Here is a 43,652-nt window from a genome sequence, read left to right as displayed (position 1 = left end):
AGGTTGCTAATGATAAATCACAAACGGCGATTATTCCTATTTCTCTGTACTGAATATACTCCGCTAATCACATTGAGCAATTTAGACCCGTTTGCCCTGCCCGGATCTGTTAAGTGCTGGCTTTAAAAGTGTGCAGGCGATTAATGGCTTTATTCATACCATCTTTCATCAGAATGTCAGTACAGCTGAGAGCTTCAGCAATAGCATCATCAATCAGTTTCTGTTCATTGGCGGGGGGCTTGCCGAGAACAAATCCCACAACTTTGTTTTTATCACCCGGATGGCCGATGCCAATACGCAGACGATGAAAATTAGGATTGTTGCCAAATTTGCTCTGGATATCTTTCAGGCCGTTATGCCCACCATTGCTGCCACCTAGCTTCATTTTTGCGACACCGGGGGGAAGATCAAGCTCATCGTGTGCAACCAGAATTTCATTTGGCTGGATGCGGTAGAACCCGGCTAAAGCAAGAACAGACTTACCACTGAGGTTCATAAATGTCGTTGGCACAAGCAGACGGACATCTTGCCCATTCATATAGATACGAGCGGTATAACCAAAAAATTTACTCTCTTCTTTTAAGGGCTGATTATGGCGTTGTGCTAATAAATCGACAAACCATGCTCCTGCATTATGTCGGGTCTGTGCATATTCAGCCCCGGGGTTTGCCAGACCAACGATTAATTTTATATTACTCACAGTTTGATTTCGCTTATTGGCATTAAGGTATTAAAAAAAGAGGCTTAGTTTACCCGCCTGAAGGCTTGAGTACAAAACCCATTGTGATATTAGATAATAAAGGGGAAATAAGTTAAAAATCGTACAGCTTGTGATCGTCAGCGCAATAACCTCTCAGATATTATGGCTATAATGTCCGAAAGGAGGTATCTGCTTTCGTGCTTTTGAGTTCGTTTGTTGACAAATTGCGTTCACAAACTACGTTCACAAAAAGTATTGGAGGTTGGTTATGAGACGTAAAAAAGCCTTTATTCTGGGTAATATTTTTATGGGATTAGGCATGATGGCAATGCTTATCAGTTTAGCCTATGTCTTACTCAGCCACATATTCAGTTTTAGTGAATCTGAATTTTTGGCAGGAGTCGCACTAATGGGGTTATTTGTTGGTGCATTGATTTGGCTGGGGGGAGCCAGTCTCGGAGGGCGGGAGCAGGTTACCGATAAGTATTGGTGGTTGAAGAACTATGATGAGCGTTATCGCCGTAAAAAACAACATAAACATTCATAATTCTTATTACGTTATATTTTTTAAATGTTGCTGATTTTGACGTAACACACGATATAACAAACACATAATATGAAACGAATACCTCACTTTTTAACTGACTCGATTTATAATATAAATCGAGTCAGCTCTCTGCACTGTAGATTTTTATCATACGCCCAATAGATTTCAAGTTGCAGTCTTGTTGGCTGCAACTTGAAAGGCAAAAGGTATACATACAACTAGCGCTAAAAGCTGGCATTAATACCCAGGCTGAAATTGTAATCAGGCTCCTGGGCACTTCCCTCGTTGCGTGTTACGGCAGCAAACCCGTGTAAACTTTTTAAAAAGTCAGCATTGATTCCCACTGTATATTGACGCCAGTCTTTACTCTGTTTGCCGCTATCCACAACAAACGATGTTTTGGTGGAATTAATGGCACTGCGCAGTTTGAAATGGGTATCGCCGAACTGGTGATTAAACTGAACAGAAGCATACGGGTTGAAACGACCTAACTGAGTATCTACACGCCAGCCGAGAGAGCCTACTTTGGAAGTGTATTTCTGATCAGAAAAGTGCATGGAGGTGCTGTAGTTACCGGATTCACGGTAACCTTTTATATTACCTTTATCCCAGGTGTACTGGATAATTGGGCTAGTGGTGATGACCTTAGTGACAGGAATATCCCAACCAGCCGTAAGACGAATACCCCATTGTTTACCCGTTGTTGATCCGACTTCTCTGCGGGTCGCTTTGCCAAGCTGGATACTACGAGTCAGGCTATCGTAATTTATTCGTGAATAATGGAGATCGCCACTTAACCATGTATTGTTATAGAGATTCCATAAGCCATAAGTAGTCACAACATGACCACGCCCCTCATAGGTGAACCTGGAGGCGAGGGTACGTTCATCTTGGTAGTTAGAATATACTGCGCCCAGTAACAGACTATCTGTTAGTTGGTAGTCGCTACCCAATGTAAGAACATGGTTACCACTGTTTGTGTAACCACCAAAAACACCGATTTTCCCCTGTGGATTACCTCCGTTGCGAAGTTGTTGCAGATGACCATCAAGGGAAGCCCGAACACCTTTAACCGCGAGTCGGTTAACTTGAGTCAGTGACATCACAAGTGATGGGGCTATATAAATAGAGGCAATGTATTGGCCAATAACTTGATGCCCTAATGGTGTTGGATGGAAACTATCGGAGAATAAAAACTCTCTGTCTTTATTAAACTCTTTATCTTTAGAAGAACAACTACTGGCTAATTTTCCCTGAGGGCAGGCATAACCTAATGTATTTTGAATGCCATAAATGTAGGGATTTGCCATCACTTCACGCATCAGAGCATTGACATCTGCACGCAGGAGATTGCCATTATTCTGGCTGATTTTATCATCTATCACTTTATTATAAATATCAGTAAGCTCTGAGGCATTTTTATTGGTTTTTTCATAGGCCTCAGTCAGTTTTTTTTCAATTATTTCAGCGGGTATTCCAAGTTCCTCCTGGGCTTTTTTAGCTAATTCTTCAAATATTTTTTTAAGGGCGAATTTGCGGGCTTTATCACTGGGGATATCATACTGGTCAATTTTCTTATGAACTTTATCCAGAATTTCTTGGATCCTCTCTTTAGAAGAACCTATTTTTTCTAAGCTATTTTTAATCAATGTTTCTAACAATTTAGGTGTCATTCCCACATCGGGAGCAGTAGGTACAATAATGAGTCCAGCACCAGCTTTAATGAGTTGATTGATTTGCTCTGTGGTAGCATTGGCACTAGTATTGACAATTTCATGTGATTTAGAAAAGTCATCCTGATCGGCAACTAAAGCCTCAGCAAGATCGTTACCGCCTACCCAGTGAATATAGATACCATTTGGATCGGCTTTTCCGTTATGTTGTTTGAGGTAATCATTAAGTTGTTCTTTAGTATTTGGCTGAAGAATATTCAAATAAGGATCTTGCCGTGGCATCGGTAGGGCTGTTGAACCTCCCTGAGCGTAATTAGTTCCTTTTTCGTTAGAAGGGATTAATTTCTTACCAGTAAGTTGATGAGAAATATACTCATCGTACAGTTCGCTATTGGCTCCGTCCGTTGTAAAACGGCTATAATTTCCCCCGTCACTCAGGCTATCACCAAAAACATAGACATTGTCGTAAGCATAGGCGTTTGTAATGAAATTAACCAAAAATATTGTTGTCACTGATATTCTTAAATGTGCTTTTTTCATTTGAATTCCCCGGTCAATGTAGCCATTACTTTGCAGTCAGCACAAAACCTTGAATATTTAAGGGGTATTTATTTTGATTTTTTCTCGAACCTATCGGTTTATGTATTCTTTGGTTGAGAGCTGATCCCTTTGATAATTTCTATCTGATATTACTTCTGGCTATATATACTAAAAGTCAACACCATGCAGGCGTATGTATACGTAGGTTGAACGATGAGAAAAAAGCATGATAGGAATACAAAAGCGCAAGGAGATTTCATTTTCCTTGCGCTTTTGAAGCGTTACGCGTGTTATTGCGATGGTTTTATCAGATACATCACTTTATTACATGCACAACATTAGAAGCTGGTATTGATACCCAGATTGAAGTTGTAGCTAGGATCTTGCGTGCTGCCTTCATTACGGGTTACGGAAGCGAAGCCACGTACGTTACCGAACAGATTAGCGTTCGCCCCTACTGTATATTGACGCCAGTTTTTGCTTTGTTTGCCGCTATCCATAACAAACGATGTTTTAGTGGAATTAATGGCACTGCGCAGTTTGAAATGGGTATCGCCGAACTGGTGATTAAACTGAACAGATGCATAAGGGTTGAAACGGCCCAATTGGGTATCTACACGCCAACCTAATGTACCCACTTTAGACGTGTAGTTCTGGTCACTAAAGTTCATGGAAGTACTATTGTTGCCGGATTCACGGTAGCCTTTTATATCACCTTTATCCCAGGCGAACTGGATGATCGGGCTGGTGGTGACGACGTCAGCGACAGGGATATCCCAACCTGCTGCAAAACGGGCACCCCATTGTTTACCTGTGGTTGAGCCTGATTCTCTGCGGGTAGCTTCACCAAGTTGGATACTACGGGTCAGGCTATCGTAATTAATACGGGCATAATGGAGATCACCACTTAACCATGCGTTATTAAACACGTTCCACAATCCATAGGCGGTTGCTACATGGGCATTCCCATTATAGGTGAAATTAGAGGTAGGGGAGTGTTCAGTTTTGTCGTTAGAATATAGTGCACCCAGTAACAAGCCTTCTGTCAGTTGATAATCGCTACCTAATGTAAACGTGTTATTACGGCTGCCGCTATAGCCACCGAATACGCCAAATTTCCCCAGTTCATTGCCCCCGCTGCGCAGTTGTTGCAGGTGGCCATCAAGGGAAGCTCGAGCACCCTTAACCGGGGCACGGTTGATTTGGTTCAGGGTCATTACTTGTGATGGGGCGACATAAATGGATTCGATATATTGCCCCTGAATTTTGTGTGCAAATGGGGTAGGATGGAATTCATCAGAGAATAAAAACTCTCTGTCTTTATTAAATCCAGGATTTTTATCTTTATCGGAGCTACATACACTAGCTGATTGTCCCTGAGGGCAGGCGTAACCTAATGTATTTTGAATACCATAAATATAAGGGTTGTCGATTACTTCATGTAGCAGACCGTTAATATCAGCACGCAGGATATTGCCATTGCTCTGGCTGATTTGATCTTCAACTATCTTATTATAAAAATCGGTGAGTTTTGTTGCACCCTCGCTGGCCTTTTTATATCCCTTTGTAAGTTCTTTTTCAATTTCAGCAGCAGATAATGGCTTTTTGCCAGACTTTAATGGTTTTTCCTTTAGTATCTGTTCGGCCTTTTTCGATAATTCTTTAAATAATTGTTGCAAAGCAAACTCACGGGCGGCACCGCTGGGGATATCATGCATATTAATTCTCTGATGCACTTCTTTCAGAGTATACTCGATTGTAGCATTGTCAATTTTGTAGTCTTCTAAACCTTGTTTGAGCACTGTTTCGAGAAGTCTAGGCGTTGTACCTACATCAGGCACGGTTGGTGCAATAACCAATCCGGCTCCAGCGTCTACCAACTGTGTAATTTGTCCTGCGGCTGCACTTGCACTTTTTTGCACAATATCGTGTGCAATAGAAGGATTCTTCTGACCAGCTATCAAAGCCGCAGCAAGATCATTACCACCAACCCAATGGATATAGATACCATTAGGATCTGCTCGCTTATTACTTTTCAGATAGCTGCTGACTTGTTTGTTTGTTGTATTATCAGGGGTTTTAGGATTTAATTCCCAAATAGAAGTCGCCCCACCTTTGGCATAATTAGTTCCACCTTCATTTGAAGGTATTAATTCGCTGCCAGTAAGTTTCCGAGCAATATACCCAGCATAAAGTTGCTCACTTTTTCCATCTGTTGTAAAGCGTTCTATATCCAGTTTATCTGTCTTACTATTTCCGGTGTCACTTAAGCTATCTCCAAAAACATAGACCTTATCATAAGCATGAGCATTAGAAACGGCGTTGATTGAAAGCGCTAACAGTGCAGGTGTGAATAAAAATGCCTTTTTCATTAGCATTCTCCTTAAAGTAGTTTTTCTTATTTATCATTTATCAGCGTATCGACATCTAATAGCAAAGCCTGATTGACGCCCCTTCGTCAGATTTTGAGGTGCTGATGGGTTGAATATTTTAAATTGATATACTATTAGTCAGGCTGTTAACCTATTGATAACAACTCTTTGGATTAAATACTGATTCCTTGTTAACAATATTCCATATCGCATTGGTTTATTTGTATATAATGTGTTCTAAAAAATATTTGGTGTTTATACTTTTCATTAACCGGACTAAAGTGGCAATCAATGTTGTATTATTTAATCTAAAGTTAATTTCATTAGAGAATTTTGACTTTTCTGATGAAAAATATTTAACAAAATAATTGTTGTGTGACTTATCTATTTTTTGTCATTCATGCTTTTTTGAAGGTATTTCGGAAATGGATATCAATTCTTCACCATCAATACCTTACAAGGCATAGCAGAAAACGGCCGACAGGTTAGCAGTATCCATGGCACCATACCAGTATTGTTACTCACGTTAATTACTGGACGTACCAGATGATTTATTAAGCTGTTATGAGGTTGGTTTTTTTCTGTTCTTATATTCAGGTTGTTGTTTTGTCTAATATGATGTTTGTAAAATTAATTAACTAATTGATATGAATAATTATTTTAACGTTATAAATATCCCGTCTTTTAATTAAAACTATTTGAAATTATTAAACTCATGGATTAGAGAAAACAGAAAAACCCGTTGATACAGGTGCACCAACGGGTTTTTTCAACGATGACTTATTTAATCACTTGTATAAGTTTGTGCTCAAAATCTGCACTGTACTATACCTTAGTGTTCAAACATTGCAGAGATTGACTCTTCATTGCTGATACGGCGGATTGCTTCAGCAAGCATGCCAGACAGTGTCAGAGTACGAACTTTGTTCAACGCCTTGACCTCAGCAGACAGAGGAATTGTGTCACAGACAATAAATTCATCTATCATTGAGTTCTTGATGTTTTCTACAGCATTACCAGAGAAAATAGGGTGGGTTGCATAAGCAAACACCCGCTTCGCTCCGCGCTCTTTCAATGCCTCAGCAGCCTTACACAGAGTGCCACCTGTGTCGATCATGTCATCAACCAGAATACAATCACGGCCAGCGACATCACCAATAATGTGCATAACTTGAGAAACGTTCGCACGTGGTCGGCGTTTATCAATAATAGCCATATCGGTATCATTCAACAGTTTAGCAATAGCACGGGCGCGAACGACACCACCAATGTCTGGAGATACAACAATCGGGTTTTCCAAATCTTTCTGGAGCATATCTTCCAGAAGAATTGGGCTACCAAATACATTATCAACCGGAACATCAAAGAAACCTTGGATCTGCTCGGCGTGCAGGTCAACCGTGAGAACACGGTCTACACCAACGCTGGACAAAAAGTCCGCAACGACTTTGGCAGTGATAGGCACACGTGCTGAACGAACACGACGATCCTGACGAGCATAACCGAAGTAAGGAATTACAGCGGTAATACGTCCGGCAGAAGCGCGACGCAGTGCGTCGACCATAACGACTAATTCCATTAGGTTATCATTGGTTGGTGCACAAGTGGACTGGATGATGAATACATCGCCACCGCGTACATTTTCGTTGATTTGAACACTGACTTCACCGTCGCTAAAACGACCGACAGCAGCGTCTCCCAGGCTTGTGTACAGACGGTTGGCAACATGTTGTGCTAGTTCAGGGATGGCATTACCAGCAAAAAGCTTCATATCGGGCACGAGAAAAACCTCAGGCTTGCGTCCAGAGAGATATTGTTGACCAATTGAACATTACCTTTATCTTTCAAGTTGCCTCTTTGTTGGCTGCGTTCACTCACCCTGGTCACATAATTATCTATGCTCCCAAGGATTTGTTCTCTTTCCGCCGCGATGTAACTCGAAATCTGTTGGGTATAATTATTCATTGGTTCAATAATATGTTTTTATCCCAGAGCGGAATGTATGCAATGGTGAAATGTTAACGCCACGCGCAACAAAGCCCTGCATCCACTCTGGGGCTTGATTAAACACCTTACGGGCTGATGCTTCTGATTCGAACTCGCCGAAAATACATGCACCAGTTCCGGTCAGGCGTGACGGGGTATATTCTAACAGCCATGAAAGAAGCTGTTCAACCTTACGAAAACGTTTTCTTGCGATTGGTTCACAATCATTTTTGAATGGCGCCTGTAATAATACGGATAAAGCGCGGATCGGAGAATTTCTTTTTAATTCAGGATCTGTGAAGATTGTCGGGGTTGAAATCTCAATTCCAGGATGGGCAACCAGAAACCATTTCTCTTCCGGAGAGGCTGGTTGAAGTTTTTCCCCGATACCTTCTGCAAAAGCGGCGTGGCCTTTGATAAATACCGGAACATCTGCTCCCAGTTTGAGGCCAAGTTGTGCCAGCTCATCATCAGATAAATTGGCTTGCCAGTGGTAATTCAGGGCGATAAGCACGGTTGCTGCATTGGAAGAACCTCCACCCAGCCCACCGCCTATTGGCAGACGTTTATTAATATGGATATCTGCTCCCAGATATGGGCTGGCAATTGGAAGTTTGTTATTGCCTTGTAATAAATGGCCTTTTAATAAATGGCTCTGTAATAAACGGGCAGCACGCACGGTCAGGTTATCGTCATATGCTACGCCTTCAACAGCAGTTAACAGGCGAATTTGGTTATCCTGACGGGGAGTAATAGTAATTTCATCACCGTAGTCCAGAAACTGAAACAGCGTTTGCAGTTCGTGGTAACCATCAGGGCGTTGTCCGGTGATATATAAAAATAAATTTAATTTTGCCGGGGAAGGCCAGGTCAAAGTCATTCTTGGGTAGTCCAGTTATCCATTTTTAATTTGATACGGTTATTGCCCTGAGTGAGTTCCAGTCGGTTTGGCAATGCGGGAGTGATTGAAGTGTCGTATCCTTGGTAATTTATTTGCCAGACTTCATTACTTGCGCTATCGCTTATGGATTTGAGCAGATAGTTTTTATCTAGCTGGAAATTTTTGGCATTTCCGGGCAGGCCGATAATCCAGTTTTTCAGATTATCTAAAGGGATGTTCATATGGGTGAGTTGATAAATCAACTCTTCAGGATTATCACTGATATATTTCTTTCCTTCATTATCAGTAATCTGGATCATATTTGATTGGACAAATAATTCCAACTCGGTTGTTCCTAATGGATTAAGTAGCAGCAGTTTGTAATTATTAACGGCATATTGTTGCCAGAAAAAACGGGCATACACTTTTTTTTCATTTGCCAGGTAAGCAAAAGAACCTCGTGTCTGATAATGCTTTAAATTTTGTAGTTGTTGTTTGCGATCATTCCATTGCGGAGAATTTGCTGACCCTGTCCCGACCGGTGCTTGCGTAACAGTACAGGCCGTCAGCAAAACAGCGGAGAGAGGAAGTAAACGAAAAAATAATGCTATTTTCATACAGTAACCTTTGGCAGACAGACAAAATGGTCTGGTGGCGAACTAATGTGCCATCAAAGTCTATAATCAAGGGGATAATTTAGCGAAGTTTTGCCAAAATTTCTCGAATAATTACAGCGGAACTGTTCGATTGACTTTTATTGAATTGTCGCATCAAGTAGAATGCTCGACCAATGAGAGTCCTTATGAAGGGTATAGGTTTATGAGAATGATTATTAATATTGTCATGGAATTATACTCGTGATAACTCAACGCAGTTAAGATGACTTTATTAGCACTCGGTATAAATCATAAAACAGCGCCTGTTTCCTTACGTGAGCGGGTAGCCTTTTCTCCAGATACGATAGGGCTTGCGCTTGATAACCTGCTTCAGCAACCGTTGGTGCGGGGTGGTGTTGTGTTGTCAACCTGCAACCGCACGGAACTCTATCTCAGTGTCGAGCAGCAGGATAATCTAAAAGAGCAATTGATCGATTGGTTATGTGAATACCATCAACTTAATCCTGAAGAGCTTAGTACAAGCCTTTACTGGCATCTTGATAGTGAAGCAGTCAGCCACTTAATGAGAGTTGCTAGCGGCCTGGACTCACTGGTGCTTGGAGAGCCGCAGATTTTAGGGCAGGTGAAAAAAGCTTTTGCCGAGTCACAGAACTACCAATCTTTGTCAGGAGAGTTGGAACGTCTGTTCCAAAAATCGTTTTCTGTTGCCAAACGAGTGAGAACCGAAACAGAGATTGGCGCTAATGCGGTTTCTGTCGCTTTTGCAGCCTGTACACTCGCACGACAGATTTTCGAATCTCTCTCTCAATTAAATATTCTGCTGGTGGGGGCAGGAGAAACTATTGAGCTTGTGGCACGCCATCTTAAGGAACATCAGGTAAATCGTATAATAATTGCCAATCGCACGAAGGAACGGGCACATGCACTGGCCAATGAGGTTAATGCTGAAGTTATTTCTCTGCCAGAAATTGATACCCGTCTGGCAGAAGCTGATATTGTGATCAGTTCTACTGCTAGCCCTTTACCGATTATTGGCAAAGGTATGGTTGAACGGGCATTAAAATTACGTCGTAATCAACCTATGTTACTGGTTGATATTGCTGTTCCCCGCGATATTGAACCGGATGTTGAGAAATTGAGTGACGTTTACCTGTACAGTGTTGATGACTTACAGGCTATCATTCAGCAAAATCTTGCCCAGCGCAAAGCTGCTGCTGTGATTGCTGAAGGAATTGTACAACAAGAGAGCACTCATTTTATGGATTGGTTGCGTTCCCAGGGAGCAGTCAATACAATTCGCGAATATCGGGAACAGGCAGAAAAAATCAGGGCTGAAATGACTGCAAAAGCATTAATATCCATACGGCAAGGTGCTGATGCAGAGCAGGTCATCAACCAATTGACTCACCAGTTGACGAATCGTCTGATCCATATACCGACTAAATCACTCCAACAGGCTGCCAGCGATGGCGATTTTGAGCGCTTGAATCTCTTGCGGGACAGCCTTGGGCTGGATCACAACTAACCCTATTTTAAATAAGGTCTGATATTACGAATGAAGCCTTCTATTGTCTCTAAACTGGAAGCATTGCAAGAACGCTATGAAGAAGTTTTGGCTCATCTCGGTGACGCCGATGTGATCGCTGATCAAGAGCGTTTTCGCGCATTATCAAAGGAATATGCACAACTTACTGATGTAACTGGCTGTTTTAAAGCCTGGAAAACGATTCAGGATGATATACAGACTGCTGAGATGATGCTTGATGACCCCGAAATGCGGGAAATGGCGCAGGAAGAACTTAAGGACGCAAAAGTTCGTAATGAAGAGTTGGAGCAGCAGCTACAGTTGTTGCTGTTACCCAAAGATCCGGATGATGAACGGAACTGTTTTCTTGAAGTCCGTGCAGGAACAGGTGGTGATGAAGCTGCAATCTTTGCAGGAGATCTGTTCCGTATGTATAGCCGCTATGCTGAAGCCCGTCGTTGGAAAGTAGAAATTATGAGCACCAACGAAGGTGAGCATGGTGGTTACAAAGAGATCATTGCGAAAGTTTCAGGAGATCAGGTCTATGGTCATTTGAAATTTGAATCAGGTGGTCACCGTGTTCAGCGTGTACCGGAAACAGAATCTCAGGGTCGTATTCATACTTCTGCCTGTACTGTTGCGGTTCTGCCGGAAATTCCGGAAGCCGAATTGCCGGAAATCAGCCCCGGTGATTTAAAAATTGATACTTACCGCTCTTCTGGTGCCGGAGGACAGCACGTTAATACCACCGATTCAGCTATTCGAATTACCCATATTCCGACAGGGATTGTGGTGGAATGTCAGGATGAGCGCTCACAGCACAAAAACAAGGCTAAAGCTTTGTCTGTACTGGCTGCTCGCATTCGTGCCGCTGAGGAGCAGAAACGTCAAGAAGCAGAGGCCTCAGAACGTCGTAATCTTCTTGGTTCTGGTGACCGTTCAGATCGCAACCGTACCTATAACTTTCCGCAGGGACGAGTTACTGATCATCGCATCAACTTGACGTTATACCGTCTTGATGAAGTGATGGAGGGTAAACTGGATATGTTGATCCAGCCAATCATTACCGAATATCAGGCCGATCAGTTATCTGCCCTATCAGAACAGGAATAACTATCAGAGCAGGATTAATGAATTATCAACTTTGGCTACAATACGCAGCGGCTCAGTTGTCTGATAACTTGCCTGATAGTGACAGCCCTAAACGTGATGCGGAAATCCTGTTGGGATACGTGACAGGACGTTCCCGCACCTATCTGATTGCTTTCAGTGAAACTTTCATTTCAGAGGAAGAATCTCACAAGCTCGATGATTTATTGGCTCGCCGTATGCAAGGTGAGCCGATTGCTTATATTGTGGGTGAAAAAGAGTTCTGGTCATTGCCGCTTACCGTATCATCAGCAACGCTGATCCCACGCCCTGATACTGAGTGCCTGGTTGAAAAAGCGCTGGAGTTGTTGCCGGAAACGCCCGCAAAAATTCTGGATCTTGGTACAGGAACGGGGGCAATTGCTCTGGCATTAGCAAGTGAGAGACGTGATTGCCATGTGACAGGGGTTGATATCAATCCTGAGGCAGTCGCACTGGCGAAATATAATGTGGAAAAAATTAATACAGGGGAAATCGTTTCACAACTCGTAATTCACAATGTGAATTTTTTACAAAGTGAGTGGTTTTCTGCAGTGGGTGACAGACAATTTGATATGATTGTTAGTAATCCTCCGTATATAGACGAGAATGACCCTCATCTGCAAGAGGGAGATGTCAGGTTTGAACCAGCTACTGCATTGATTGCTGCCCACAATGGTCTGGCAGATTTAAAGGCAATTGTGGAACAAGCCCGCCATTTTTTATTACCGAATGGATGGCTGTTACTGGAACATGGCTGGAAACAGGGAGCTGTTGTTAGGAGCCTGTTTTTAGAGAAGGGTTATCATCAGATAGCGACTTTTCAAGATTATGGTGGTAATGAACGTATCACGGTAGGTCGATGGAATAAAAATGAACCCCATAGCTAATTATGAATTCAATAATGCTCCTCTGATTGATGGTATTATTTTGGTTACAAAGGCTATTCGTCCTGATTTCCCACAAATTTCAGTGGCAGAGCAGTTAACTGTGTTGGTTGACGAAGCGCGGCAGGTACTTTCTTCAGTCAATGATACCAGGGCAAAATTGCAATCATTGCTGACACTTTTTTATCGGGAATGGAAATTTGGTGGGGCAAATGGGGTGTACTGTCTATCGGATACTTTATGGTTGGATAGTGTACTTCATTCACGTCAAGGCGCTCCAGTTGCGCTGGGTACGCTGTTTGCTCATATTGCTCAAGCATTGGCAATGCCTGTACAGCCGGTAATATTTCCAACGCAGTTGATATTACGCATCGATTTACCTGATCAGCCTACGTGGTTCATTAATCCCATGAATGGGGAGACTCTTAATGAGCATACCCTTGATGTTTGGTTGAAAGGTAACATTGGCCCGACTGTTCGGTTGGAAAAGAAAGATTTGCAGGAAGCGGATAACAGCAGCATCGTGCGCAAGATTACAGATACGATCAAAGTTTCTTTAATGGAAGAGAAAAAAATGGAACTTGCACTCAAAGCCAGTGAGGTCGTATTGATGTTTGACCCCGATGACCCGTATGAAATCCGTGATCGTGGGCTTATTTATGCTCAGCTTGATTGTAATCATATCGCTGTTTCGGATTTGAGTTACTTTGTGGAGCATTGTCCTGAAGACCCAATTTCAGAGATGATAAAAATGCAGCTTAACTCTATAGAGCAACCGCCAATAGTACTGCATTAACAGTATTTAAATAGTACTTAATTTAAATAGTATTTAATTAAATAGCACTTATCGTGCGATGACAAAATGTCTGCACCTGATTTTATGTTTTATTAATACAGCAAATTTATTTGCGCTTAACAACAGAAGGTATAAGCATGCAACAGAAAGTGGTTAATATTGGTGATATTAAGGTCGCAAATAATCTGCCATTTGTATTGTTTGGTGGCATGAACGTTCTTGAGTCACGGGATTTGGCCATGCAGATTTGTGAGCACTATGTCACAGTGACACAAAAACTGGGCATTCCTTATGTTTTCAAAGCATCTTTTGATAAGGCTAACCGTTCTTCTATCCACTCTTATCGTGGCCCTGGTCTGGAAGAGGGAATGAAAATTTTTCAGGAACTGAAACAGACTTTCGGCGTAAAAATCATCACTGATATACATGAACCTGCACAAGCTCAACCTGTGGCTGAAGTGGTTGATGTTATCCAGCTTCCGGCTTTCCTTGCCCGTCAGACTGATCTGGTTGAAGCGATGGCGAAAACCGGAGCTGTGATTAATGTTAAAAAACCACAATTTGTTAGTCCGGGGCAAATGGGCAATATTGTGGAAAAATTCAAAGAAGGTGGTAATGAACAGGTGATCCTGTGTGACCGTGGTAGTAACTTCGGTTATGATAATTTGGTTGTTGATATGTTGGGTTTTGGTGTGATGAAACAAGCGACCAATGGTTCACCTGTGATTTTTGACGTAACTCATTCTTTGCAGTGCCGTGACCCATTCGGTGCAGCTTCCGGTGGCCGCCGCGGGCAGGTTGCTGAATTGGCTCGTGCGGGAATGGCAGTGGGAATTGCTGGTTTGTTCCTTGAAGCACATTCGGATCCAGAAAATGCAAAATGCGATGGCCCATCTGCATTACCATTGGCAAAACTGGAGCCATTCTTGGTGCAGATGAAAGCGGTTGATGATGTAGTGAAAGGTTTCCCGGCATTGAATACCAGTAAGTAATAATTTAATCGATTGAAATATTGAGTAATATGCGGTTACAGATAAATATTATTGTAACCGCTTTTGTATATCCGTTGTTTTTCAAATTGCAGCTTGAAAGCCGTATGATTGATTTTTTAGACCTCTAAAGTCAATGGTTAAATTACCCGTAGATAAAAAAGCTGACCGATAACCAAAAGTTTGAAATGTTAAATTTTACACAGAATATACAGAGATTTTTTATTTTAATGGAGCGATGAATGATTCATTACCCCATTATAATATGGCTGAGAAATTTGTGTTAAAATTAATATGTTCTTGGATATGATATCAATATGCTAGCTTTTATCTCGGATAGATTGGCATTAATTAATATTTATCGATTGAAAAATATAAATAAAATTAACTTTGTTCCTCAGGAACGTAACTTGTTAAATAAAAATAAAATTCAACGTCTCTTCCTTGATGAAGATGAATGCTTGGTTTTTCAAAAATAGACATAAGATTTTTTGATCCTATAGAGCGTGCAAAATATCGCAGTTGTAATGCATTTGTAACACTTTTAAATTCTATGCCAGTTACTATAGGAAGAGTTGGAATCTTAAAGGACACCCACTTATTAGCTTCTATATATTTTGTTGAGAATGGTATATTTTTATTGAAGTAAAGGTATATAGATACGTGAAAATTGAATTCAGTATAGTTAGCTATATACCTATCAGGATTAAAATGAAGAGTATTATCCATTTCATAACTCCCCTGTTAGTTATGTTAAGCGATATTATATTGTGATTAAATCATTGGAATTATAGAAATCTGAAAATATTCAGGTGGAATAATTTCATTTATTTCCTTATAATTAAGAACGAATTTTTCATATTTTAAAAGATTAGTTATTTTCGGCACTTTCTCCAGAACTCTTAAACTCATATTAAATTCAATTTCCTCCTGGTCTACAATAAACTCAAGTCTCGATATATAGTCTCCATGAACGGAAAAAGTTACTGTTTCTTTAGGTTGGATTATTTTCTTGAAGACTGAAGCAATACTGCTAGAGTCCAGATAGTCTCCCCTAAGAACTACAATAATAGGTATTTCTGCATTGTTATAAAATGTTCTTTCCATGATGTTTCCCTTAATAGTGAAAAATAGAAACTTTACATCCGACATTCCGCAGCTATATCTATAATATTTTGAACTCTAAGTGTTTATATGTATTTTGCACACACGTTAGTTCTTAATGAAAGCAATAAATTATGAATGAAGTGTGGAATGAAGGTGTATTATTAAAGATAGGCTATAAACGGTAATTGTCAAGATTGTTGTCACCCCAGATAGTTTAAGCCGCTAAAGCAATGAATGTTATGGACAACCCCGTAAAAAAATGGTTCCACTGAATCAGTTTGATGCCTATTTGGATAAACCAAAAGAATCTTAACAATGGCTGGTTTTTTCTGCTGAAATACAAATTTCAGGAGAATAATTAAACTTCATCTCTTTTAATGCTTTGGGTAAGGTAGCATAAAAACTAAGTTGTCTCTCAATGGGTACGATTTTTGCTCTTGCCAGTGTTTTCAATGGTTGGAAAGGAATGTCACAGACTACAACGTGCTTCTGTTCTTTCGCCATTTCGCGCACAAAACCCTGAAAAGCATGTAGCCCGCCGGCATCCAGAACAGGGACAGCATCCCACTGCATAATAATGATCTGATATTCCGCACTTTTTTCTTTCAATTCAGTAAAAATGCGCTCGGCAGCAGCGAAGAAAAGAGGGCCGTTAATCCGGACAACTAATAACCCCTGTTCAGTATCTGTCATTGCTGAGGTACTAATTCGGGTCATGTTGGCAATTTTGCGCATAAACAGAAGTGATGCCAGAACAATGCCAACAGTAATTGCTATCACCATATCAAACAACACCGTTAATGACAGACACAGCAGCATCACCACGATGTCATCTCTGGGGGCATGACGAATTAAATCCACAACCTTGTGAGCTTCACTCATATTCCAGGCCACGATCAGTAAAATCGCAGACATTGCCGCTAAAGGTAAGTATGAGAGCATTGGGGCCAAAAATAACAGTGCCAATAATACCAGCAAGGAGTGAATGACTGTGGCAATAGGGGAGGTTGCACCTGCACGCACATTGGCGGCTGAGCGGGCAATAGCTGCAGTTGCAGTAATGCCTCCAAAAAAAGGTGCAACAATATTACCTAATCCCTGTCCAAGTAGCTCGCTGTTGGAGTGATGTTTTTCCCCTGTCATGCCGTCAAGAATGACTGCACATAATAATGATTCAATAGCACCCAGCATAGCCATTGAAAAGGCTGCGGGCAGTAACGCAGAGACGGTATTCCAGCTAATATCGGAAGAACTTGAACCAGGTAAATTCCATGGCAGTACAAATTGAGGAAGGATTGGCGGAATGCCCTGACCTTGTGTTCCATCCTCCAGTGTGTAACTAAACGAAGAGCCGATAGTGGCGACATCATGCCCCAATAGGTGCATCAATCCCATTATAGCTGTGCCCGCAGCCAAGGCAGGTAGATGACCTGGTAACTTGAAGCCTAATTTAGGCCAGAAAATCAGTATCAGAAGAGTGGTAAGGCCAATAAGCGTATCACTCAACTGAAATGAAGGGAGAGATTGAGAGAGAGCAATAATTTTATCAATATAATTTTCGGGGATATGGGTGAGTTGCAGGCCAAAGAAATTTTGTATCTGCATTGTGGCGATGGTGATAGCAATACCAGAAGTAAATCCAAGTGTAACGGATAGAGGGATGTACTCAATAAGCCGACCAAAACGTGCTAATCCCATCACAATCAGGATAATACCAGACATAAGTGTTGCTATCAGCAAGCCACTCAAACCAAATTGCTGTGATACAGGATAAAGAATGACCACAAAAGCAGCCGTTGGTCCGGAAACGCTATAACGTGAACCGCCTGTAATGGCAATAATCATACCCGCGATGGCGGCTGTATACAGCCCATATTGAGGTGCAACTCCACTCCCTATTGCCAGAGCCATTGCCAGAGGAATGGCAATAACACCAACAGTGATCCCGGCAATAGCATCTTTGATAAAACGGGAAAAAGAATAAGATTCCTTCCAACAGGAGTCAATAAACGCACTAAATAACCGTATGCCATTAATTTTACGAGTATTCATTTTAATATAAGACCTAAAAATAAGCTGCCCACACAGTGGACTAAAATAAGTAATTAGTACAAGGATACTGCTTTTATCGTCTAATAAAGGTGTTATACGTCAAAAAGTTATCTGATAGATTAGCGTTGAATAAATAAAAATCAAATGAATGGTGTTTTTTAATAATTTCACAGTGAAAGAATGTGTTCAGTATTTTTATACTTGTTCGTTTATTGAGCATGAACCTCATCATGATAAATTACCCGAAAATAATAACACAAATTATGCTTTTATATTTTTGGTATGGGATAGATTATTTAAAACCTATAATAAAGAAACATTCAATCAAAAATGGGATTATGGCTTGTCATATCAATGAGATGTTAGTGTTGTTGAGTCGATACTAAAACCATTGGAGAAATTAATTCAATGAGATGAGCCGTAAATCTGCTATTTACGGCGGTGACTAGTAACGATAAAACAGAGAAATATTATCAGATGTGGTGAAATAGTGTTTTTCAACAATGTGCTGATTGAATGTCTGCATCATGTGAAAGCCTATTTGGATTGTGATTGTTCGATCAGCCTGATTTCATTTAGTGCTCTGACGACCCGGTTATAGCAAGTTATCAAGAGTAAAATGGCTACAATAGGAAACAAATAACTGCTCCAATCTAAAGCTGAGGGAAAAATTGCAATAACCAATCCATAAACCCCAAAGACAAAAGCCCGGTCACTTTTCCCCATCGGACCGTCATAACGCCGTGATGCGCCGATTGTTTGCGCCAATATGCCAATAAATTCAGTCAGAATGGTAAGAAACAGAATAAGCAGCAGACTGATACTGTTGACATGAGGTAAAAAACAAAAAGGGAGATAAAGAGCCACATCAGAAATGATATCCCCCAATTCATTATAAATGGCTCCCAAATGAGATTTTTGGTTGTGTTCCCGCGCCAACATGCCATCAATGGCATTCAGTGCCATACGAATAAAAAGAAAAATAGGCAGGATCCAATAGAGATGGGGAGAGGGAAACAAACTTAGTAACAAGCCAATAAAAATTGACAAAAACAGCGCAGTCAATGTGACCTGATTGGCTGTGCATTCTCGCCGATGAAGATGAATGACGATAGGGCGCAACAGGTTCTGAAAACGGGGTTTTAAATCATATATAGTCATTGTTCCCTAAATCCTTTAGAGGTAAAACCGTTAGTTTTATTAATATAAAGTGTAATGTCAAATGTTTATGTGCGGGAAAATATAATTATAAAAATAAGTCATCTCATGCCTGTTAAGCCCGCCATTGACAATAAATAAGATAGTCCTAGCCTAAATCGGCTGAAAAGGTCTTTATTTATAATTCATATATAAATTTGGTTGAATATATCTAAAAATTACAAGTTACAATTCATAAAGGTACAATTCGGAAAATAAAAAGTATAGACCAATATAATATGAAATAGATAAAGCGATAAGTATTACAAGTAGATTTGTCTCTATTCGATAGGAGGGAGTATGACTGTAACTGAAAGTCTTATTAACACCTACACGGAATCGGATGCGCTTGATTTAGCCAAGTTGGTGAAGCAGGGGGAGGTAACACCTGTGGAACTGGTGGAAGCGGCTGTTACGTGTATTGAACGACTTAATCCTGAGCTTAATGCTGTAGTCCACAAGCTATATGATCTTGGCAGAGAGGCCGCTGCTTCTGTCGATCATAATGCCCTCTTTGCCGGTGTACCATTCTTACTTAAAGAACTGGTTACTCAATGGAAAGGTACACCGGCAAAGAAGGCATTACTGCCGGAGGGTCTATCGGTGGTACGGCAGCGGCCGTTGCTGCCCGCATTGTTCCCATCGGAGAAGCCAGTGACGGAGCAGGCTCTATCCGGATCCCTGCCTCCTGTTGCGGCGTTGTGGGGCTGAAACCATCCCGCGGGCGTCCTATCGGTATACAACTCGTCGGCCGCTATGGTGATGAAGCCACAGTGCTTCAGGTTTCTGCACAACTGGAGCAAGCAATGCCTTGGAAAGGGCGTCGTCCACTAGTGACAGCTTGATCAGGCCAGGTAGATACACAAGATATACTTAAACATAAATAGCCTTGTTTATTTAAGCAGGGCTATTATGCTTTCAGCGTTTCAGTTGAGTTAATTTCAGTAATTGGCTTATGATTTATTAGATTATTTTGAACAAATTAAATAGGAATAGAGAATTGTCCAGAGCACAGCGTTTATTATCTCTAATGGAAATGTTACGTAGTTATCATTTTCCTGTGCAGGGGAAAGTATTGGCACAAAAAATGAATATTAGTTTAAGAACACTTTATCGGGATATTGCTACTTTGCAGGAGCAGGGCGCGATTATCGAAGGTGAGCCGGGAATAGGGTATGTCTTGAGACCGGGTTTTGTTTTGCCGCCACTAATGTTTACTCAAAATGAAATAGAAGCACTGGCATTAGGCGCCAATTGGGTAGCCAAGCGTGCTGATCCACAACTAAGAGAATCGGCAAACAGCGTTGTCAGTAAAATTGCGGCTGTTATCCCAACAGAATTGAAGCAACTTTTAGAGAACAATACTTTATTAATTGGGCCAGCGGCAACAACTATTCAACCCGTGATCGATATTCAGTCTATAAGGCAGGCGATCCGTACCAGGCTTAAAGTTACCTTCGTTTATTTAGATCTAAAAGATAATGAGTCTGAAAGAACGATTTGGCCATTCGCGTTGGGGTACTTTGAAAATATCAGTATCGTAATTGGTTGGTGTGAATTACGAGAAGCATTCCGTCATTTCAGGTCAGACAGAATAATGAGTCTGAAGGTGGAAAGGCAGTGTTACCCTCGTTCAAGGCAATCTTTACTGAAGGAGTGGCGGGAATTTGAAAAAATAACTTGCTAACCAGAAGGCTGCTGACAAAAACTGTCACTTGGTATTGATATTTTACAACTATTCTAAGTAATACGTTCAATAGATTAGTTGGAGATATTTTATGTTAACCTTGGCTTTTTCTTCCTCTGTAAATGCCAAACCCTCTTGTATCTGGGCTCATTATGTTGATTTTAACTTACGAAGAAAATGGGAAATTGATCTTGAATCTTTTCAATTTGAAGGTGAAATAAAAACCGGACAATACGGCAGAATGGTCTTAAGTGGTATGCCAGAGATCCGTTTCTATCTTTTAAAGATTGAAATAAATAAAGAATTTACTGATCAGGTCAGTGTACCGAACATAGGAATATTAACGTTTTGTCATCAAATTATTATTGATGAGAACAAAATAGCGCGCCGTATTAATTTGGCGGTGTCACTTGAGCCTGATGTAAATACTCCCGTTATTCAGTCTCAAGATCTCTTTAAACAAGTTACACATGATTTAGTTGAAACAGTATTAAGATTGAAAGCAGTTGTTGAATAAATAAGAAATATGAACCACCAGGGAAAAATTAAAAAAGAGATATCAGTGTTTCATCTGAATACTGATAAAAAATGTATTTAATGAAATGAATATAGGGGGTAATATCGTGGCTATATTTGCTAAACCTAATCTTCAGCTTGTTTATGTTACTGATATTGAGCGTTCAACCGCGTTTTATAAAATGATCTTTAATACTGAACCAATATTTGTAAGCTCACGCTATGTGGCATTCCCTGCTGATGGAGAAGCGCTGTTTGCTATTTGGTCAGGAGGAACAAAACCAGATCTTGCAATTCCACGATTTTCTGAAATCGGTATTATGTTACCAAACAGTGAAGATATCGATAAATTGTTTGAAAAATGGAAACAGGAACCTGCAATTAAAGTCTTACAGGAACCTCATACCGAGGTGTTTGGCCGAACCTTTCTTGTTGAAGATCCCGATGGTCATATTATTCGGGTATGTCCTCTGGATTAGGGAATATGGAAGATCGTTTAGTGTAGCAGCTTGTCAGCAATAAAAATAAGCAAAATAGAGAATCCATTTAGGAACAATTATAATAAGAGCCTATAGTATTAGGCTCTTAATTTTTTTATACCAATAGATTTCAAGATATAGCCAGAAAAGCTGTAACTTGAAAACTGAAGAGTATATGAGAAAGGTGAAAGATATGTCGATATTAATGGTTATAAAAAACACACCTATATGGGTTTGGCTCTTATTTATCTTTTTGGTTTTCCGCGGAATTAAGGCGTTAGACAATAGGGAAATGCATCCCAATCGTTTGTTTTTATTGCCTATATTGTTTTTTATCTGGGCAGTTTACAGCGTATTACATGAAACGGTTTTTCAGGTTTTTGCATTGCTGTCGCTTATTGTGGGTATATTGGCAGGTATTGCGATAGGCTGGAAATTATGGAACTCTCAGCCACGATTAAGACAAAAACCTGAAAGTGATTTAATTATTCGTCAGGGCACCCCTTTAACGTTGATTGTGATCCTTATCATTTTCTGCGTCAAATTCATTCTTTCCGCTACAATAGCTATCCATCCTACTTTAATGCATTTTTTGAGCTTTAATTTGCTGTTTGGCTTTGCCAGTGGTTTGTCAGATGGTATTTTTTGGGGAGGAACACTTAATTTATATATCCCTTATTATAAAAATAAGCAAAAAGGCGTTAAATAAGCTTTAAAAATCATACAAGTATACATTTTATATTTCAAGTTGCTTTTTTGTTGGCTTCACTCGCTCACCCCAGTCACATAGTTATTAACCCGGTATGAAAAATAAATGCCAAAGTGGGGATCAGTACCCCTTTACTGAGTTTTGATACAGCAGAGTTAGCATGACTTTCATGAACATTCCAGCCTCTCGGATGCTTTCTTAATGCATTGAGTAAGGAGTTAAGGCTATAAAACAGCAGGAACACAACACCAGCCCACTTTGCGAATAATAAGGCCATTGGCACTAATTGCACCAAATTACTCATGAAAACAGTACCAAGGGCTATCAGTAATGTATCACACGTAGCCGCGGTTGTTGCGGTAAGAAATACATTCTTCTTTTGCAGTCCGACTTTTATAATAAAGATATTTTGTGCACCAATGGCAACAATCAGACCGAGGCCAACGAAAAAGGGACTGATGAGAACATTAGGGAAAATAGTCATATTATTAAATAGTTATTAAATATAGTGGAGCAAAAAGGGTTTTCAGTCAGTCGATGATAAAGTTATCACCACAAACCTACTGTAAATTCAAATAGAGGTCTGTGATGAACTTCAGCAATAATCCGTTCAAATATTTTGCTCTGTACTTTAATTGGTTCGGTTTTAATCCTCAACCTTCTGCACTACTTTGTCTGGCGATACACACTCACTTATTTCAGCGATATTTAAAGTGATCGTGTGTTCAGCCAAGTATTTTTGAATATAGTCGAAGTTTCGTAGATCAGACTGAATTTCTGTTAACTGACGAACTAACATACTACTGATCTTGTGTGTTTCCCTGAAAGGAATATTTTTATTAGTCACCAGCAGGTTCGCCAATTCCGTAACCGTAGAGAAATTTCTCCAACATAATTCAGTTGCCCGCTCAGATTGGTAGATCGATGTCATCATCTGTCGATGACTAATACTGACAGACGATTTGACGGTATTAATGGCGTCCCACAGCATAGGTTTATCTTCTTGCAGGTCACAGTTGTAGCCGAGCGGGATGCCTTTGTTGATGGTTAAGATCTGCATAAGTGCACCATAAACGCGACCAACTTTTCCTTTAACCAATTCACCGACCCTCTCATTAGGCGCGGATGTTGCTATCAATTATCGGACTGAAGATTTTGTTGCGCAGACTCACTCGGTGACTAATGGGCGAGGGGCGGATGTGATTGTCGATCTGATTGCCGGAGAATATGTAGCGAAAAACTTTCAGGCGGCGGCTGTAGAAGGCAGGATTGCTCAGATTGGTTTGTTGGATGGTAAAGTGAGAGAGTTGAATTTATCCCCTTTGATGCAAAAGCGTTTGACGCTTACTGGCTCAATGTTGCGTCCTCGTAGTATTGAAGATAAAGCATTTATAGCTCACGATTTATATAAAAAAGTTTGGCCGTTGTTGGAACAGGGCAGGATTAGGCCCCAAATCTTTAAAATATTTCCACTAGAACAAGCTGCTGAAGCACACACATTGATGGAAAGTGGCAAACATATCGGCAAGATTATGTTGATTATATAAGAAGGCCATGTAATGCAGGTGCTGGGCAATACCCTGGATTAACAGGGTATTATGTTTCCGTAATAAACAGGCTATTAATTCCATAATTGCTTATAAATAGCTACCATTTCTGCAATCGTTGGAATACGCGGATTATTACCCGGTGAACCGGAGGCTTCAGCTTGTTTTGCCATTATTTCCACAACCTCAAAGAAGCGTGTTTTATTGATACCAAATTGCTCTGGTGTCGGCACAGAAAACTCTTTATTCAAATCGGCTAAAGTTATCAGAAGTTTTTCACCGGCTACATCGTCATTGTCTGTTAGTTTTGCAAAAGTTAGTGCGCGAGCGCATTCGGCATAACGCTCTTTGGCTGCATCTAAAGAAAAACGGGTAACGGCAGGAAGTAACATGGCATTGGATAAACCATGTGGAACATGGAAGAAAGCGCCGATAGGGCGGCTCATACCGTGTACAAGTGCAACAGAAGAGTTAGAAAAAGCAATGCCTGCCAGAGTTGAACCCAGTATCATCGCTTCACGGGCAGCTTTATTATTGCCGTCATGATATACCTTGCGCAGGTTGGGGCCGATGAGTTTCATGGCAGCAATAGCCTGGCTATCTGAATAGGGATTGGCTTTCCGGCTAACATAGGCTTCAATGGCATGAGTCATTGCATCAATGCCGGTATCTGCCGTCGTTCTTGCCGGAACGCTGATAGTCAACTCATAGTCGATAATAGCGGCGATCGGCATGAATCCCGTACCTATGCAAAGCAATTTTTCGTCGGTTTTTTCATCAGTAATAATTGTGAAGCGAGTACATTCTGAACCTGTTCCTGCCGTTGTCGGAATGGCAATCACAGGTAGCCCTTGTTCATTGAATTGGAGGGGGAAACGATATTCGTTGATTGTTCCGCCAAATTTACCAATCACGGCGATGGCCTTTGCACTGTCAATCGGGCTTCCTCCTCCAAGTGCAATAACGGCGTCAAACAAACCACTTTTTACCTTTTCAATCCCAGCCTGAATAGAAGCAGCAGTAGGTTCAGGTATTGTGTCAGCATAGACATCACTTTCAATACCAGCTTTTTGCAGGATAGATTGCAGTTTATCGAGATAACCTAACTGAACCATCATTTTGTCTGTCACAATCAGCGGTTTTTTACTGCGGATACTTTGCATAATTTTCGCAAGATTGATGATAGTCCCACCACCTATTTCCATAATACGAGGTAACACGACAGTGGACATATATAGCTCCTTAACGTTAGGAAATAAAGGTAATGATAAAAGAGGTTGGTCAAATGTCGAAGACAATAGATGGTGAAAAAATAAAATGATCACCAATATTTTTAATAAATTGTTTATTAGAAAATTATTCGTGAGAAGTGATCTATGTTGCGATGAACAATCAAAGATAAGAAATTGGTTCGGAAGAAGATGACTAAATTGGTTTAGTGAGGACAATCAGGCTTTCTTAAAGAAGTGGCGGTGAGGGAGGGATTCGAACCCTCGATACGCTTTTGCGTATACACACTTTCCAGGCGTGCTCCTTCAACCACTCGGACACCTCACCGTATTTTTAGTTTTTTCAAAATATGGCGGTGAGGGAGGGATTCGAACCCTCGATACGTTTTCACGTATACACACTTTCCAGGCGTGCTCCTTCAACCACTCGGACACCTCACCATATTTTGTTGTTGCAGGGATTCTTTCTGTGTTCGTCGCTGCAACGGGGCGCTACTATAGGGAAAAGCAGTGCAGGCGTCAACAGACTTGTCACGATTTTTTCAGGCTTTTTGACTGATTAGACAAATAAAAAACAATTTGATTGCCTGGCAAACACTTATAATAGTGGATGTCACTTTTATAGCGTGTCGCAATAAATATGTTAACTGGGTGACATTATCAATGTTTTCGTATCCTATTCATCTATAGTTACTTGCAACCTTTCAGAAATCGGTTAAATCTATCAAAAAACAATAATGGAACGAGATTATATGAACATCATTTTTTTTAGCCCTTCATTTGATGCCGATGAGTGGATCCAAGGAATAGAAAAGCGTCTGCCCACTGCCAAAGTGAGAAACTGGGTCAGTGGAGATCATGCCCCGGCTGATTATGCTCTTGTTTGGCATCCTCCTTATGAAATGTTAGCGAATCGTGAAAATCTCAAAGGAATATTTGCGTTGGGTGCTGGTGTTGATTCCATTCTCGAGCAAGAGTTAAACAATCCCGGCATGTTACCTGCTAAGGTTCCATTGATTCGCCTCGAAGATACTGGCATGGGGCGTCAGATGCAGGAATATGCCATTAGTTCAGTTTTATACTATTTCCGCCGAATGGATGAGTATAAACGGTATCAGGAGCAACGTATTTGGCAGCTACTACTTCCTCACAACCGGAAAGATTTCGTTATTGGGGTATTAGGTGCAGGAGTATTGGGGCGTAGTGTGATTGGGAAGTTGATGGAGTTTGATTTCACTGTGCGTTGCTGGAGTAAGACAGCAAAAGAATTTGATAATGTTGAAAGTTTTTATGGAAAGGAACAATTAGGTGAATTTCTTTCTGGTTGTAAAGTGTTGATTAACCTTCTTCCTAATACACCTGAAACCCGTGGGATTTTAAACCTATCGTTATTCAGTCAGTTAAAAAAGGCAGCGTATATTATTAACATAGCAAGAGGTTCTCACCTTGTTGAGCAAGATCTCCTGACTGCCATTGATAAAGGATATATCGCAGGTGCAACGCTTGATGTGTTTGCAGAAGAGCCTTTATCAAATATGCACCCATTCTGGACTCATCCTCGTATCAATATTACGCCGCATGTTGCCGCAACGACCATTCCTGAACTGGCGATGGATATCATTAGTGAAAATATCCAACGAATAGAACAAGGGGAAACACCAACTGGCCTTGTGGATATGTCACTTGGATATTAATAAGCAGCTTTACAACATAGCTGAGGATTAGGGACAATATATCCATTATCTTTCAAGTTGTAGTTTTATTTTAAGTTGTTGGGATTAAATTAAATCATGAACGAATTTTCTATTATTTGCCGCATACTGGGTACGCTGTTTAATCGAGCACCACAAGATCCATTGTTACAACCTTTGATGACTATGGTTGCTGAAGGAAAGTTAAAACAAGCATGGCCTTTAGAGCAAAATGAGTTGTTGGATCGCTTACAACAAAATTGCGAATTGTCCGTAATAGAGTCTGATTATCAGGCTTTATTTGTAGGAGAGTCAGCTAAGGTCGCTATTTGTCGCTCTGACTATACTGACGGAACAGAAAATGAAGTGCGTCAATTCCTGATAGCGCGGGGAATGCCATTATCGGATACTGCGGCAGATCAGTTTGGTTCTTTATTGCTGGCAGCATCATGGTTAGAAGAGCAGGCGGCAGAAGATGAAGTTCAGGCCCAAATAACATTGTTTGATGAATATTTATTGCCATGGTGTGGGCAATTTCTTGGAAAAGTTGAAGCACATGCCATCAGTGGTTTTTATCGAACTCTGGCTATTATTAGCCGTGAGGCATTACAGGCATTACGTGAAGAATTAGAGTCTGAGTGATGTTGTCACTTTGTTAATTCCATTTCAGACGATAATTGAGTGAATTATTGCTAAAATAAGGGGCAAATTATTTATCATAATTTACCCCTTATTATTTCAAAGACAATTAAAATTATTTATCAGTTAGTCCGATAACCAGTTTACCCGGTTTAATTTCCAATCCCTTGGAGAATTTTGTAGCAGCAGCTTCAACCTTACTTTTTTCTGGATTCAAAACATAAACCGGATGAGTATCAAAAAATTCACTTAACGAAGTGTTCAGATAGGGCATCAATGCCTTGATGGGTTTCGCCGCTTTTTCAGGTGTTGTCTGATAGTCCACGATTTCCAGTCCCTTAACAAAAATAGCGCCTTTTTCTGCATCAAATACGGGCTTAGCTCTGAGAGTCAATTTCATATCAGTTTGTATAGACCCAAATATTGTTGCAATTTCAACTTTTGCCTGACTGGTCAGTTCAATTTTTTCCGGATCCTGACGGCCTATCTGGCTGGTTAAATTTCCCAGGCTAATATTGGCACTTGTTATTCCAGGAATGCTGATATCTTTCTGATAATGTATTTTTTTTAATAGATAATCATTAAGCAGACCTTCATTGATACTGATATCCTTGAATTGATCACAGCCACTGAGTAAACCAACCAGCACTAATGCTGCCCCTAATAAAAATTTTTTCATATTGTCTCCTTTATTTTCAACGGGCAGATTTTACACCATTACTTATACCATTAACGTTTACTAATGGTGACTGGCTCAATTTTTTTCTGATTAAATTGGCGGTGAAGTGCATAAATGGTGAATAAGCCGATCAATCCCAAAAAGATCCAAGGTAATTGAGGCATGTTCAAAGCATGGCCTGTATCATAAAGCCAGCCACCACCGGTGTAACCAAATACGCCACCCAGAGCCAGTCCTAAACGGCTGAACCCCATGTAGCTGCCGCGTGCTCTGGGATCAGCCAGCCCAGCGCTGAGTATTTCACGGGCAGGCTCTGCTGTTACTGTGCCTAAATAAAACAAGGCAATCAGGGCAAACAGAAGATGTAATTGGTCGATCCAACCGATTGGAAACATGCAGAAACTCATTAAAAATAAACCCATCATCAGGCGTTGTTCCAACCGGAAATATTTTTCGCTCCAACGTGCGATAGGGTAAAGCAATGTCAGGGAAATAGCGGCTTCAATGGCATACATCCATTTAACGGCTGTATGGCTACCGGAAATTTCATGGATAACAATCGGGAACATCAACATGACTTGTACTGACAAAATAAAGTATCCCGTTAGGGTCAGTACATAATAAAAGAATCGTCGATCTTTAATGACCCTTATCATGCCTTCTTTGATAGGAGATCGAATTGTCGAAATACGATATGCCGGTAATAACCAGGCATTAGCTATTGCGGCCAAAACAAAAATTCCGGCTCCGATCCAGCACACGATATTGAAGTTGTATTGTAATAACCAGCTTCCTATCAGTGCACCAATCACAGCTCCTGCACTGTCTTGCATCAACAGTAGTGAATAGAAGCGCCCACGCTCATGAGGGCGGGTTAATTTTATCACCAGCGCAGCTCTTGGTGGATCGAACAGTGTTCCGCCCAGAGCAGACAAAGCACAGGAAAGTATTAATATCCACGGTTCAGAGGCCATTGCCATCAGGGCAAAACCTGATGCACGCAATAACATACCAGTGACAATCATCGGTTTGGCGCCAAACTTATCAGCAATAGCTCCACCAAAGATCCCTAATCCCTGTTGAATGAGTTGGCGAAGCCCCAATGCGAAACCAACAATGACAGCCGCCCAACCCAATTGTTCGACAAAACGAATAGAAATTAATGGAAAAACAACGAAAAATCCTAAAACGACCAGTAAATTATCAAATAACAGAAAATATTTTCCTAAACTACGGGCTTGTGAAACCGATGACATTTCGCACCATTGAGATATAAGGAAGTAAATAATGAAATTTCTATCATTCTGGACGTAATCTTATCTTTAGGATAGAGGGTTTATAGATGATATTTTTTTATCGTGAGACAATGATATTACTTTTTATTAGCGATAAATTATTCAGAGTTTTTGCAAAATAAATATCAGGAGAAGGCATGTTTGGTTATCGGTCTACATCGCCTAAAGTTCGTTTTATTACAGATAGGATGGTTGTTCGTCTGGTATATGAACGTGATGCTTATCGTTTGGCTGAATATTATTCAGAAAATAAAGATTTTCTTAAACCGTGGGAGCCAACAAGGGATAGCAGTTTTTACCAGCCTTCGGGCTGGATAAACAGACTGAGTTATTTTGCAGAATTACAACGGCAAAATACGATATTCAATTTTGTATTGTTAGGCCTTGATGAACGCGAAATTATCGGAGTGGCAAATTTCACCAATGTTGTACGTGGCGCATTCCATTCTTGTTATCTTGGCTACTCTTTGGCGGAAAAACGACAAGGGCAGGGGTTAATGTATGAAGCGTTACAACCTGCTATCCGTTATATGCAGCGTGATCAGAAAATGCACCGAATTATGGCCAACTATATGCCGCACAATCATAGAAGTGGAAACTTGCTCAAAAAACTGAATTTTGAGCGGGAAGGATATGCCAGGAAATACCTAATGATAGATGGAGTCTGGCAAGATCATGTTCTGACCGCATTGACTGATGATAACTGGTAAAAAAGGTGAAGGATTATTTTCTGAGTTTGCAGGTATAAAAATAATTAATAAAAAAGAGATAGCCAATGTAGACAGAGTTTTTGTCTGTTAAACTTTGCCTATCAGTGCTATCTCATCAGATCATATTCTTTACCATAGATCGTTGTGCTTTGTCATGTTGAGCATGTCTGGTGGAATTGCTTTACGCTTTCATATGCATGTCATAAAAATAGACTTTTTAAATAATATTATGAATTTATTAAAATCACTGGCAGCAGTCAGTTCAATGACGATGTTTTCACGCGTGCTGGGCTTCATTCGTGATGCCATTATTGCTCGTATATTTGGTGCAGGAGTGGCAACAGACGCCTTTTTTGTTGCCTTCAAATTACCTAACCTGTTACGCCGCATTTTTGCTGAGGGTGCTTTTTCGCAGGCTTTTGTTCCTATTCTTGCTGAATACAAAGATCAGCAGGGAGATGAAGCAACACGGACGTTTATTGCCTATGTTTCAGGTATGTTGACGTTGATTCTGGCGATTGTCACAGTGATTGGTGTGATCGCGGCACCCTGGGTTATTTATGTTACTGCGCCCGGTTTTACCGATACACCAGACAAATTTGTTTTAACTCGTGATTTACTCAGAATCACATTTCCGTATATCTTTTTAATTTCTTTAGCATCTTTGGCAGGGGCGATCCTCAATACTTGGAATCGTTTTTCTGTTCCCGCCTTTGCACCAACCCTGCTGAATATCAGCATGATTATCTTTTCACTGTTTGTTGCACCTTATTGTAATCCACCAGTAATGGCTCTGGGATGGGCTGTTGTTGCTGGTGGCATCTGGCAATTGGCATACCAACTTCCTCATCTGAAAAAAATAGGCATGTTAGTATTGCCGCGTGTTTCTTTCCGCGACAGTGGTGTATGGCGGGTTATCCGTCAGATGGGGCCTGCCATTCTGGGGGTATCAGTCAGCCAGATTTCTCTGATCATCAATACAATTTTTGCCTCGTTTCTGGTTTCAGGCTCTGTTTCATGGATGTATTACGCTGATCGTTTAATGGAATTACCTTCCGGAGTGTTAGGTGTGGCATTGGGAACGATTTTGTTGCCTTCTCTGGCGAAAAGTTTTTCCAGTGGAAACCATGAAGAGTATCGTAAATTAATGGACTGGGGATTACGTCTCTGTTTTCTTTTAGCACTCCCTTGCGCGGTAGCGTTGGGCATTCTGGCAGAACCCTTGACAGTTTCACTTTTTCAGTATGGTAATTTTTCCGCGTTTGATGCAGAAATGACGCAACGAGCACTGATTGCCTATTCCTTCGGGTTAATGGGGTTGATTGTGGTTAAAATTTTGGCCCCTGGTTTTTATTCCCGTCAGGATATTAAAACGCCGGTCAAGATTGCGATTGCTACCTTGATTCTGACTCAGCTAATGAACCTTGCCTTTATCGGCCCACTGAAACATGCGGGGTTGGCACTTTCCATTGGTTTAGCGGCTTGTTTTAATGCAGCTATGCTCTACTGGCAATTGCGTAAACGTGAAATATTCAAACCATTAGCAGGATGGGGCGTATTCTTGCTTAAGTTGTTAGTGGCGATTGTAGTGATGGTGGGGGTATTACTGACAATGTTGTGGATTATGCCTGCCTGGGAGCAGGGTAATATGGCATTGCGCTTGTTGCGATTGATGGGCATTGTCATTGCTGGGGCTGGTAGCTATTTTGCGGCATTAGCTTTGATGGGGTTCCGATTAAAGGATTTTGCTCATCGGGGATTATAGTGATTATCTGACATTGCCAGAAAAAAACGGGCGGAAAAATCATTTTACGCCCGTTTTTATAAGATGCTGTTACATCCGTTCTACAGTCTGGATACCTAAAGTATCAAGACCTTGTTTTAAGGTCTTCGCCGTCAACAGCGCCAATTTCAGGCGGCTTTGGCGCAATTCTTCACTTTCAGCGTTCAGGATTGGGCAATGTTCATAGAAACCGGAAAACAGGCCTGCCAGGTCATACAGATAAGCACACATCACATGCGGTGTCCCTTCACGGGCTACAGTAATGATGGTTTCTTCAAACTGCAACAAACGGGTAGCCAATGCTTGTTCACGCTCTTCGTTCAGAACGATTGGTAATGTCAGGCTGTTTTCATCAATTTCAGCGCGTTTGAAGATAGAAGAGACGCGGGTATAAGCATACTGCATATAAGGCGCGGTGTTGCCATCAAAGGCCAGCATATTATCCCAGTCAAATACATAGTCTGTGGTACGACTTTTGGAAAGATCGGCATATTTCACTGCACCGATGCCTACTGCTTCGACGACTTTTTTCAGTTCATCTTCCGGCATATCCGGATTTTTCTCACGGATAAGCATATCCGCGCGTTCAATAGCTTCATCCAGTAAATCAGATAATTTCACTGTACCACCTGCACGGGTTTTGAATGGTTTTCCATCTTTACCCAGCATCATGCCGAACATATGATGTTCCAGTGACATGGATTCAGGGATGTAGCCAGCTTTACGTACAATTGACCAGGCTTGCATCAGATGTTGATGCTGGCGTGAATCAATATAGTAGAGAACCCGATCAGCATTCAGCACTTCATGGCGGTATTTGGCACAGGCAATATCTGTAGTGGTGTAAAGATAACCACCATCTTTCTTCTGGATGATAATGCCCATTGGTTCACCTTCTTTATTCTTGAATTCATCAAGGTAAACCACAGTCGCCCCATCACTTTCAACAGCAATGCCACGTTGTTTCAGGTCAGCAACGATCCCCGGCAGCATATCGTTATACAGGCTTTCACCCATAACATCTTTTTCTGTCAGAGTGACATTCAGGCGATTATAGGTTGCCTGATTTTGTGACATGGTTATCTCAACCAATTTGCGCCACATGTTACGACAATATTCGTCCCCGCCTTGCAGTTTCACTACATAGTTACGGGCACGAATGGCAAATTCTTCATCTTCGTCGTAGTTTTTCTTGGCGGCGCGATAGAACTCTTCCAGATCTGCTAATGCCATATCTTTGGCATTTTCATTCTGCACTTTCTCCAGGTAAGCGATCAGCATCCCGAATTGGGTTCCCCAGTCACCAAGATGGTTAGCGCGAATGACTTTATGGCCGAGGAATTCAAGAGTACGTGCAGCAGCATCACCAATGATGGTAGAGCGGATATGACCAATATGCATCTGTTTAGCAACATTAGGAGCAGAATAGTCGATAATGATAGTTTGCGGCTCTACAGGAGAAATGCCCAGTTTTTCAGCTTTCAGTGCGTTTTCTGTATTTGTGGCAACCCACTCTTTATCAAGAAAAATGTTGATAAAGCCGGGGCCAGCGATTTCGACTTTGCTGGCAATTCCTTGCAGATCCAGCAAATTGACGACTTTTTCTGCCAGTTGTCGGGGAGGCATACCTGCTTTTTTAGCTGCCGCCATGACACCATTTGCCTGATAGTCACCAAATTGTGCCTTTGCAGATTGGCGAACGTGAGCTTCACTATCGGTTGGAGCACCAGCTGCAATCAGCGCACTACTGATCTTTCCTGAAAGAATAGCCTGTATATTCACAGTGTTACCTTAAGTTACGCGCTAAAAATCACACATCTTTATAATGCAGCATTTTCAAGCGTGTGGGTTATGAGAAAATAACGGGGTTTATACCATATTCAATACTCTGCATGCTACTGCCAGCCCGCGTTGGCAGGGTTACTTTTTGTTTTTCGGCTCTCTTTCGGTGGATTCTTCGTCGAGGTAGTCGGGGAAAATCGTGTTGTAGACCTTCGTCAAGATAAATAACTTAAAATGAAACTGTCCTTAAATGAGAATGTAATCTCGATCAAGTATTATTCGCTTTCTATCAAGAAGCATTGACAGAAATGCGGAGTGCTTGGCAAAAGTGACTTTTTTATTGTGTTATTTCAGTAAAAAACTCTGATCTTGTGATTTCTGACATGCCATTTTAAAAATATAGTTGTCATAGTTAATAAGTTCGGTAATGAAATATTTCGAATCTATTTATGACGTGTTGGCAGATTGATATTCAAGGGGCTTTTAATGTTAAAGCTAGAAATTTGCTGTTATAGCATAAGTTGTGCTCTGGTTGCACAAGAAGCAGGGGCCGATCGAATTGAACTGAGTGCAGGCCCGTTAGAAGGTGGTTTAACACCCAGTACAGGCGCATTGCAACAGTCGTTACAGTGCCTATCTATTCCTGTTCATCCAATTGTCCGGCCCAGAGGTGGAGATTTCTGTTACGATAAACTGGATTTTGAGGCCATGAAAAATGATGTTTCCCTTATTCGTGATATGGGGTTTCCCGGCGTTTCCTTCGGTGTTTTGGACGAAGAAGGGAAGGTTGATATGTTGCGTATGAGGCAATTAATGGCATTGGCAGGGAATATGGCGGTCACTTTTCACCGTGCTTTTGATATGTGCTGTGACCCTCTTAACGCATTGGAAAAACTTACCGATCTTGGAGTAAAGCGTATCTTGACGTCTGGCCAGCAAAATAGTGCTGAACTAGGTTTACATTTGTTAAAAGAGCTGTCACAAGCGAGTCGTGGGCCAAGCATTATGCCTGGAGCGGGTGTCCGGGCCAGTAATATCAGTAAGTTTTTAGAGATTGGGGTGGCGGAGGTTCATAGCTCAGCAGGTAAGATTGTATCTTCTAAGATGAATTACCGTAAGGCGGGGGTGAGTATGAGTTCTGAAAATAGCGAAATGGGGGAATATTCTCATTACAGTGTCGATCCTGAGTTAGTGGAATCCATGAAGGGTGTGATGAGCTTGATCGATCGCTAGTCTAGCTATGATTGGCCTTACGAAAGTAGTATCTAAACAATTAGTCGTATCTGAACAACTAGTAGCATCTGAGTATTGAGGGTGTGAACTGCCATAACGGGCAATTCACACATCAATATACTATTTATATTTTTTGCAGGATTAAGGCTTGCGGGCAATGAGAACAGCACGCAGTGGTGCTGGGTATCCTTCTATTGTTTTACTTTGATCTGATGGATCAAGGAAATCAACCAAAGATTCTGTTTTCATCCACTCTGTCCGGCGTTGTTCATCGGTTGTTGTAATTGCATGATCAACAATTCTGACATCAATAAAACCACATTTTTCCAACCATGTTTTTAACATCTTAGCTGAAGGAATAAAGTAAACATTTCGCATTTGCGCGTAACGCTCACCTGGAATGAGGCAGTGGTTTTCATCACCTTCGATCACCAAACTTTCCAGCACCAGTTCACCGCCAGAAATCAGTTGATTTTTTAGCTGCCACAGATGATCAAAGGGAGAGCGGCGATGGTAAAGTACTCCCATAGAGAATACGGTATCGAAAGCTTGCAGTTCAGGTAATTGCTCAATACCCAGTGGAAGAAGATGCACACGTTGGTCATTGCCCAGCAGTTTTCTGACGGCTTCAAATTGGCAAAGGAAAAGTTGGGTAGGATCGATACCTACCACTAATTCGGCCCCTTCACCTACCATGCGCCACATGTGGTAACCACTACCACAACCGACATCAAGTACAGTTTTGCCTTCTAAAGAAGAAATATGAGGCAGAACACGATCCCATTTCCAGTCAGAACGCCATTCGGTATTAATTTCAATACCATAAAATGAAAAAGGCCCTTTACGCCATGGCATCAGAAGTTTCAGTATATTGTGGATACGCGTTTTTTCCCCTGCTGATAGATCGGGTTCATGTGTAGCAATAACCCCATTTTTCAGGTCCATATGAGTGGGTTTGATATTAGGCAAATTTTCCAGAATTTTTATCCACGAACTAAACTGACCATGCAATGATGTTTTCTGCCAGTCACTTAATTGGATGGGCAGGCAATTTAGCCAATGGCTCAGATGGTTTTTAGCAATTAGCTGATAAAAGTTACCGAAATTGATCATTATTCAGCTCCTTTTATGGCTAATAGTGAGCCAAAATTGAAACACTGGAACCACACTTCTGCATGCTGAAAACCAGATTTTTTCAGACGTGATTTGTGAGTTTCAATAGAATCTGTCCGCATGACATTTTCCAGCATGCTACGTTTTTGACTGATTTCTAGTTCGCTATAACCATTGGCTCGTTTGAAGTCGTGGTGCATGTTGAATAGTAATTTACCAATGTCCTGATCTTCAAAATTGAATTTTTCAGACAGTACCAAAACGCCACCGGGTTTCATCCCGGCATAGATTTTGTCTAATATTTTCTGGCGATCTTCAGGATGAAGGAACTGCAATGTGAAATTTAATACCACCATTGAGGCATTTTGAATGTCGGTATCAAGAATGTCCTGCTCGATCACTTCAACAGGCGTTTTTGCTTTGAAGGCGTCAATATGACGGCGGCAACGCTCAATCATGGCGGATGAATTATCAATAGCGATAATGCGGCAGTCATCAGAATTGATATTGCGGCGAATGGATAAGGTTGCTGCACCGAGAGAACAACCGAGATCGTAGATCTGGCTGCCCGGAGTCACAAAGCGGCTTGCCAGCATACCGATCATGGAAATGATATTTGAGTAGCCAGGAATGGAGCGTTTCACCATGTCTGGAAAGACTTCGGCGACACGTTCGTCAAAACTCCAGTCTCCTAATTTAGCGATTGGAGTAGAGAACAGACTGTCCCGTTGATTGTGAGGATCTTGATTTGACATAACGACATTGATTTTGAAAACAATTAAGAATTGGCTATTCTAACAGAATGCAAGAAAAGGCAGAAAGAGCTAATCCAATAGAACCTTTCAGGCAGCCAAAAAGATGCCAATTCAAATCAATAATTGGCTTCTTTATCAGTTAAATATAGGTTACGAATAGGGAGAAAATATCTGTTCCCAGGGCAAATAGTATATATTAGCCACAATCATTATTATCATTGACATAAATGTTGCAGCCATGCCCATTCGCCGCCAGCGGAACTCACGATGATGCAGGCCATAGTAGTGTAATAACCTGCCTGCAAGTAACAATATGCCACAAATATGCAGCATCCATACGGCTGCGCCATTCATCTCCATTATCAATAATAAGAGTAGAGAAATAGGGATATATTCAACAGCGTTACCATGAATGCGAATGGCTGTCTGTAATTCGTAAAAACCGCCATCACCAGATGTAACCCGATACTGTGTTCTTAACTTAATTACATCAAAAGACAGTTTAATTACCAGTAGTGCGCCCAATACGATATAAAGTGAGCTAATCATTTATAACTCCATTGCCTAACCAAAAACGGCTAACTGATGATAAACCTCAAAAGTAAAACTGTCGCTATAAATCATAATACTTAATGATAAATTCTATCTGATTTATCCGATAGAAAAAATTGTCTTGGCAGGAACCGTGTTATAGCCTTATCTCTGGATGGAATTTCCAGTATAATGCTCTCCTTTTTTGACAATTCTTCCTAAAAGAACAATGCCAAAATTTCCGCAGCAGAATGCATAACGAGCTGAGTAAAAGGATATTGTATGCGTACTAATTATTGTGGGCAGTTGAGCCGGGCCCATGAAGGCCAAAAAGTGACTCTTTGTGGTTGGGTAAACCGTCGTCGTGATTTGGGTGGCCTGATTTTTATTGATATGCGAGATCGCGAAGGTATCGTTCAGGTATTCTTTGATCCGGATAAAAAAGACGCATTTGCTCAGGCTTCTGAACTGCGTAATGAGTTTTGTATTCAAATTACGGGGACTGTACGTGCCCGTCCTGACAGCCAGATTAATAAAGATATGGCAACAGGAGAAATTGAAGTTTTCGCTGAAAGCCTTGAAATCTTCAACCGTTCAGAACCATTGCCACTGGACAGCAACCAGAATAACAGTGAAGAACAGCGCTTGAAATATCGCTATCTTGATCTGCGTCGTACTGAAATGTCACAGCGCTTAAAGACCCGAGCAAAAATCACCAGTTTTGTTCGTCATTTTATGGATGATGCTGGTTTTCTGGATGTGGAAACACCAATGCTGACTAAAGCAACACCGGAAGGTGCGCGGGATTATCTAGTACCAAGCCGTGTTCATAAAGGCAAATTTTATGCACTGCCTCAGTCTCCACAGTTGTTTAAACAATTACTGATGATGTCCGGTTTTGACCGTTATTATCAGATTGTAAAATGCTTCCGTGACGAAGACCTGCGTGCAGATCGTCAGCCTGAATTTACTCAGATTGATGTCGAAACCTCATTTATGACTTCTGAGCAGGTCCGTGAAATCATGGAAAGAATGATCCGTGAGCTATGGCTGGAAGTCCGTGGTGTCGATTTAGGAACGTTCCCAATCATGACGTTTGCTGAAGCTATGCGTCGCTTTGGTTCTGATAAACCGGATCTGCGTAACCCGCTGGAATTAGTTGATGTTGCTGATCTGGTCAAAGCAGTGGAATTTTCCGTTTTCGCAGAACCTGCAAACGATCCAAAAGGGCGTGTAGCAACAATTTGTGTACCGGGTGGTGCTGAACTGAGCCGTAAGCAAATTGACGAATACGGTAAGTTTGTTGGTATCTATGGTGCGAAAGGATTGGCATGGATGAAAGTCAATAATCGAGCCGCAGGTCTGGAAGGTGTTCAAAGCCCGATTGCTAAATTCTTGTCCGCAGAAGTGGTGGAGGGCCTGTTGTCCCGCACTAATGCACAGGATGGCGATATCCTGTTCTTCGGTGCAGATCAAAAAAATATTGTCACTGATGCGATGGGGGCACTGCGTCTGAAATTAGGCCGTGATCTGAATCTGACTGATCTGACAAGCTGGAAACCACTTTGGGTCATTGACTTCCCGATGTTTGAAGACGACGGAGAGGGTGGGCTGGTTGCAATGCACCATCCATTTACTTCTCCACGTGATATGTCTGCCGAAGATCTGGAAAGTAAGCCGGAATCTGCCATCGCCAATGCTTATGATATGGTTGTCAATGGTTACGAAGTGGGTGGCGGATCTGTCCGTATCCATCGTAATGATATGCAGCAGGCGGTATTCCATATTCTGGGTATCAATGAAGAAGAACAGCAGGAAAAATTTGGCTTCCTTCTGAATGCACTGAAATATGGTACTCCTCCTCATGCTGGGCTGGCCTTCGGTCTGGATCGCCTCGTTATGTTGTTGACGGATACTGATAATATCCGTGATGTTATCGCATTTCCGAAAACGACAGCGGCGGCATGTCTGATGACTGAAGCACCGAGCTACGCCAATCCGGCGGCACTGGAAGAATTAGCTATTTCAGTTACTAAAAAAGAGAGCGAATAATGAACTATAAGCGCCCTGAATCTGTACTGGTTGTTATTTATGCTGCCAACAGCAAAAGGGTGCTAATGTTACAGAGGCGGGACGATCCTGATTTTTGGCAATCTGTTACCGGTAGTCTGGAAGAAGACGAAAAGCCTTATCAGGCAGCGTTGCGTGAAGTACAGGAAGAGATCGGTATTAATATTGCCAGTAGTGCGGATCTTGAACTGATAGATTGTCAGCACTGTCTTTATTATGAAATTTTTTCACATTTACGCTATCGATATGCTCCCGGTGTGACGCGAAACAAAGAACATTGGTTTTTGCTGGCGTTACCTGAGGAGCGTGAAATTTTGCTGACGGAGCACCTGACTTATCGATGGCTGGTAGCGGAAGAGGCTGCTAAGTTGACTAAATCATGGAGCAATCGGCAGGCAATTGAAGAATTTGTTATTTAGTCTATCAAGCCTGATGGATTTCAATTTGCAGTGAACAAAACGAGCAGATTGGGGTGTGCAGGGTAATAAACGTTTTATCGGAGATATTTTCATGGCAGGTCATAGTAAGTGGGCCAATACGAAACATCGTAAAGCTGCGCAGGATGCAAAACGCGGTAAAATCTTCACCAAAATTATCCGCGAGTTGGTAACCGCTGCACGTTTGGGCGGAGGTGATCCTGATTCTAACCCACGTCTTCGTGCTGCAATCGACAAGGCACTGTCCAACAATATGACTCGTGATACTTTAAACCGCGCTATTGCCCGTGGTGTTGGTAACGACGAGTCAGATAATATGGAAACTATCATTTATGAAGGTTACGGCCCGGGTGGTACTGCTGTAATGGTCGAGTGCCTGAGCGATAACCGTAACCGTACAGTTTCTGATGTTCGTCACGCATTTACCAAAACGGGTGGTAACCTAGGGACTGACGGCTCTGTTGCCTATCTGTTCACCAAAAAGGGCGTGATTTCTTACGCACCGGGTCTGGATGAAGATGCTGTAATGGAAGCGGCTTTGGAAGCAGGTGCTGATGATGTTGAAACTTATGATGATGGCGCGATCGACGTTTACACTACACCAGAGACTTTTGGTGACGTTAAAGATGCGCTGGATGCAGCCGGTTTCAAAGCGGATTCTGCTGAACTTTCTATGATCCCATCTACTAAAGCGGAACTGGATGCGGAAACTGCGCCTAAATTGCTTCGTCTGATTGATATGCTTGAAGATTCTGACGACGTTCAAGAGGTTTACCATAATGGTGAAATCTCTGATGAAGTTGCAGCTCAGCTGTAATCAACATCAGGATTCACAGCGTAGAGGAAGTGCACCTTGGGTCAGAGCACTTTCTCTAACGTTTTATTCCATGCTTTTTTATTCCATCTTTTTTATCCCATACTACAGGTGAATAAATAGATATGGCGGTTATTCTTGGTATTGACCCTGGTTCCAGAGTGACAGGGTATGGTGTTATCCGCCAGCAGGGACGACAACTTATTTATCTTGGTAGTGGTTGTATTCGAACAAAAGTTGATGATCTTCCCAGCCGTTTGCAACGGATCTATGCAGGTATTACCGAAATCATTACCCAATTCCAACCTGATGCTTTTGCAATAGAGCAAGTTTTTATGGCAAAAAATGCAGACTCCGCTTTGAAACTGGGGCAGGCTCGTGGTGTAGCTATTGTGGCTGCGGTTAATGAATTCATTCCTGTATTTGAGTATGCGGCGCGCCAAGTTAAACAGACGGTTGTTGGGACTGGAGCAGCAGATAAGATTCAGGTTCAGCATATGGTACGTTCGATGCTGAAACTATCGGCCAATCCACAGGCTGATGCGGCAGATGCCTTAGCGATTGCAATTACACATTGTCATCTGAGCCAAAATTTACTCCGTGTAGGCGATCCACGGTTAAATTTGACACGAGGGCGTCTGAAATAACTTTGGCTGGATATACGTCCAGCTTTTTTTATGCTATAAGCTGTATCGAATCATTTATTTTTATTTTCAGGGGGTAAATAGTGATAGGGCGTTTGAGAGGAACTGTATTGGAAAAACAGCCTCCATTGGTTTTATTGGAAACGAATGGTGTAGGTTATGAAGTTCATATGCCAATGACCTGTTTCTATGAACTACCTGAAATCGGCCAGGAAGCTATTTTATTTACCCAATTTATTGTGCGTGAAGATGCGCAATTATTATATGGTTTTAATGATAAGCAAGAGCGTGCACTTTTCCGCGAACTGATTAAAGTCAATGGCGTCGGGCCGAAACTGGCACTGGCGATCCTTTCTGGTATGTCTGCTCAGCAATTCGTGACAGCTATTGAGCAAGAAGCCATTACTTCTCTGGTTAAACTGCCGGGAGTCGGTAAAAAAACAGCGGAAAGGTTAGTGGTAGAAATGAAAGATCGTTTTAAAGGGCTTAAGGGCGATCTGTTTAATCAAAATAGTGACATTAATTTGCCAGCGGCAACTCAAACGGCTAATTCTGATGCTGATATTGAAGCAGAAGCAGCGGCAGCTCTGGTTTCATTAGGATATAAACCGCAGGAAGCCAGCCGGATGGTCAGCAAAGTTGCTAAACCGGGTGCAGATTGTGAAACTCTTATCCGAGAAGCACTTCGTGCGGTTCTGTAATTGCAGGAGTTAAGTAATGATTGAAGCTGACCGTCTGGTCTCAGCAGAAGTTCTGCAAGATGATGAAGCCATTGATCGCGCTATCAGGCCTAAATTGCTGTCTGAATATGTTGGTCAACCTCATGTTTGTGAGCAGATGGAGATCTTTATTCAGGCTGCGCGGCAACGGGGTGATGCGCTGGATCATCTGCTGATTTTCGGCCCGCCCGGATTGGGTAAAACCACATTGGCAAATATTGTTGCAAACGAAATGGGGGTTAACCTTCGCACAACTTCAGGGCCGGTATTAGAAAAAGCAGGCGATCTCGCGGCCATGCTGACAAATCTTGAACCTCATGACGTTCTGTTTATAGATGAAATCCATCGGTTGTCTCCGGTTGTAGAAGAAATTCTCTATCCGGCAATGGAAGATTATCAACTGGATATCATGATTGGAGAAGGTCCGGCAGCCCGTTCAATCAAAATTGATCTCCCTCCGTTTACCTTAGTCGGGGCTACAACACGCGCAGGCTCTTTGACTTCTCCCTTGCGCGATCGGTTTGGTATTGTACAACGCCTTGAATTTTATAATGTGGATGACTTGCAAAGCATTGTTTCCCGCAGTGCCCGTTATATGGGGTTGAGTATTTCAGATGACGGAGCAAGGCAAATTGCGATGTGCTCCCGTGGAACTCCTCGTATTACAAACCGCTTACTGCGTCGGGTACGTGATTTTGCCCAGGTAAAAGGCGATGGTTCAGTTAACGGTGATATTGCTGCGAAAGCCCTTGATATGCTGAATGTGGATTCAGCAGGGTTTGATTACCTAGACCGTAAATTACTGATTGCCATTATTGATAAATTTATGGGTGGCCCGGTTGGGTTGGATAACCTCGCGGCAGCAATTGGAGAAGAGCGGGAAACCATAGAGGATGTTCTGGAACCTTTCCTTATCCAGCAAGGGTTCATTCAGCGCACACCACGAGGCCGTATTGCAACCAATCACGCCTATCGGCACTTTGGCTTAAGTAAAGAAAGCGAGTAAAAATTACTTGAAAAATAGCTAACGTGTACGAAAAAATCATGCTATTGTGACGAAAGTGACAGCAATGTCACACAGCTTTTTGACTTTTCAAGCCTCGCGATTGCGGGGTTTTTTATTTGCACACACAATCAAAGAGAAAAACATGAAAAAAACACTGGGCGTTATCATTTTCAGCACACTTTCTTTTAATGCTTTAGCACAGCAGGGAGGTTTCGTTTCCCCGGATAGCACGGGTTATTCTCAGGGTGGATTTAAAGGCCCAACTTTCGGCCTGACCAGCGTTGCGAAAGCAAAATCCCTTCATGATGACGCATGGGTTGTTCTGGAAGGTAACATTGTTAAACAGGTTGGCCACGAACTCTATGAGTTCAAGGATAACAGTGGTTCTGTTTACGTTGACATTGATGACAAAATCTGGCTGGGTCAGACGATCACTCCGAGCGATAAAGTTCATATCGAAGGCGAAGTGGACAAGGATTGGAACAGTATCAGGGCAAACGGGTCTAAATTGCTCAATGTGATTAGCGGAGTATATTCAGTACAGAGAAATAGGAATAATCGCCGTTTGTGATTTATCATTAGCAACCT

42 protein-coding genes, 2 tRNA genes and 1 pseudogene are annotated in these 43,652 nt (G+C 41.6%); 24 read left to right on the top strand and 21 right to left on the bottom strand.

All coding sequences use genetic code 11. The features are described 5' to 3' along the window. Positions 1–109: 109 nt before the first annotated feature. Positions 110–700, bottom strand: coding sequence for an aminoacyl-tRNA hydrolase (gene pth / locus Xbud_RS10225; RefSeq protein ID WP_099135975.1), 591 nt, complete (start codon positions 698–700; stop codon positions 110–112). A 268-nt stretch (positions 701–968) separates the two neighbouring features. Here pth and ychH point away from each other — a divergent pair, with 268 nt between their 5' ends. Beyond that, the gene (ychH, locus tag Xbud_RS10220) at positions 969–1,247 is read left to right on the top strand and encodes a stress-induced protein YchH (protein WP_099135974.1); all 279 of its coding nucleotides are present in this window, start codon (positions 969–971) and stop codon (positions 1,245–1,247) included. Between the two features lie 224 nt (positions 1,248–1,471). Here ychH and Xbud_RS10215 read toward each other — a convergent pair whose 3' ends face one another. The 5 genes from Xbud_RS10215 to lolB form a co-directional block, all read right to left on the bottom strand. Then, positions 1,472–3,460: an autotransporter domain-containing protein gene (locus Xbud_RS10215; RefSeq protein WP_099135973.1), complete on the bottom strand. Its 1,989-nt coding sequence runs from the start codon at positions 3,458–3,460 to the stop codon at positions 1,472–1,474. Positions 3,461–3,798: 338 nt separating this feature from the next. Then, entirely contained in the window at positions 3,799–5,832 is a 2,034-nt protein-coding gene (locus tag Xbud_RS10210) for an autotransporter outer membrane beta-barrel domain-containing protein (protein ID WP_099135972.1), read from the bottom strand. A gap of 832 nt (positions 5,833–6,664) precedes the next feature. Further along, entirely contained in the window at positions 6,665–7,612 is a 948-nt protein-coding gene (locus tag Xbud_RS10205) for a ribose-phosphate pyrophosphokinase (RefSeq protein ID WP_145956624.1), read from the bottom strand. Positions 7,613–7,801: 189 nt separating this feature from the next. Further along, positions 7,802–8,698, bottom strand: a complete 897-nt coding sequence (gene ispE, locus Xbud_RS10195; RefSeq protein WP_099135970.1) for a 4-(cytidine 5'-diphospho)-2-C-methyl-D-erythritol kinase — start codon at positions 8,696–8,698, stop codon at positions 7,802–7,804. Beyond that, a complete protein-coding gene (gene lolB, locus Xbud_RS10190; RefSeq protein ID WP_099135969.1) occupies positions 8,695–9,315 on the bottom strand; it encodes a lipoprotein insertase outer membrane protein LolB in 621 nt (206 codons plus the stop codon). The genes ispE and lolB overlap by 4 nt, the downstream gene beginning before the upstream one ends. 262 nt (positions 9,316–9,577) lie before the next feature. Here lolB and hemA point away from each other — a divergent pair, with 262 nt between their 5' ends. From hemA to kdsA, 5 genes are all read left to right on the top strand, one after another. After that, on the top strand, positions 9,578–10,840 hold the full coding sequence (gene hemA, locus Xbud_RS10185; RefSeq protein WP_099135968.1) for a glutamyl-tRNA reductase: 1,263 nt from the start codon (positions 9,578–9,580) through the stop codon (positions 10,838–10,840). Positions 10,841–10,870: 30 nt separating this feature from the next. After that, on the top strand, positions 10,871–11,953 hold the full coding sequence (gene prfA, locus Xbud_RS10180; protein ID WP_099135967.1) for a peptide chain release factor 1: 1,083 nt from the start codon (positions 10,871–10,873) through the stop codon (positions 11,951–11,953). A gap of 17 nt (positions 11,954–11,970) precedes the next feature. Next, complete coding sequence (gene prmC, locus Xbud_RS10175) at positions 11,971–12,858, top strand: peptide chain release factor N(5)-glutamine methyltransferase (RefSeq protein WP_099135966.1); 888 nt, start codon at positions 11,971–11,973, stop codon at positions 12,856–12,858. Next, positions 12,842–13,651: an invasion regulator SirB1 gene (gene sirB1 / locus Xbud_RS10170; RefSeq protein ID WP_099135965.1), complete on the top strand. Its 810-nt coding sequence runs from the start codon at positions 12,842–12,844 to the stop codon at positions 13,649–13,651. The genes prmC and sirB1 overlap by 17 nt, the downstream gene beginning before the upstream one ends. A gap of 137 nt (positions 13,652–13,788) precedes the next feature. Then, positions 13,789–14,643 carry a 3-deoxy-8-phosphooctulonate synthase gene (kdsA, locus tag Xbud_RS10165; protein WP_099135964.1) on the top strand — a complete coding sequence of 285 codons (855 nt, stop codon included), beginning with the start codon at positions 13,789–13,791 and terminating at the stop codon, positions 14,641–14,643. A 381-nt stretch (positions 14,644–15,024) separates the two neighbouring features. On the opposite strand, the gene Xbud_RS10160 is transcribed toward kdsA, so the two are convergent. The 4 genes from Xbud_RS10160 to Xbud_RS10140 all read right to left on the bottom strand — a co-directional run bounded on the left by Xbud_RS10160 (position 15,025) and on the right by Xbud_RS10140 (position 18,960). Then, complete coding sequence (locus Xbud_RS10160; protein ID WP_099135963.1) at positions 15,025–15,369, bottom strand: hypothetical protein; 345 nt, start codon at positions 15,367–15,369, stop codon at positions 15,025–15,027. A gap of 45 nt (positions 15,370–15,414) precedes the next feature. Then, positions 15,415–15,747, bottom strand: a complete 333-nt coding sequence (locus Xbud_RS10155) for a hypothetical protein (RefSeq protein ID WP_099135962.1) — start codon at positions 15,745–15,747, stop codon at positions 15,415–15,417. 309 nt (positions 15,748–16,056) lie between these two features. Continuing rightward, positions 16,057–17,799 (bottom strand): C4-dicarboxylic acid transporter DauA, encoded by a 1,743-nt coding sequence (dauA, locus tag Xbud_RS10150; RefSeq protein ID WP_099135961.1) that lies wholly within the window; start codon positions 17,797–17,799, stop codon positions 16,057–16,059. A gap of 537 nt (positions 17,800–18,336) precedes the next feature. Beyond that, a complete protein-coding gene (locus Xbud_RS10140; protein WP_099135959.1) occupies positions 18,337–18,960 on the bottom strand; it encodes a CDP-alcohol phosphatidyltransferase family protein in 624 nt (207 codons plus the stop codon). 590 nt (positions 18,961–19,550) lie between these two features. On the opposite strand from Xbud_RS10140, the gene Xbud_RS10135 reads away from it, so the two are divergent. The 5 genes from Xbud_RS10135 to Xbud_RS10115 all read left to right on the top strand — a co-directional run bounded on the left by Xbud_RS10135 (position 19,551) and on the right by Xbud_RS10115 (position 22,387). Further along, positions 19,551–19,841, top strand: a complete 291-nt coding sequence (locus Xbud_RS10135; RefSeq protein WP_099135958.1) for an amidase family protein — start codon at positions 19,551–19,553, stop codon at positions 19,839–19,841. A gap of 155 nt (positions 19,842–19,996) precedes the next feature. After that, on the top strand, positions 19,997–20,683 hold the full coding sequence (locus Xbud_RS10130) for a helix-turn-helix transcriptional regulator (protein ID WP_099135957.1): 687 nt from the start codon (positions 19,997–19,999) through the stop codon (positions 20,681–20,683). 91 nt (positions 20,684–20,774) lie between these two features. After that, positions 20,775–21,200, top strand: coding sequence for an SRPBCC family protein (locus tag Xbud_RS10125; RefSeq protein ID WP_099135956.1), 426 nt, complete (start codon positions 20,775–20,777; stop codon positions 21,198–21,200). Positions 21,201–21,306: 106 nt separating this feature from the next. Continuing rightward, positions 21,307–21,678 carry a VOC family protein gene (locus Xbud_RS10120; protein WP_209026616.1) on the top strand — a complete coding sequence of 124 codons (372 nt, stop codon included), beginning with the start codon at positions 21,307–21,309 and terminating at the stop codon, positions 21,676–21,678. Positions 21,679–21,835: 157 nt separating this feature from the next. Beyond that, entirely contained in the window at positions 21,836–22,387 is a 552-nt protein-coding gene (locus Xbud_RS10115) for a DUF6622 family protein (RefSeq protein ID WP_244589906.1), read from the top strand. A gap of 73 nt (positions 22,388–22,460) precedes the next feature. Here the strand turns inward: Xbud_RS10115 and Xbud_RS10110 are convergent, their stop codons facing one another. Further along, entirely contained in the window at positions 22,461–22,871 is a 411-nt protein-coding gene (locus tag Xbud_RS10110) for a LysE/ArgO family amino acid transporter (protein ID WP_099135953.1), read from the bottom strand. Between the two features lie 162 nt (positions 22,872–23,033). After that, a complete protein-coding gene (locus Xbud_RS10105) occupies positions 23,034–23,447 on the bottom strand; it encodes a lyase family protein (RefSeq protein WP_145956623.1) in 414 nt (137 codons plus the stop codon). 46 nt (positions 23,448–23,493) lie between these two features. Here Xbud_RS10105 and Xbud_RS10100 point away from each other — a divergent pair. Continuing rightward, positions 23,494–23,934, top strand: a pseudogene (locus tag Xbud_RS10100) (zinc-binding dehydrogenase); the annotation flags it as partial. Between the two features lie 74 nt (positions 23,935–24,008). Here Xbud_RS10100 and Xbud_RS10095 read toward each other — a convergent pair. The 3 genes from Xbud_RS10095 to Xbud_RS10085 all read right to left on the bottom strand — a co-directional run bounded on the left by Xbud_RS10095 (position 24,009) and on the right by Xbud_RS10085 (position 25,604). After that, the gene (locus Xbud_RS10095) at positions 24,009–25,166 is read right to left on the bottom strand and encodes an iron-containing alcohol dehydrogenase (RefSeq protein WP_099135950.1); all 1,158 of its coding nucleotides are present in this window, start codon (positions 25,164–25,166) and stop codon (positions 24,009–24,011) included. Between the two features lie 235 nt (positions 25,167–25,401). Beyond that, positions 25,402–25,491, bottom strand: a tRNA-Ser gene (locus Xbud_RS10090). 23 nt (positions 25,492–25,514) lie between these two features. After that, positions 25,515–25,604 (bottom strand) — tRNA-Ser (locus tag Xbud_RS10085). Between the two features lie 311 nt (positions 25,605–25,915). Here Xbud_RS10085 and ghrA point away from each other — a divergent pair. After that, complete coding sequence (gene ghrA, locus Xbud_RS10080; RefSeq protein ID WP_099135949.1) at positions 25,916–26,857, top strand: glyoxylate/hydroxypyruvate reductase GhrA; 942 nt, start codon at positions 25,916–25,918, stop codon at positions 26,855–26,857. A 96-nt stretch (positions 26,858–26,953) separates the two neighbouring features. Then, complete coding sequence (locus Xbud_RS10075) at positions 26,954–27,496, top strand: TorD/DmsD family molecular chaperone (RefSeq protein ID WP_099135948.1); 543 nt, start codon at positions 26,954–26,956, stop codon at positions 27,494–27,496. Positions 27,497–27,608: 112 nt separating this feature from the next. On the opposite strand, the gene Xbud_RS10070 is transcribed toward Xbud_RS10075, so the two are convergent. Further along, complete coding sequence (locus tag Xbud_RS10070; protein ID WP_099135947.1) at positions 27,609–28,172, bottom strand: lipoprotein; 564 nt, start codon at positions 28,170–28,172, stop codon at positions 27,609–27,611. Between the two features lie 50 nt (positions 28,173–28,222). After that, a complete protein-coding gene (mdtH, locus tag Xbud_RS10065; protein WP_099135946.1) occupies positions 28,223–29,428 on the bottom strand; it encodes a multidrug efflux MFS transporter MdtH in 1,206 nt (401 codons plus the stop codon). Positions 29,429–29,604: 176 nt separating this feature from the next. Here mdtH and rimJ point away from each other — a divergent pair, with 176 nt between their 5' ends. Both rimJ and murJ read left to right on the top strand, forming a co-directional pair. After that, complete coding sequence (gene rimJ / locus Xbud_RS10060; RefSeq protein ID WP_099135945.1) at positions 29,605–30,177, top strand: ribosomal protein S5-alanine N-acetyltransferase; 573 nt, start codon at positions 29,605–29,607, stop codon at positions 30,175–30,177. 229 nt (positions 30,178–30,406) lie between these two features. After that, entirely contained in the window at positions 30,407–31,942 is a 1,536-nt protein-coding gene (murJ, locus tag Xbud_RS10055) for a murein biosynthesis integral membrane protein MurJ (RefSeq protein ID WP_099136009.1), read from the top strand. A 69-nt stretch (positions 31,943–32,011) separates the two neighbouring features. Here murJ and argS read toward each other — a convergent pair whose 3' ends face one another. Then, the gene (gene argS, locus Xbud_RS10050) at positions 32,012–33,742 is read right to left on the bottom strand and encodes an arginine--tRNA ligase (RefSeq protein ID WP_099135944.1); all 1,731 of its coding nucleotides are present in this window, start codon (positions 33,740–33,742) and stop codon (positions 32,012–32,014) included. Positions 33,743–34,228: 486 nt separating this feature from the next. Here argS and cutC point away from each other — a divergent pair, with 486 nt between their 5' ends. Continuing rightward, complete coding sequence (gene cutC, locus Xbud_RS10045) at positions 34,229–34,975, top strand: copper homeostasis protein CutC (protein ID WP_099135943.1); 747 nt, start codon at positions 34,229–34,231, stop codon at positions 34,973–34,975. A 141-nt stretch (positions 34,976–35,116) separates the two neighbouring features. Here cutC and cmoB read toward each other — a convergent pair whose 3' ends face one another. The 3 genes from cmoB to Xbud_RS10030 all read right to left on the bottom strand — a co-directional run bounded on the left by cmoB (position 35,117) and on the right by Xbud_RS10030 (position 37,392). After that, positions 35,117–36,088: a tRNA 5-methoxyuridine(34)/uridine 5-oxyacetic acid(34) synthase CmoB gene (cmoB, locus tag Xbud_RS10040; protein WP_099135942.1), complete on the bottom strand. Its 972-nt coding sequence runs from the start codon at positions 36,086–36,088 to the stop codon at positions 35,117–35,119. Continuing rightward, positions 36,088–36,843: a carboxy-S-adenosyl-L-methionine synthase CmoA gene (cmoA, locus tag Xbud_RS10035; protein WP_099135941.1), complete on the bottom strand. Its 756-nt coding sequence runs from the start codon at positions 36,841–36,843 to the stop codon at positions 36,088–36,090. The genes cmoB and cmoA overlap by 1 nt, the downstream gene beginning before the upstream one ends. A gap of 150 nt (positions 36,844–36,993) precedes the next feature. Next, positions 36,994–37,392, bottom strand: coding sequence for an MAPEG family protein (locus Xbud_RS10030; protein WP_099135940.1), 399 nt, complete (start codon positions 37,390–37,392; stop codon positions 36,994–36,996). A 264-nt stretch (positions 37,393–37,656) separates the two neighbouring features. On the opposite strand from Xbud_RS10030, the gene aspS reads away from it, so the two are divergent. The 7 genes from aspS (at position 37,657) to Xbud_RS09995 (ending at position 43,635) form a co-directional block, all read left to right on the top strand. Next, entirely contained in the window at positions 37,657–39,426 is a 1,770-nt protein-coding gene (gene aspS, locus Xbud_RS10025; RefSeq protein ID WP_099135939.1) for an aspartate--tRNA ligase, read from the top strand. Further along, positions 39,426–39,863 (top strand): dihydroneopterin triphosphate diphosphatase, encoded by a 438-nt coding sequence (nudB, locus tag Xbud_RS10020; RefSeq protein WP_099135938.1) that lies wholly within the window; start codon positions 39,426–39,428, stop codon positions 39,861–39,863. The genes aspS and nudB overlap by 1 nt, the downstream gene beginning before the upstream one ends. 91 nt (positions 39,864–39,954) lie before the next feature. Further along, the gene (locus Xbud_RS10015; protein WP_099136008.1) at positions 39,955–40,698 is read left to right on the top strand and encodes a YebC/PmpR family DNA-binding transcriptional regulator; all 744 of its coding nucleotides are present in this window, start codon (positions 39,955–39,957) and stop codon (positions 40,696–40,698) included. Positions 40,699–40,820: 122 nt separating this feature from the next. Continuing rightward, positions 40,821–41,342 (top strand): crossover junction endodeoxyribonuclease RuvC, encoded by a 522-nt coding sequence (ruvC, locus tag Xbud_RS10010; RefSeq protein ID WP_099135937.1) that lies wholly within the window; start codon positions 40,821–40,823, stop codon positions 41,340–41,342. Between the two features lie 80 nt (positions 41,343–41,422). After that, complete coding sequence (gene ruvA, locus Xbud_RS10005) at positions 41,423–42,040, top strand: Holliday junction branch migration protein RuvA (protein WP_099135936.1); 618 nt, start codon at positions 41,423–41,425, stop codon at positions 42,038–42,040. Between the two features lie 16 nt (positions 42,041–42,056). Further along, positions 42,057–43,064, top strand: a complete 1,008-nt coding sequence (gene ruvB, locus Xbud_RS10000; protein ID WP_099135935.1) for a Holliday junction branch migration DNA helicase RuvB — start codon at positions 42,057–42,059, stop codon at positions 43,062–43,064. Between the two features lie 142 nt (positions 43,065–43,206). Next, complete coding sequence (locus tag Xbud_RS09995; RefSeq protein ID WP_099135934.1) at positions 43,207–43,635, top strand: YgiW/YdeI family stress tolerance OB fold protein; 429 nt, start codon at positions 43,207–43,209, stop codon at positions 43,633–43,635. The last annotated feature ends 17 nt before the right edge of the window (positions 43,636–43,652 follow it).

It is taken from the genome of Xenorhabdus budapestensis (genome assembly GCF_002632465.1).
Taxonomy (GTDB): domain Bacteria; phylum Pseudomonadota; class Gammaproteobacteria; order Enterobacterales; family Enterobacteriaceae; genus Xenorhabdus; species Xenorhabdus budapestensis.
This window is presented reverse-complemented; position numbering and strand designations above follow the sequence as displayed.

Excerpts from the sequence above, each read along its gene's own strand:
- ychH (WP_099135974.1), top strand. The coding sequence starts at position 969 with ATGAGACGTAAAAAAGCCTTTATTCTGGGTAATATTTTTATGGGATTA.
- Xbud_RS10215 (WP_099135973.1), bottom strand. The coding sequence starts at position 3,460 with ATGAAAAAAGCACATTTAAGAATATCAGTGACAACAATATTTTTGGTT.
- Xbud_RS10210 (WP_099135972.1), bottom strand. The coding sequence starts at position 5,832 with ATGAAAAAGGCATTTTTATTCACACCTGCACTGTTAGCGCTTTCAATC.
- ispE (WP_099135970.1), bottom strand. The coding sequence starts at position 8,698 with ATGACTTTGACCTGGCCTTCCCCGGCAAAATTAAATTTATTTTTATAT.
- lolB (WP_099135969.1), bottom strand. The coding sequence starts at position 9,315 with ATGAAAATAGCATTATTTTTTCGTTTACTTCCTCTCTCCGCTGTTTTG.
- hemA (WP_099135968.1), top strand. The coding sequence starts at position 9,578 with ATGACTTTATTAGCACTCGGTATAAATCATAAAACAGCGCCTGTTTCC.
- prfA (WP_099135967.1), top strand. The coding sequence starts at position 10,871 with ATGAAGCCTTCTATTGTCTCTAAACTGGAAGCATTGCAAGAACGCTAT.
- prmC (WP_099135966.1), top strand. The coding sequence starts at position 11,971 with ATGAATTATCAACTTTGGCTACAATACGCAGCGGCTCAGTTGTCTGAT.
- sirB1 (WP_099135965.1), top strand. The coding sequence starts at position 12,842 with ATGAACCCCATAGCTAATTATGAATTCAATAATGCTCCTCTGATTGAT.
- kdsA (WP_099135964.1), top strand. The coding sequence starts at position 13,789 with ATGCAACAGAAAGTGGTTAATATTGGTGATATTAAGGTCGCAAATAAT.
- Xbud_RS10160 (WP_099135963.1), bottom strand. The coding sequence starts at position 15,369 with ATGGATAATACTCTTCATTTTAATCCTGATAGGTATATAGCTAACTAT.
- Xbud_RS10155 (WP_099135962.1), bottom strand. The coding sequence starts at position 15,747 with ATGGAAAGAACATTTTATAACAATGCAGAAATACCTATTATTGTAGTT.
- dauA (WP_099135961.1), bottom strand. The coding sequence starts at position 17,799 with ATGAATACTCGTAAAATTAATGGCATACGGTTATTTAGTGCGTTTATT.
- Xbud_RS10140 (WP_099135959.1), bottom strand. The coding sequence starts at position 18,960 with ATGACTATATATGATTTAAAACCCCGTTTTCAGAACCTGTTGCGCCCT.
- Xbud_RS10135 (WP_099135958.1), top strand. The coding sequence starts at position 19,551 with ATGGAAAGGTACACCGGCAAAGAAGGCATTACTGCCGGAGGGTCTATC.
- Xbud_RS10125 (WP_099135956.1), top strand. The coding sequence starts at position 20,775 with ATGTTAACCTTGGCTTTTTCTTCCTCTGTAAATGCCAAACCCTCTTGT.
- Xbud_RS10110 (WP_099135953.1), bottom strand. The coding sequence starts at position 22,871 with ATGACTATTTTCCCTAATGTTCTCATCAGTCCCTTTTTCGTTGGCCTC.
- Xbud_RS10105 (WP_145956623.1), bottom strand. The coding sequence starts at position 23,447 with ATGCAGATCTTAACCATCAACAAAGGCATCCCGCTCGGCTACAACTGT.
- Xbud_RS10095 (WP_099135950.1), bottom strand. The coding sequence starts at position 25,166 with ATGTCCACTGTCGTGTTACCTCGTATTATGGAAATAGGTGGTGGGACT.
- ghrA (WP_099135949.1), top strand. The coding sequence starts at position 25,916 with ATGAACATCATTTTTTTTAGCCCTTCATTTGATGCCGATGAGTGGATC.
- Xbud_RS10075 (WP_099135948.1), top strand. The coding sequence starts at position 26,954 with ATGAACGAATTTTCTATTATTTGCCGCATACTGGGTACGCTGTTTAAT.
- Xbud_RS10070 (WP_099135947.1), bottom strand. The coding sequence starts at position 28,172 with ATGAAAAAATTTTTATTAGGGGCAGCATTAGTGCTGGTTGGTTTACTC.
- mdtH (WP_099135946.1), bottom strand. The coding sequence starts at position 29,428 with ATGTCATCGGTTTCACAAGCCCGTAGTTTAGGAAAATATTTTCTGTTA.
- rimJ (WP_099135945.1), top strand. The coding sequence starts at position 29,605 with ATGTTTGGTTATCGGTCTACATCGCCTAAAGTTCGTTTTATTACAGAT.
- murJ (WP_099136009.1), top strand. The coding sequence starts at position 30,407 with ATGAATTTATTAAAATCACTGGCAGCAGTCAGTTCAATGACGATGTTT.
- cutC (WP_099135943.1), top strand. The coding sequence starts at position 34,229 with ATGTTAAAGCTAGAAATTTGCTGTTATAGCATAAGTTGTGCTCTGGTT.
- cmoB (WP_099135942.1), bottom strand. The coding sequence starts at position 36,088 with ATGATCAATTTCGGTAACTTTTATCAGCTAATTGCTAAAAACCATCTG.
- cmoA (WP_099135941.1), bottom strand. The coding sequence starts at position 36,843 with ATGTCAAATCAAGATCCTCACAATCAACGGGACAGTCTGTTCTCTACT.
- Xbud_RS10030 (WP_099135940.1), bottom strand. The coding sequence starts at position 37,392 with ATGATTAGCTCACTTTATATCGTATTGGGCGCACTACTGGTAATTAAA.
- aspS (WP_099135939.1), top strand. The coding sequence starts at position 37,657 with ATGCGTACTAATTATTGTGGGCAGTTGAGCCGGGCCCATGAAGGCCAA.
- nudB (WP_099135938.1), top strand. The coding sequence starts at position 39,426 with ATGAACTATAAGCGCCCTGAATCTGTACTGGTTGTTATTTATGCTGCC.
- Xbud_RS10015 (WP_099136008.1), top strand. The coding sequence starts at position 39,955 with ATGGCAGGTCATAGTAAGTGGGCCAATACGAAACATCGTAAAGCTGCG.
- ruvC (WP_099135937.1), top strand. The coding sequence starts at position 40,821 with ATGGCGGTTATTCTTGGTATTGACCCTGGTTCCAGAGTGACAGGGTAT.
- ruvB (WP_099135935.1), top strand. The coding sequence starts at position 42,057 with ATGATTGAAGCTGACCGTCTGGTCTCAGCAGAAGTTCTGCAAGATGAT.
- Xbud_RS09995 (WP_099135934.1), top strand. The coding sequence starts at position 43,207 with ATGAAAAAAACACTGGGCGTTATCATTTTCAGCACACTTTCTTTTAAT.